The sequence below is a fragment of the Georgenia sp. G2120 genome (assembly GCF_055326485.1).
This window is the reverse complement of the sequence record NZ_JBUZNL010000008.1, coordinates 49,701-106,434: the sequence shown is the minus strand read 5'-3', so window position 1 is coordinate 106,434 and position 56,734 is coordinate 49,701. Positions and strand designations below refer to the sequence as shown.

The following is a 56,734-nucleotide window of genomic DNA, read 5'->3' as shown; positions in this document are numbered from 1 at the left end:
CACCGCGCCCGCGGCCCTCGCGCGCCGCCCCGGCGCGGTCCACATCGCGGGACACGAGCGGCCGGGTGTGCGACCAGGACGTGCCCGCGCCCGCCCGTCACTACGCTGACCGCGTGAGCGACGAGCAGCCAGGGACCTCCGTGGCGGTGGGCGAGTACCGCCCGCTGTGGCACGCGCTGCGCGAGCGGCGCAACTCGGACGCCGCCGCGCTCGTCCTCGACGATCCGGGCCTGCGCCGGCGAGTGACGTGGCGGGAGCTGGCGGACGACGTCGAGATGCTGGCCCTGGGCCTGAGCGACGTCGGCGTGCGGCCGGGCCAGCGGGTCGGCGTCTCCGTCCCGCCCGGGATCGAGCTCACCCTCAGCCTGTTCGCGGTCCTGCGGGTCGGCGCCGTCGCCGTCCTCGCCGACCCGAGGCTCGGAGCCCGCGGCCTCGACCGGGCGCTGCGCGGGGCCGAGCTCGACCACCTGCTCGGCACGCCGGTGGCGGCGCGCGCGGCGCGGGTGCGTGGGTGGACCGCCAACCGGTACCTCGTGCGCACCCCGTTCGAGCGGGTGATCACCGCCAACGAGCGCCGCCTCCTCGGCCTGCGCGGCGTGTTCCTCGAGATCCTCGACCACGGGCGCGAGCTCGTCGCCGGCGGGGTCGCCCTGCCGGCCGAGCCCGACCCGGACGACGACGCGCTCGTCGTCTTCCAGGCCGCCGGGTCGCTGCGGCCCAACGGTGTCGTGTACACGCACCGCACCCTGTCCGCGATGTGCCGGGCGGCCACCCATGTCGCGCCGATCGACCACACGCACGGCCTCGTGGCCGGCTTCGCCCCGGCCGCGCTGCTCGCCCTCGCCGTCGGCGCCCCCACCGTCATCCCGGGCGACGGCCGCCCCGGCGCCCTCACCGCGCCGCAGCTCGCCCGCGCCGCACGCCGCGTCCCCTCGCCGACGCTCGCCGTCAGCCCCGCCGGTCTCGCCTCCGTGGTCGGGACGGCCGGGCGCCTGAGCCCGGACGAGCGCGACGCGCTCACCCGGCTGCGCAGGGTCGTCGTCGGCGGTGCGCCCGTGACGGCGGAGGAGCTCTCCCGCGCCTCCCAGCTCCTCGGCGGCCCCGAGATGCACGCGCCGTACGGGATGGCGGGGCTGCTGCCGTTCACCGACCTCACGCTGCCCGACCTGCGAGCGGCGGCGGCCTCGACCGCACGCGGCGCCGGCGGCGGCACCTGCGTGGGGCGGCCGGTCCCGGGGGCCGAGGTCGCGGTCGTCCCGCTCGACCACCTCGGTGCTCCCGCGGGGGGACCGGTCACCACCCCGGGCGTCACCGGCGAGGTGGTCGGCACCGCCCCGCACCTGCGCGACCGCTACCTCCTGCCCGCCGCCGAGCAGGCGCGCGCCCAGATGCTCACGGGGTGGCACCGGACCGGGGACCTCGGACACCTCGACGTCGAGGGCCGGCTCTGGCTCGAGGGGCGGGTGGGGAACGAGATCACCACGCCCGACGGCGTCGTCACGCCCGTCGCCCTCGAGGTCGCGCTGAGGTCGATCCCCGGCGTGGTGGCGGCGTGCGTCGTCGGCGTCGGACCGCGCGGCGCGCAGGACGTGGTCGCCGTGCTGCAGACCGACCCCCGGAGCCACCGCGGTGCCCGGGCGGCGGCCTCGCGGGCGCCGAAGGGCCTCATCGCCGCGGCGCGCGCCGCCGTGGCCGGACTCCTGCCGGGGTCCGCGTCGCTCGACGCCGTCCTGCGCATGCCGGTGATTCCCGTCGACGTCCGCTACGGCGCGCAGGTCCAGCGCGCGGCCGTCGCGCACCGTGCCCGGGTGGTCCTCGGCCGAACTACCCTGGGGGCGTGAGCAGCGAGCAGCCGGGCGGAACCGCGGCGACCCCGACGGGCGAGGTCGCGGAGACCCGGAGCCCCACCGCCGCGGACGCACCGGCCGCCCCGCGCCCGCCGAAGTCGGCCCGCGTCATGTTCCTCACGGCGATCCTTGCCCTCGAGGCGTTCGTCATGCTCTTCGCCACCCTGGTCGCGCACGGACTGCGGGCCGCCCCGCTGCCGTGGGTGTGGGGCGTGGGGATGACCGCGATGGTGCTCTGCCTGGTCGGCGCCGGGCTCGTGCGGAAGTACCCGCGCGAGGTGGGCGTCCTCGGCTGGCTCATCCAGCTGGGCCTGGCCGCCGTCGCGATCGTCGTGCCGCTCATGCTCGTGCTCGCGGTCGTGTTCGCCCTCATCTGGCTCATCGCGCTGCGCACGGGCGCGGACATCGACTCCGACCGGCGGGACCGCTACGCCGCCGAGCTGGAGCACCACCGCCTGGCGTCGTCGTCGGCCACCCCGTCCGCCTGACCGGCCCGGGCCGACCCGCCCGACCTGACCCGCCCGACCCACCCGCCCGTCCTGGCCCACCGGCCGGACGGGCCGCGCGGACCAGCCCCGACGCGCCACTAGGCTGCCGCCATGACCTCCCCGCTCGAGCGCACCCTCGTCCTCGTCAAGCCCGACGGCGTCGCCCGCCACCTCACCGGCGAGATCCTGCGCCGCATCGAGGCCAAGGGCTACACGATCACCGACCTGCGGATGCTCACCCCCGAGCGCTCCCTCCTCGAGCAGCACTACGCCGAGCACGCCGAGCGGCCGTTCTTCGCCGGCCTGGTGGAGTTCATGGGCTCGGGGCCGGTGGCGGCCGCCGTCGTCGAGGGCCGCAGGGTCATCGAGGGCGTGCGCAGCATCGTCGGCGCCACCGACCCGACCGTCGCCGCACCCGGCTCGATCCGCGGCGACCTCGGCCACGAGGGTGAGGGCAAGGTCATCGAGAACCTCGTCCACGCCTCTGACTCGGTCGAGAGCGCCGAGCGCGAGATCGGCCTCTGGTTCGCCCCGACCAGCTGACGAGTGAGCGGGAACCCGGCTGCCGGGCGGAAGTCCGCTCACTCGCCGGGAGGAAGTCCGCTCACTCGCCGATGGGGGCGGGGACGGGCCGGGTTCCGCGGGATCGCCGCCCTCCTGACCTAGGCTCGCGGGCGTGTATCTCAAGACGCTGACCATGCGGGGCTTCAAGTCCTTCGCGTCGGCGACGACCCTCCACCTCGAGCCCGGCATCACGTGCGTGGTCGGGCCGAACGGGTCGGGCAAGTCCAACGTCGTCGACGCCCTCAGCTGGGTGATGGGCGAGCAGGGCGCGAAGTCCCTGCGCGGCGGCTCGATGCAGGACGTCATCTTCGCCGGCACCACGGGCCGCGCCCCGCTCGGCCGCGCCGAGGTCTCCCTGACGATCGACAACACCGACGGCGTGCTGCCCATCGAGTACACCGAGGTGACGATCAGCCGCACCCTGTTCCGCTCGGGCGGCTCGGAATACCAGATCAACGGTGAGTCCTGCCGCCTCCTCGACATCCAGGAGCTCCTGTCCGACACGGGCATGGGCAAGGAGATGCACGTCATCGTCGGGCAGGGGCGGCTCGACTCCGTCCTCCAGGCCACCGCCGAGGACCGCCGTGGTTTCATCGAGGAGGCCGCCGGGGTCCTCAAGCACCGCCGCCGCAAGGAGAAGGCGCTGCGCAAGCTCGAGGCCACGGCCGCGAACCTCGCCCGCCTCCAGGACCTCACGGCCGAGATCCGCCGCCAGCTCGGCCCGCTCGCCCGCCAGGCCGACGTCGCCCGCCGCGCCCAGGTGGTCCAGACCGACCTTCGCGACGCCCGCGCCCGCCTGCTCGCCGACGACCTCGCCCAGCTCCGCGCCGCCGCCGACTCGGCGAGCACCGACACCGCCGCGATCGCCGCCCGCCTCGCCGAGGTCGAGGGGGAGCAGGACGTCGCACGACGCTCGCTCGCCGCCCTCGAGCAGGCCGCCGCCGAGGCCGCGCCGCGCCTCGGCGCCGCCACCGACACCTGGTACCGCCTCTCCGGCGTCCGCGAACGCCTGCGCGCGCTCACCGACGTCGCGAGCGAGCGGGTCCGCCTCCTCGGCGGGACCGGGGACGGGTCCGACGACGACGAACAGCCGGCCGCGGCGGGTGAGCGCCGTGAGGACGCGCGGGACCCGGACGTGCTCCAGGCACGGGCCGAGCAGGCGCGCGCGGCGGAGGCGGAGCTGGCCGTCGAGCTGGAGGCCGCCCGGCAGACCCTCGCCGGCGCCGAGGCCGCGCGCACCGAGGCCGAGACCGCCGAGCGTGCGGCCGAGCACGCGCTCGCCGCCGTCCACCGCGCCGTCGCCGACCGCCGCGAGGGACTTGCCCGCCTCACCGGTCAGGTCGCCGAGCGCCGCTCCCGCCTCGAGGCCGCGCAGGCCGAGCTCGACCGCCTGCACGACGCCGAGGCCGCCGCGCGCTCCCGCGCCGAGGAGGCGCAGCGCGAGTTCGACCGGCTCGAGCGGGACGTCGCCGGGGCGGAGACCGGCGAGGAGGACCTCGACGCCGCCTACGAACAGGCCGCGGACCGCCTCGCGGAGGCGGAGGGCGAGACCGAGCGGCTCGCCGAGGAGCTGCGCGCCGCCGAGGCCGACCGCGCCTCCGCCCAGGCCCGCGCCGAGGCCCTCGCGCTCGGGCTCGCCGCCTCCGACGCCGCCCCCGGCGGGGAGGTCGAGGGCCTGCTCGGCCCGCTGCCCGAGCACCTCGAGGTCGAGGGCGAGTGGGCCGACGCCGTCGCGGCCGCCCTCGGTCCGCTGGCCGCCGCCCACGTGGTCGCCTCACTCGACGCCGCCGTCACCGCGCTGCGCGACGCGCGCGAGCAGGAGGCCGGCAAGCTGCGCCTCGTCGTCGCCGCCGACCCGGACGCCACGGCCCCCGGGACGGTGGGCGACCTGCCCGACGGCGTCGTCGCCGCGGCCTCCGTCGTCACCGCCCGCACCGAGGTGGCCGTCACGCTCGCCCGGCTCCTCGGGCGCACCGTCCTCGCCGATGACCTCACGTCGGCCCGCGCAGCCGTCGCCGCCCGCCCCGAACTGACCGCGGTGACCAGGGTCGGCGACGTGGTCGGGGCCGCGGCGGTGTCCGGCGGCAGCGGCGAGGAGTCCTCGGTCCTCAGCCTCCACGCGGCGCACGAGCAGGCGCTCGCCGACGCCGACGACGCCGCCCGCCGCGCCGAGGCCACCCGGTTCGCGCTCGGCCCCGCGGGCGAGGAGGTCGAGGCCGCCCGGGAGCAGGCGAACGCCGCGCTCGACGCCCTGCACGCCTCGGACGCCGAGCTGTCCGCCGTCACCGAGCGCCTCGGCCGGCTGCGCCAGACGATCCGGGACTCCGGGGTCGAGATCGAGCGGGCCGGGCCCGCGCGCGAGCAGGCGGAGACCGCGCTCGTCGAGCACCGCGAGGTCCTCACCGAGCTCGGCGAGCGCCTCGAGCTGGCCGGCCGCGAGCCCGAGGAGGCGGAGGCGGACCTCGAGCGGGCCACGACCGAGCGGGACGCCGCCACCACGGCCGCCCGCGAGGCCCGGTCCGCCGAGACCGACACGCGCCTGTCCCTGCGCACCGTCGAGGAGCGGGTGGGCGCACTCGCCGGCCGGGCCGCCTCCCTCGAGGCCGCCGCCCGCACCGAGCGGGCAGCCCGCGCCGCGGCCGCCGACCGGGCCGCGCGCCGCCGCCGGCAGGCCGCCGTCGCCGCCGAGGTGGTCGAGCGGGCGCAGGAGGGCGTCGCCGCCGCGGACCGGGCCGTCGGCGAGGCCGCCGCGCGCCGCGCCGAGGCGGAGGCCGAGCGCGAGGACCGCGAGAAGGCGACCACCGCGGTGCGCACCCAGCTCGCGGAGCTGGACAGGACGCTGGTCGGGCTGCGCGACGCCGCCCACCGCGAGGAGCTCGCCCGCACCGAGCACATGATGCGGGTGCGCCAGGTCGAGGAGCGCTCCGTCGAGGAGCTCGGCCTCGACCCGGAGGTGCTCCTCGACGAGTTCGGCCCGCACGTGCCCGTGCCGTCCACGGAACCCGTCGCCGACGGCGAGGAGCCGCCCGAGCCGCGGCCCTACCTGCGCGCCGAGCAGGAGAAGCGGCTGGCCCGGGCCGAGAAGGACCTCGCCCGCCTCGGCAAGGTCAACCCCCTCGCGCTCGAGGAGCACGCCGCCCTCGAGGAGCGCCACCAGTTCCTCACCGAGCAGCTGACGGACCTGTCGAAGTCACGCGAGGACCTCCTGCAGATCGTGCGGGACATCGACACCCGGGTCGAGGAGGTCTTCACCGCCGCGTTCCACGACACGGCGGCGCAGTTCGAGGTCGTCTTCCCCCGCCTGTTCCCCGGCGGCGAGGGACGGCTCGTCCTCACCGACCCGGACGACATGCTGACCACCGGCATCGAGATCGAGGCGCGGCCCGCCGGCAAGAAGGTCAAGCGGCTCTCGCTGCTCTCCGGCGGCGAGCGCTCGCTCACGGCGGTCGCCCTGCTCGTGGCGATCTTCACCGCCCGCCCGAGCCCGTTCTACGTGATGGACGAGGTCGAGGCCGCGCTCGACGACGTCAACCTCGGGCGACTCATCGAGATCTTCGCCGAGCTGCGCGCGTCCTCCCAGCTCATCGTCATCACACACCAGAAGCGCACGATGGAGGTGGCCGACGCCCTGTACGGCGTCACCATGCGCGGCGGCCTCTCGACCGTCATCTCCCAGCGCATCGAGCGCGCCGACGCCTCGGCCTGAACGACCAGTCGGACTCGCCGACACCGACCTCCCGACCCTGCGACACTGGGCCCGTGGACACGCTGCAGATCGTTCTTCTCGTCGTCGGAGTCCTTCTCGTCGTCGGGGTCGTCGCCGGGCTCTTCCTCGCCCCCTCGCGCCGCAGGCGCGACGACACCCTGCCGCCGGGGGAGTCGAGCCCGTACCCCGGGGGTGAGGAACCGGCGTCGGGCGCGTCGGCGGCGCCGACCGCCGTCATCGACGAGGACCGCCCCGGCGGGACCGACGTCGCCGAGCCGGGCGTCGCGGAGCCCGAGGTCGCCGAGCCGGCCGCCCCCACCCTCGAGCAGCCCGAGACCGTCCCGTCGCGCCTCCAGCGCCTGCGCGCCCGCCTCGCGCGGTCCGGCTCGTTCGGCCAGGCGATCCTCGCGATCCTCTCGCGGGACACGCTCACCGAGGACGACTGGGAGGAGCTCGAGGAGACGCTGCTCGTCGCCGACGTCGGGATCGGCCCCACCACCGAGCTCATCGACACCCTGCGCACCGAGGCCAAGGTCACCGGCGCGAGCGACGCCGGCGCGGTGCGCGACATCCTGCGCCGCGAGCTCCTCGAGTTCGTCGGCCCCGACGCGGACCGCACGCTCGACCTCAGCCCCGTCGTCGGCGACGACGGCGCGCCCCACCCCGCGACCGTCCTCGTGGTCGGCGTCAACGGCACGGGCAAGACGACGACGATCGGCAAGCTCGCGCGCGTGCTCGTCGCCGAGGGGCACTCGGTGGTCCTCGGTGCCGCGGACACCTTCCGCGCCGCCGCCGCCGAGCAGCTGTCCACGTGGGGCGAGCACGTCGGTGTCCCGGTCGTCCGCTCCGAGACCGAGGGGGCCGACCCGGCGTCCGTCGCGTTCGAGGCCGTCAGGAGCGGTCGCGAGCAGGGCGCGGACGTCGTCGTCGTCGACACCGCCGGACGCCTGCAGAACAAGGCGGGTCTGATGGAGGAGCTGGGGAAGATCAAGCGCGTGATGTCGCGTCAGGCGCCGGTGCGCGAGGTCCTCCTCGTCCTCGACGCCACGACCGGCCAGAACGGCATGCAGCAGGCGAAGATCTTCTCCGAGGCCGTGTCGGTGACCGGCATCGTGCTCACCAAGCTCGACGGGACCGCGAAGGGCGGCATCGTCGTCACCGTGCAGCGCGAGCTCGGCGTCCCCGTGAAGTACGTCGGCCTCGGCGAGGGCCCCGACGACCTCGCGCCGTTCGTCCCGGAGGACTTCGTCGACTCGCTCCTGGGCTGACGCTCCCGCCCGCACCTTCCGCTCAGCCTCCCGGCGCCGTCACGTGATCGTCACGTGGCGGCGCCGACCCCTTGCCGACCCCCGTTCCTCGCCGTACAGTTTTCTGTACAGGAGGTCGCGATGAAGACGATGAGCTACACCGAGTCACGGGCGCGCTACGCCGAGGTGCTCGACGGCGTGACGAACGACCGCGAGGAGGTCGTCGTCACGCGCGCCGGGCACGAGTCGGTCGTCATCGTGTCCCTCGCCGACTACGAGTCGCTGCGGGAGACGGCCTACCTCATGCGCTCGCCGGCGAACGCGCGGCGCCTGCTCGACGCCATGGAGCGCCTCGAGTCCGGGGGCGGAGAGGTGCACGAGCTGACCGAGGACGCCTGACGTGCCGTTCGTCTGGGACGAGAACGCCTGGCAGGACTACCTGTGGTGGCAGGCGCAGGACCGCAAGGTCCTCAAGCGGATCAACCTGCTGCTGGCCGACGTGCGGCGCAACGGCAACGACGGCATCGGCAAGCCAGAGCCCCTCAAGCACGACTTCGCCGGGTACTGGTCGCGCCGCATCACCGACGAGCACCGGCTGGTCTACAAGGTCGTCGGCGACGACGTCCGCATCGCCTCCTGCCGCTACCACTACGGCTGACGCTCCCTCTCGCACCTTCCGCTCAGCCTCCCGGCGCCGTCACGTGATCGTCACGTGGCGGCGCCGCCGGTTACACGGCCGAAACCTCCTGCGCGGCCGCGCGACACACGCGCTCGGCACAGTCCCTCCCAGACCGGCCGACGGTGCCGGCGAGGAGGAGACATGACCCCATTGATCGCGTCGTCGGCGCCCCCGACGCTCGACACCGGCGCCACGGCCTGGATGCTGATGTCCGCCACGCTCGTGCTCATGATGACCGTGCCGGCTCTCGCCCTGTTCTACGGCGGCATGACCCGCTCGCGCGGCGTGCTCAACATGATGATGATGAGCTTCGGCGTCATCGCCGTGGTCGGCGTGATCTACCCGCTGTGGGGGTACTCGACGAGCTACGGCTCCTCGTTCGCCGGCCTGTTCGGCAACCCGCTCGACGGGTTCGCCCTCGAGGGTCTCGTCACCGCCGCGGACGGCACGTTCCTCCTCGACGACGTCGGGGTTCCCGTGTACGTGGGCGTCGCGTTCCAGTCCACGTTCGCGATCATCACGACCGCACTGGTCTCCGGCGCGATCGCCGAGCGCGTGCGCTACGCGACCTGGCTCGTGTTCGCCGCCGCCTGGGTGACGCTGTCCTACTTCCCGATGGCCCACATGGTGTGGGGCGGCGGGCTGCTGTCCGGCGACGGCCCGCTCGCCGGGATCGCCGAGCCGATCGACTTCGCCGGAGGCACGGTCGTCCACATCAACGCCGGGATCGCCGGGCTCGTGCTCGCGCTCGTCGTCGGCAGCCGGGCAGGCTTCGGCCGGCGCCCCATGCCGCCGCACAACCTGCCGCTCGTCATGGTCGGCGCCGCCCTGCTGTGGGTGGGCTGGTTCGGGTTCAACGCCGGGTCGGCGTTCACCGCCGACGGCGTCGCGGGTCTCGCGTGGGTCAACACGACCTCCGCGACCGCCGCCGCGATCCTCGGCTGGCTCGTCACGGAGAAGATCCGCGACGGCCGGATGACGTCGCTGGGAGCGGCCTCGGGAACGGTCGCCGGGCTCGTGGCGATCACGCCGGCCGCGGGAGCGCTCACCCCGGTCACGTCGATCGTCCTCGGCGTGATCGCCGGCGCCCTGTGCGCGCTCGCGGTGAGCCTGAAGTACCGCTGGCGGTTCGACGACTCCCTCGACGTCGTCGGCGTCCACCTCGTCGGAGGGCTCGTCGGCACCGTCCTCATCGGGTTCCTCGCCGACGACGGCGGACTGCTCACGGGCGGAGGACTCGCTCTCCTGGCGGTTCAGACGCTCGTCGCGGCGCTCGCCGTGATCTACTCGGGGCTCGTCACGCTGATCATCGCCCTGGTCCTCAGGGCGACCATGGGGTGGCGCATCAGCGAGGACGAGGAGACTGCCGGCATCGACACCGCCCAGCACGCGGAGAGCGCGTACGAGGGCATCGGCACCGGCCGCCTGCTCACCGGATCGGAGAAGTGAGGACCGCCATGAAGCTCATCACCGCCATCGTCCAGCCCTTCCGGCTCGAGGACATCAAGGCCGCCCTCGAGTCCGCCGGGGTCACCGGCATGACCGTCTCGGACGCCAACGGGTTCGGCCGCCAGCACGGCCACACCGAGGTCTACCGCGGCGCCGAGTACGAGGTCCGGCTCGTGCCCAAGGTCCGCATCGAGGTCCTCGTCGACGACGCGGAGGCGAGCAAGGTCCTCGACGCCGTCGTCAGCGCCGCGCACACCGGCCGCATCGGCGACGGCAAGGTCTGGGTGTCCGACGTCGGCGAGGTCGTCCGCGTCCGCACCGGCGAGCGCGGCTCCGAGGCCATCTAGCCGCGACGTCTCCCGGGCCCCCGTCCGTCTGCGTCACAGCCGACGGGCGAGGGCGAGGCACACCACGGCCGCGTCGTCGTCCCCGTTGTTACCCTTGCGGGCAACGACCTGACCGCGCGCGCCGTCCCGAGCCGAGAATCCGGCTCCGCCGCAGCGCCCCGACCGACGAAGGACCTACGTGTTCGCCTCCCTCTCCGACCGGATCACCGGCGCCTTCAAGGGCCTGCGCGGGAAGGGGCGACTCTCCGAGGAGGACGTCGCCACCACCGTCCGGGAGATCCGGCGGGCCCTGCTCGAGGCAGACGTCGCGCTCCCGGTCGTCCGGGAGTTCACCGGTCGGATCCGCGAGCGCGCCACGGGTGCCGACCTGTCCAAGGCCCTCAACCCGGGCCAGCAGGTCATCAAGATCGTTCACGAGGAGCTCGTCGAGGTCCTCGGCGGCGAGTCCCGCGACCTCTTCATCGCCAAGCACCCGCCGACGGTCATCATGCTCGCGGGCCTCCAGGGCGCCGGAAAGACGACCCTCGCCGGCAAGCTGGGCAAGTGGCTGCGCGAGCAGGGGCACACCCCGCTGCTCGTCGCCTCCGACCTCCAGCGGCCCAACGCCGTCACCCAGCTCCAGATCGTCGGCGAGCGCGCCGGCGTGTCCGTATGGGCGCCGGAGCCGGGCAACGGTGTCGGCGACCCGGTCGAGGTCGCGCGGACCGGCCTCGAGCGCGCCCGGCAGGCCATGCACTCGGTCGTCATCGTCGACACCGCGGGCCGCCTCGGCGTGGACGAGGAGATGATGCGGCAGGCCGCGAACATCCGCGACGCCGTCCAGCCGCACGAGACCCTGTTCGTCCTCGACGCGATGATCGGCCAGGACGCCGTCACCACGGCGAACGCGTTCGCCGAGGGTGTCGGGTTCACCGGTGTCGTCCTGTCCAAGCTCGACGGCGACGCCCGCGGTGGCGCCGCCCTGTCCGTCCGCGGCGTCACCGGCGTGCCGGTCCTGTTCGCCTCGACCGGCGAGAAGCTCGAGGACTTCGAGCGCTTCCACGCCGACCGCATGGCGTCCCGCATCCTCGACATGGGTGACGTCCTCACCCTCATCGAGCAGGCCGAGCGGACCTACGACGCCGCCGAGGCGGAGGCGCTCGCCGAGAAGCTCGCCGGCGACGACTTCACGCTGGGGGACTTCCTCGGCCAGCTCCAGCAGATCAAGAAGATGGGCTCGATGAAGAAGATGCTCGGGATGCTCCCGGGCATGGGCCAGATGCGCGAGCAGCTGGACAACTTCGACGAGCGCGAGGTCGACCGCGTCGAGGCGATCGTCCGGTCGATGACGCCCGCCGAGCGCGACAACGTGAAGATCCTCAACGGGTCGCGGCGTTCGCGCATCGCCAAGGGCGCCGGCACCACCGTCCAGCAGGTCAACTCCCTGCTCGAGCGGTTCGAGCAGGCCCGCGTGATGATGCGCAAGATGAACAGCGGCGGCGGCATGCCCGGCGCGGGCGGGTTTCCCGGCGGCCCCGGCATGGGTGGCGGCAAGAAGTCGAAGGGCCGTCAGGCGCCGCAGGTGAAGAAGAAGAAGGGCAAGAGCGGCAACCCCGCCAAGCGCGCGCAGCAGGAGCGCGAGCTCGCCTCGCGAACGTCCGCCCCCTCGGGCGCCTCGTTCGGCGGCGGGGGCACGGGCCCGGTCCAGCCCAAGCCGGAGGACCTCGACATCTCCGAGCTGCAGAAATACCTGCGCTGACGCTGTCGACGCGGACGCGGACGCCGGGCCGATGCCGGCTCATTCGTCGGGCGGACATCGGCTCACTCGCCAGGTGAGGGTCAGCGGACGCGCGTGCCTCGCAGGACGATCGCCGTCGGCCGCCGCGTGACGCTCACGTCCGTCCGCGGGTCGTCCGCGTAGACGACGAGGTCCGCGCTCGCCCCGTCCTCGATGCCCGGCACGCCGAGGTAGCGCCGCGCCTCCCACGTCGCCGCCGCGAGCACCCGCTCGTGCGGGATGCCGAGCTCCGCGCAGGCGACGAGCTCGTCCGGCAGCGTGCCGTGGTCGAGCGTGCCCCCGGCGTCGGAGCCCATGAGCAGCGGCACGCCGGCCGCCACGACCTCGCCCCAGAACTCGCGCCGCCGTGCGTGCATCGCCCGCATCCGTGCCGCGTAGACGGGGTATTTCGCGCCGGCCTGGTCGGCGAAGTCGCCGAACTGGGCGGTCTGCCGGGCGGTCACCGTCACCGGGACGCCGCGGGCGGCCAGCTCCGCCATGTGGTCGGTCGTCATGCCCGTCCCGTGCTCGAGGCAGTCGACCCCCGCGGCGAGGCAGTCGTCGACGGTCTCGGTGGCGAACGTGTGGACGGTGACGCGCGCGCCGTTCCCGTGCGCGGCCGCGACGGCGTCGGTCAGCACGTCCCGCGGCCACAGCGGCGTGAGGTCGGCGTCGGCGCCGAGGGACCGGTCGATCCAGTCGCCGACGAGCTTGACCCAGCCGTCCCCGCGCCGCGCCTCCTCGGCCACGGCCTCGGGCAGCCGCGCCACGTCGTCGAGCTCGCGCGCGAAGTTCCTGATGTAGCGCTTCGGGCGGGCGACGTGCCGGCCGGCGCGGACGAGCCGGGGCAGGTCCTCGCGGTCGTCGACCCAGCGCGTGTCGGCGGGGGAGCCCGCGTCGCGGACGAGGAGCACTCCCGCGTCGCGGTCGGCGAGCGCCTGCGCCTCGGCCGTCGCCTCGTCCACCGCGCCTCCCGCGCCGAGCCCGATGTGGGCGTGCACGTCGACCAGACCCGGCACGACGACGCCGCGCACCTCGTCGGACGCCTCCGACCCCGGCGGGGGAGAGGTGTGGATCCGCCCCGCCTCGACCCAGATCTCGGGCAGCACGGTGGTCTCGTCGACGACGACGGTGCCGGTCAGGTGCAGCGGGCGTGACGGGGCGCTCATGGGGACGAGGGTGGCACGGGTTGACGGTTCGTCGGTTCCGTGGTTCATTAGTCGAGTAACGAACCAACGAAGGAGGTGACGACGTGTTCGACGGGCCCGAGCCGATCTATCTCCAGATCGCTGACCACCTGCGTCGGCAGATCGTCACCGGCAACCTTCGGGAGGAGGAGCAGGTCATGTCGACCACCCAGTTCGCCACCACGTACCGGATCAACCCGGCCACCGCCGCAAAAGCGTTTGCGCTGCTGGTGGACGAGGGCATCCTGTACAAGCAGCGCGGCGTCGGCATGTTCGTCGCGCCGGGCGCCCCCGCGGCCCTCCTCGCCGGCGGGCGCGAGTCCTTCTTCGCCGAGCACCTCGACCCGGTGCTCGCGGAGGCCGCCGCCCTCGGCATCACCCCCGACGAGCTCATCGCCCACATCAAGGGAGCCACGTCATGACCGGCTACCGCGTCGACATCGACGACCTCGGCGTCCGGCTCGGCCGCACGCAGGCGCTCGACGGCGTCACCACGACCATCGAGCCGGGCTCCATCACCGGCCTGCTCGGCCGCAACGGCGCCGGCAAGTCGACGCTGCTCGGCGTCGTCGCCGCACTGCGCCGACCCACCTCGGGGCGCGTGCGCGTCGAGGGTGCCGACCCGTTCGAGAACGAGACCCTCATGGAGGGCATCTGCCTCGTCCGCGAGGCCGGCGACCTCTTCACCACGGAGAACGTGCGCGCGAACCTGCGGGCCGTGCGCCGGACCCGCCCCCGGTGGGACCAGGCGCTCGCGGACGAGCTGCTCGACGCGTTCGAGATCGACCCCAAGAAGTCGGTCGACGCACTCTCGCGCGGCAACCGGTCGGCCGTCGCCGCCACGGTCGGGCTCGCCTCGCGTGCCCCGCTGACGATGTTCGACGAGGTCTACCTCGGGATGGACGCGCCCTCGCGCGCCCTGTTCTACGAGCGGCTGCTCGCGGACTACGCCGAGCATCCGCGCACGATCGTCCTGTCCAGCCACCTCATCAGCGAGATCGAGCAGCTGCTCGAGCACGTGATCATCCTCGACCGCGGCGGGCTGCGAGTCGCCGGCGACGCGGACGAGATCACCGCCGGCGGACTCACCGTCACGGGACCCGCCGACGCGGTGGACCGCGCCGTCGCCGACCTCGAGGTCCTCGCCGAGCGCACGCTCGGCGGCACGAAGGAGGCCGCGGTCTACGGCCGGCCCGACCGGGCCACGCTGCGCGGTCTCGAGGACCAGGGGCTCGCCGTCGGCCGCCTCGGCCTGCAGGAGCTCGTCATCCACCTCACGGAGCGCACGTCATGACCTCCACCGACCCCACCCTCACCACGCCGACCGCCGTGCCCGGCGCGGGGCGAGGCGTCCGCCCCCAGTGGGTCCGCGCCACGGCCTCGATGCTGGGCGTGCACGGCGTCGTCGGGGCGTGGTTCTGGGCTCTGGCCGTCGTCGCCATCGCCGTCGCCACCCTGCTCGTCGACCACTTCACCATCGTGCGCGTCTCCGTCATGCAGTTCGCCATCTACGCGACGCTCTGGCTCCCGTTCTCGATCGCCGTGGTGATCGCGATCGCCGTCACGATCTACGTGGTCAACGGGATGACCCGACGCTCGTTCATCCGCGGGGCGCTCGCCTCGTCCCTCGTCGCCGCGCTCGGGCACGGGCTCGTCATGGCCCTGCTCCTGATCGTCGAGGGCTGGATCTACGGCGCGCTCGGTTGGCCGCACGGCGCCATGGGCACCGACGACGACGGGATCGTCGAGGGCGTCTGGGAGACCGGGCTGCTCGAGCCGTGGGCCGTCATCACGCTCATGGTGCTCGCCGGGCTCGTCTCGGGCCTCGCCGTCGGCGCCGGCTACTACCGGTTCGGAGGCCTGCGCGGCACGCTCCTGCTCCCGTTCGCCCTGCTGCCCGTCCTGGGCGCACAGGTGCTCGTCGACCTCGGCCGGCCCGACTCGGTCGGCAACCTCGCCGGCCTCGGCGGCTGGGTCTACCTCATCGTCGGCGGGGCGACCCTCGTGCTCGCCGGATACGTCGTCGCCCTCCTGAGGCGTACCCCGATCGGCGGCGTCGAGGCCTGAGCGCCCGCGACCGCCCACCGGTGCGTGCCGCCCACCGGCACGCACCGTCCACCAGCTCCACCCGCACCGCACCCCGAAGGAGGGGACCCCTGTGTCATCCGCCATCGACATCACCCACCTGCGCAAGACCTTCGGCCAGAAGGTGGCCGTCGCCGACGTCAGCCTGAGCGTCGAGCCCGGCGAGATCGTCGGCATCCTCGGCCCCAACGGCGCCGGCAAGACCACCAGCGTCGAGATCCTCGCCGGCCTGCAGAAGCAGGACTCCGGCACCGCCCGCGTCCTCGGCATCGACCCGCAGACCGACCCCGCCGCCGTGCGGCAGGTCCTCGGCGTCCAGCTCCAGGAGTCCAAGCTCCCGGCGAAGATCACCGTCCAGGAGGCCTTGCGCCTCTACGCGGCCTTCTACCCCGAGCCCGCGGACGTCGACGAGCTCATCGCCATGCTCGGCCTCGAGGACTCGAGGCGCACCCGGTTCGACGACCTCTCGGGCGGACAGCAGCAGCGCCTGTCCATCGCGCTCGCCCTCGTGGGCAGCCCGCAGGTCGTCATCCTCGACGAGCTGACGACCGGTCTCGACCCCGTCGGCCGGCGCGAGACCTGGAAGCTCGTCGAGCGGGTCCGCGACTCCGGCGTGACGGTCCTCCTCGTCACGCACTTCATGGACGAGGCCGAGCACCTCGCCGACCGGATCGTCGTCATCGACGCCGGGCACGTCGTCGCCGAGGGCACCCCGGCCGAGCTCACCTCCGCCGACTCGGGCCAGACCGTCCTCACGGTCGGGCTGCCCGCCGGCGCCGCCGACCCGGAGGACCTGATCCGGGACCTCGACGCCGTCAGCGACGTCACCCGCCGCGGCTCCGCGCTCAGCATCACGGGTGGCACGCGCGTCCTGCCCGACGTCGTCGCTGCTCTCGACCGCGCGGGCATCGTGCCCGCGTCGCTCAACACCCGTACCCGCACGCTCGAGGACGTCTTCGTCGACCTCACGAGCGCCAAGCCCGAGGAGGGTGCCGCATGACCGCCACCGCCCGCGCCACCACGAACCGCGTGCCCCGAGCCGCGCGCCAGCGAGGCCTCGGCGACCTCGTCCGCTCCGAGGCCGTCCTGTTCCTGCGGGACCCCGGGTCGGTGTTCTTCGCCCTATTCTTCCCGCTCATCCTCGCCGTCGGGCTCGGCTTCGCCATCCCCGGCATGCGCGACACGATCGAGTCGCCCGGCAGCTCCTACGACGGACTGACCGTCATCGCCTCGTTCATGCCCGTCATCCTCGCGACCGCGGTCGCCGCACCCGCGCTGACGACGCTCCCGTCGTACATCGCGGGCTACCGCGAGCGCGGCGTGCTGCGCCGCCTGGCCGCGACTCCGATGCGTCCGTCCGGCATCCTCGTCGCCCAGGTGATCGTCAACGTCGCGGCGTTCCTCGTGGCGGCGGTGCTCGCGCTCGGTGTCTCGGCGCTCGTCCACGACCTCGTGGTCCCCACCCAGCCGGTGCTGCTCGTCCTGGCCGCCCTGCTCGGGCTGGCGTCCACCTTCGGCATCGGGCTCCTCATCGCCGCATTCGCGGCGAAGGCCTCGACGGCGAACGGACTGGGGATGCTCGTGTACTTCCCGATGCTCTTCTTCGCGGGCCTGTGGACGCCGGGGCCGATCATGCCGGACATCGTCGAGTCGATCGCCCGGTTCACGCCGCTCGGCGCCGCCAGCCAGGCGATGACCGAGGCCTGGTTCGGCTCGGGCGTGCCGTGGCTCCAGCTCGTCGTCATGATCGCCTACGTGGCCGTGCTCTACCCGCTCGCGGCCCGCCTGTTCCGCTGGTCCTGAGCACCCACCCACCCACCCACGAGGGCCCGACCACTCACCCACGAGTGCCTGACCACCCACCCACGAACCCGACCGTCCACCCACGAGAGGCTGACGACGTGAGCTCCACGCACACCCCGCTCGACGCGCGGCTCGAGGACGTCACCGTCCGGCTCGGCCGCACGACTGCCCTGGACGCCGCCACGTGCGGCCTCCGCGAGGGTCGGATCACCGGCCTGCTCGGCCGCAACGGCTCGGGCAAGACCACGGCGCTGTCCGCGCTCGCCGGCTTCCGCCGGCCGACCCGGGGGAGCGTGCGGGTGGGTGGGCGCGACCCGTTCGACGACGCGCGGCTCGCGCCGGCGATCTGCCTCGTGCGCGAGTCCGGAGACGTCGTCCCCGACCAGCCCGTCGAGGACACGTTCCAGATCGCGGCCATGCTGCGGCCCACGTGGGACCAGGCGTGGGCCGAGCAGCTCCTCGACCACTTCGGCATCGACCCGAAGCAGCACCCGGTCAAGATGTCGCGCGGCCGACGGGCCGTGGTCGGTGCGATCCTCGGGCTGGCCTCGCGCGCACCGCTGACGATGTTCGACGAGGTGCACCTCGGGATGGACGCGCCCACGCGCGTGGAGTTCTACGACCTGCTCGTGGCCGACTACGCGCGCAACCCCCGCACGATCGTCCTGTCGAGCCACCTCATCTCCGAGATCGAGAACGTGCTCGAGGACGTCGTGCTGCTCGACGACGGGCGGGTCGTCCACGACGGCGGCGCCGAGGAGCTCCGCTCCCGCGGGGCCACCCTCACCGGACGCACGGACGACGTGCGGGCAGCCGCCGCCGACCTCACCGTCCTCGCCGAGCGCAGCCTGGGCCCCACCAGCGAGCTCACCGTGCTCGCCGACATCGACGCCGATACACGGGCCGACCTCGCCCGTCGAGGCATCGGGGTCGGTCACCTCGGGCTCCAGGACGTCGTCATCCACCTCACCGGGAGCTCCTCATGACCACCCTCGCGTCCGACCTCGTCCGGGCCCCGCAGCACGCCGGTCCGCGGCGGCCCCAGTGGCTCTCGATCGCCGGCTGGAACACGGTCGCGCACGGCTACGTCACGCTCATCGCCCTCGTCATCGGTATCGCCGCCGCAGCCGTCACGCTCACGGTCCTCGCGGTGGGGTGGAGCGTCGACCGGTCGTGGGTCGCGTCGCTCTCGTCGCTGGCCTTCGGCGTGCCGTTCGTCGTCGGCCTCGTGCTCGTGCGCCAGCACATGGTCGCGTTCGTGCCGCAGGGGGCCACCCGGCCCTCGGTCGTCCTCGGCAACCTCGCATCCGCGCCCGTGGCCGGCCTCGTGTGGTCGGCGGGTGCCACGCTCCTCATGGCCGCCGAGGCGCTGGCGTTCCGGGTCGCCGGCTGGGAGCACGCCTTCCCGGAGTCGGACGTGCCGACCGCCTGGGAGCGCGGGTGGTGGTTCTTCGCGCTCGTCATGGCCGCCAACTCGTTCGGGGCCGTCCTGTCCGGCCAGCTCGTGGGCGCCCTGTTCTACCGCCTGCACGGCGGCGCGGTCGTCAGGGCGATCCTGCTGACGATCCCCGCGCTCCTGCCGGTCGTGGGCGTCGCGGCCCTCGTCACCGGCAACGACATGCAGGGCCAGATCTTCCAGCGGATCGCCGACGTCGGGCCGACGCCCGCGACGGTCCCGCTCGTGCTGCTCGGAGCCGTGGTGCTGACGGCGGTCGGCCTCTGGCTCGTCCTGCGCGACGCCCCGGTACGCAACCGCCCCGCCTGACCGAGCCGCACCGTCCCCGACGACGACACCCCGCCCGACCTCGCGTCGACGTCGCCACCGGCCGTCCGGGGGCGGGACCACGGACCGCCCGCCGACGTGGCTCCCGGCGGCCCGTCGACGTGGCCGACGGCACGCGCCCGCTCGCCGACGACCGGTGCCGGCGGGGGAGATGTCTGGCACAATGGCGGGCTGTACCCGGTGCGCGTGGGCCCCTCTCTCCCGCGCGGACCGTGTCCCGGGCAGCAACCGTCGTCGTGTTCCCACCGTCGGCGCGCGCACGCCCACCTGAACCCCAGAACCAGGAGCACCCACTCAAGTGGCAGTCAAGATCCGACTCAAGCGTCTCGGCAAGATCCACGCCCCGCACTACCGCGTGGTCGTCATGGACTCCCGCACCCGTCGCGACGGCAGGGCCATCGAGGAGATCGGCCTCTACAACCCGATGCAGGAGCCGTCGCTCATCCAGATCGACTCCGAGCGCGTGCAGTACTGGCTCGGCGTCGGCGCGCAGCCGACCGAGCAGGTCGCCGCGCTCCTCAAGGTGACCGGCGACTGGCAGCAGTTCAAGGGCATCGACGGCGCCGAGGGCACGCTGCGGACGAAGGACGCCTCCGAGGAGACCGTCGCCGCCGCCCGCGCCGAGGCCGTCAAGGCCGCCGAGGACGCCGCCGAGAAGCGCAAGTCCGACGCGTCGGCCAAGAAGGCCGAGGAGGAGGCCGCGGCCGCCGCCGAGGCGAGCGCCGACGAGTCCACCGACTCCGACGACGCGGCCGCCGAGGGGTCGACGGAGACCGCCGAGGGCGACGCCGAGGCTCCGGCCGAGGAGGCCTGACGTGCTGGCCGACGCCCTCGAGCACCTCGTGCGCGGGATCGTCGACAACCCGGACGACGTCCAGGTGGCCGAGCGCTCGCTGCGCCGCGGCGACCTGCTCGAGGTGCGGGTCAACCCCGCGGACCTCGGGCGCGTGATCGGGCGACAGGGGCGCACCGCGAAGGCGCTGCGCACCGTGATCGGCGCGCTGTCGACCTCGGGCCCCGTGCGGATCGACGTCGTCGACACCGACCGCCGCTGAGCACACCGACGCCGGACCCGGCCCGCCTCGCGGGCCGGGTCCGCGTCGTTCGCACCACCGTTCGTCCCACCACCGTTCGTCCCACCATCGTTCGTCCCACCACAGTCCACCGGGCCTGCCGGCGCGCGCCGCGCGGCCCCACCGGTCAAGGAGTCGCCGTGCAGCTCACCGTCGCCGTCGTCGGGGCCCCGCACGGGCTGCGGGGCGAGGTCCGGCTCGACGTCCGCACCGACGACCCCGAGCGTCGTCTCGCCGTGGGTGCCACCCTCGAGACGGACCCCGCGGACGCCGGGCCGCTCGAGGTCACGAGCACCCGGGTCGACCGCGGCTCCTACTACGTCCGGTTCGCGGGGGCGGAGGACCGCACCGCGGTCGAGTCGCTGCGTGGCGTCCGGCTCGTCGTCGAGACCGACGAGGAGGACGACGAGGAGGACGCCTGGTACCCGCACGAGCTGCGGGGCCTGCGCGCCGAGCACGTCGACGGCCGCACGCTCGGCGAGGTCGTCGACCTCCGGGCCGCACCGGGGCACGACCTCCTGCTCGTCCGCGAGACCGACGGCCCCACGACCCCCGTGCCGTTCGTCCGCGCGCTCGTGCCGGTGGTCGACGTCGCCGCCGGGAAGGTCGTCCTCGACCCGCCGCGCGGCCTGCTCGCCGGCGACCCGCTGCCCGAGGATGCGGATGAGACCGGGTCCGACGACGACAACCCCGTCGACGACGACCACCGGACCGGTGACGAGAGCCCGGCCGGCGACGGCTCGGACGCGACCCGCACAGGCCCGACCGACGCGGGGCACTGACGTGCGCATCGACGTCGTGACGATCTTCCCCGACTACCTCGCGCCGTTGGACCTCAGCCTCATCGGGAAGGCCCGGCGCGACGGCCTCGTCGACCTCGCCGTCCACGACCTGCGGGACGTGACGACCGACCGTCACCGCACCGTCGACGACACCCCGGCCGGCGGGGGAGCGGGCATGGTCATGCGCGCCGACGTGTGGGGCGAGGCCCTCGACCCGCTGCTCGCGGTCGGCGGCGTCCTCGCGATCCCCGCCCCGGCCGGCGAGCCGCTCACGCAGGCCACGCTCGACTCGCTCGCCACCGGCGACGGCCCGCTCGTCGTCGCGTGCGGACGGTACGAGGGCATCGACGCCCGGGTCGCCGAGCACTACCGCGGCCGTGACGATGTCCGGGTCCTCGAGTACTCCCTCGGCGACTACGTGCTCAACGGCGGGGAGGTCGCGGCGCTCGCGCTCGTCGAGGGGGTCGTCCGGCTGCTGCCCGGCGTCGTCGGGAACCCCGACTCGCTCGCCGAGGAGTCCCACGCCGGCGACGGCACCCTCGAGTACCCGGTCTACACCCGGCCGACGGAGTGGCGCGGGCTCGAGATCCCGCCCGTCCTCACCTCCGGCGACCACGGCGCCGCCGCGGCCTGGCGGCGCGAGCGCTCGCTCGAGCGGACCGCCGCCCGGCGCCCCGACCTTCTCGACGCCCTCGACGCCGGAGCCCTCACGAAGGCGGACCGGCGCACCCTCGCGCGGCTCGGCCGGGTCGTCCCCGACGGCGCACCGTCTCCCGTGCCCGTCACCGTCCGCGACGCCGGCCCCGACGACGCCGAGGCCCTCGCCGCGCTCGCCGCCGCCACGTTCGCCCTCGCCTGCCCGCCCGGCACCGCGGAGGAGGACATCGCCGCGTTCGTCGCCGAGCACCTGACCGCGGAGCGGATGGCCGCCCACATCGCCTCGCCGACGACGATCCTCCAGGTCGCGGAGGTCGGGACCGGGCGTGCCGAGGACGGAACCGGTACCGGTGCGGGATCGGTACGGGGCGCAGCCGACGGCGCGACGGCCCGGCCAGAGCTCGCCGGCTACACGCTCACCCACCTGCCCGGGAGCGCCGACGCCGTGCCGTACGCCGACGACGTCGCGGCCGTCGTCATCGCCCGGCCGGCCGCCGAGCTGTCGAAGATCTACATCGCCCGCGCGTACCTCGGCTCCGGCCTCGGCCGCCTCCTGCTCGACTCCGCGGTCGCTGCCACGGCCGCCAGCGAGGTCGACGGGGAGCCCGTGCGCGCCCTCTGGCTCGGCACGAACGCCCGCAACCGACGCGCACGGAAGGCCTACGAGCGCGCGGGGTTCGTCGTCGTCGGCCCGCGCCGGTTCCGCGTCGGCGACCAGGTGCACGACGACGTGGTGATGGTGCGCGACCTCACGTGAGAGCGGGGCATCGGCCCTGGGGGCGGACGGGCCGATGTGGCAGGATGGAGCGGCTTGCGCGGCACAGCCGCGGCCGGTGACCTGCCGCAGGGGGTCCCGGCCCGAGCAGGCACCCGAACCAGACGGCGCCGAGCGCCGACCAGCCGGCCGTGACCTGCGCGCACGGGCGAAGGAGAGATTCTCATGCAGACCCTGGACTTCATCGACGGTGCGTCGATCCGCACCGACGTCCCCGCCTTCCGCGCGGGCGACACCGTCAAGGTCAACGTCAAGGTCGTCGAGGGCACGCGCTCCCGCGTCCAGGTCTTCCAGGGCGTCGTCATCGCCCGCCAGGGCCAGGGCGTCCGCGAGACCTTCACGGTCCGCAAGGTGAGCTTCGGCGTCGGCGTCGAGCGCACGTTCCCCGTGCACGCCCCGACGATTGACTCGATCGAGCGCGTCACCCGCGGCGACGTCCGCCGCGCCAAGCTCTACTACCTGCGCAACCTGCGCGGGAAGGCCGCGAAGATCCGCGAGAAGCGCGACAACGCCTGAGCACCGGCACGACCGAGCCGACCGCTCCCGGACGACGCCCGGCGGACGAGATGTCCGCCGGGCGTCGTCGTGCGCGGGATACCGTGTGGACCGACGGCGGTGGGACCGCCTGGCGTGCGGGCATCCCGGCCGGCCGTACCGAGGAGGACGCATGACCGAGCCGCTCACGCCCCCGAGCGCTCCGACCCCCTCCGAGGTCGACGACCACGGCACGGCGATCACCCATGACCCTGACGGCCGGGCGCCGCGGGGCCGGGGAGCCGGCGCGGGGAGAGGCAGTCGTCCGGGTGAGGGCACCGGCTCCGACCCCGGCGCGGACCCCGGCGCGGACCCGGGCTCGGACCCGGCTGCCGAGGACGACCCTCGTCGCCGCGGCACCGGCCGCTCGGCGCGGCGCGGCGGCATCGGGGCGTGGCTGCGCGAGACCGCGATCGTCGTGGTGTGCGCGCTCGTCCTGTCCGTCCTCATCAAGACGTTCCTCGTCCAGGCGTTCTACATCCCCTCGGGCTCGATGGAGGAGGCCCTCGAGGTCGGGGACCGGGTGATGGTGAGCAAGCTGACGCCGGGTCCGTTCGACCTCGAGCGTGGCGACATCGTCGTGTTCGTCGACCCGGGCGGCTGGCTCGAGGACCAGCCCGTGGAGTCCAGCAACCCGGTGCAGCGGGCCGTCACCGACGGCCTCACCTTCGTGGGGATCCTCCCGCAGGACGCCGGGCAGCACCTCATCAAGCGCGTGATCGGCCTCCCCGGCGACACCGTGACCTGCTGCGACGCCGACGGGCGGCTCATGGTCAACGGCGAGCCGATCGACGAGCCCTACCTCGCGCCCGGCGCGCAGCCCTCGGGGCTCGAGTTCGAGGTCGTCGTCCCCGAGGGGCACCTGTGGGTGATGGGCGACAACCGGGACAACTCCGCGGACTCCCGCGCGCACATGGGTGGTCCGGGTGGCGGGTTCGTGCCGCTCGAGAACGTGGTCGGCACCGCGTTCGCCACCGTGTGGCCGATGGGCAACGTCGACTGGCACTCCGACCCGGAGGAGACGTTCGAGGACGTTCCCGCACCGTGAGGGCCGCGCCACCCGACCTCGCCCGCGAGCGCGAGCTCCTCGCCGGCCTCCCGGAGCACACCGTGGTGCTCGGGGTCGACGAGGTCGGCCGGGGCGCGCTCGCCGGACCGGTGACCATCGGCGTGTGCGCGGTGGGCAGCACCACCGGGGAGATCCCGGCGGGCCTCACCGACTCCAAGGCGCTGCGCCCCGCCGCGCGCGAGGCCCTGGTCGATCCGGTCCGCGCCTGGGCCGCGGCCTGGGCGGTCGGGCACGCGTCGCCCGCCGAGATCGACGCCCTCGGGATCCTGCCCGCCCAGCGGCTCGCGGCGAGGCGGGCGCTCGTCGCCGTGCACGCCGACCTCGCCCGGGGCGGCCTCGTGGCCGGGGCGACGATCCTCGACGGCGCCCACGACTGGCTCGCCGAGCCCGAGGCGGACCTGCTCACCCTGGCGAGCGACGCCGTCGGGCGGGGCGCGACCGGCGTCCCGGCGTGGGACGTCCCCGTGGTGACCGAGGTCAAGGGCGACCTTCGGTGCGCGTCCGTGTCCGGGGCGAGCGTGCTCGCCAAGGTCGAGCGGGACGCGCTCATGGTCGTGGCCGCGGCGCGCCCCGAGCTCGAGGCGTTCGGCCTCGCGGGCAACAAGGGGTACGGCTCCGCCGGTCACCTCGCGGCGCTCGCCGAGCTCGGCGCGAGCGACTGGCACCGGCGCTCGTGGCGGCTGCCCGCTCGTCGGGGTGCATGATGGCCCTGTGAGTGCCGAGGACCTGGAGAACTACGAGACCGAGCTCGAGCTGGGGCTCTACCGCGAGTACCGAGACGTCGTCAGTCTCTTCACCTACGTGGTCGAGACGGAGCGCCGCTTCTACCTGTGCAACAGCGTCGACGTCCAGGTGCGCAACGCCGGCGGCGACGTCTTCTTCGAGCTCAACCTCTCCGACGCCTGGGTGTGGGACGTCTACCGCTCCGCCCGGTTCGTCAAGAACGTGCGCGTCGTGACGTTCAAGGACGTCAACGTCGAGGAGCTCAACCAGTCGGACATCAAGCTGCCGTAGGGGTGGTCGGTTCGTGAGCGACGACCTGCCGGAGCCGACCGTCGTCGAGCTCGACGCCCCCGTCGCCTCCTACGTGCTCGGCCCGGAGCGCGACGGAGCCGCCACGAACGCCGCCGACGTCGTCCTCTGCCACGGCACGCCGTGGTCGTCGCGGGTGTGGGAGCCGGTGGCCCGGCTGCTCGCCCGCGACCGTCGCGTGTACCTGTGGGACATGCCCGGGTACGGGGCGTCGATCCCGGCGGCCGCGCCGACCGACGGAACCGATGCGCCCGACGGATCCGACGGCCCACCGCCCGACCTCCCCGCCGTCGACCTCGTCGCGCAGCGCCGCCGTCTGGCCGCGCTCCTCGACCACTGGGGGCTCGAGCGGCCGCACCTCGTGGGGCACGACATCGGCGGCGCCGTCGTCCTCGGGGCCCACCTCCTCGAGGGGGTCGAGGCGGCGACGATCACGCTGCTCGACATCGTCACGCTCGACCCGTGGGGCTCCCCGTTCTTCCGGCTCGTCGCCGAGCACGAGGACGTGTTCGCCGCCCTGCCGTCGGCGCAGCACCGCGCGCTGGTGCGCGAGTACGTCGCCGGGGCCGGCGGTCCCGGCCTGGACCCCGCGCTGCCCGACGACCTCGCCCGGCCCTGGACGAGCACCGCCGGGCAGGCTGCCTTCTACCGGCAGATCGGTGCGCTCACCCCGGAGCACACGCGGCCCGTGGTCGAACGGCTCGGCTCCGTCCGCGCGCCGACGGCGATCGCCTGGGGCGAGGCGGACCCGTGGATACCGGCGGAGCAGGGCGCCGAGCTCGCACGACTGCTGCCCGGCGACCCGGAGGTCACCCTGCTGCCGGGCGTCGGCCACCTCGCCCCGCTCGAGGCGACGCGGGCGGTCGCGCGCGTAATCGAACGGCGGATCGCCGCGAAGTAGCGGGCGTGCCGGCGTGCGCTCGCGCGGGCGATTCCCTGCGTTCGTGTGGCCGTGTGGCCGTGTGGCCGTGTGGCCGTGCGGCCCGGCGTGGCCGGACGTCGCGCGTCGGCGACGAAGTCCCCACAGGCACGGCCGACGCACCCTCGTCCACAGACCTGCCGTGTACGCCGGGCAGCCGTCCTCCCGCTCGCCTTGGGTGGGTCCCGGAGGTGGTCGCGATGCCGGACGGCACGGGCACGGAGCGGGACGAGAGAACGACGACGGCGGACGCGGTGGGCGCGGCGGGCACGGCGGGCACGGCGCGCGGGGCGGTACCGGGGGCATCGGCGACCGGGATCGCGCCGGCGCAGGACGACCAGGCGCAGGACGACCAGGCACCGCCGCCGTCGGCCGGGCGCCTCGCGCTCGGTGCGTGGGGCGAGCGGGTCGCCGAGCGGTACCTCGAGGGGCTGGGCATGGTCGTCGTCGAGCGCAACTGGCGGGTGCGGGACGGCGAGCTCGACATCGTCGCCTGGGACCCGGAGGGCAGACGCTGGACCGTGGTCGAGGTCAAGACCCGGCGCAGCACCACATTCGGCGACCCCGTCGAGGCCGTGACGGCCGACAAGGCGGCGCGCCTGCGGCGGCTCTCCCGCGCCTGGGTCGTCGCACGCGCCACCCGCGCCCGGCCGTGGGACCCGGAGGCCGGGCAGGAGGCCTACCGCGGCGCACGGATCGGGATCGACGTCATCGGCGTGCTCCTCACCGACGGCGCCCCTCGGATCACGCACCTGCGGTCGGTGGCCTGATGGGCGCGTCGTTGGGGCACGCGCGGGCGGTGGCCGTGGTCGGGACCACCGGGCACGTCGTCGACGTCGAGGCGCACATCGCCGACGGCCTGCCGGCGTTCACCATCGTCGGGCTCCCGGACACGGCTGTCTCCGAGGCCCGCGAGCGCGTGCGCGCCGCCCTGTCCTCGTGCGGCCGGGCGTGGCGCCCCTCGCGCACCACGGTCAACCTCGCCCCCGCCTCCCTGCACAAGCACGGCACCGGGCTCGACCTGGCGCTCGCCGTCAGCGTCCTCGGCGCGGCCGGGGACATCGCCGACCGCCGCCCCGGTCTGTTCCTCGGTGAGCTCGGGCTCGACGGCCGGGTGCAACCGGTCCGCGGGGTCCTGCCCGCCGTGCTCGCCGCGCGCGACCACGGGCTGCGAGAGGTGGTGGTGCCGGCCGCGAACGCCGCCGAGGCGCGGCTCGTGGGGGAGATGACCGTGCGGGCGGTCGAGCACCTCGCGGACGTCGTCGTCGCGCTCGGGGGAGAGGCGCACCGACCCGCGCTCCCGGCCGGTTCGGAGACCGCCGGACGGTCCGGAGGTGCAGGTGGGGCGAACGGCGCCCAGGCGGCGCCCCGGCCGGAGCCCGACATGATCGACGTCATCGGGCAGGCCCCGGCGCGCCGGGCCGTGGAGGTCGCGGCCGCCGGCGGGCACCATCTCCTCCTGCTCGGGCCGCCCGGCGCGGGGAAGTCGATGCTGGCCGCCCGCATGCCGGGCCTCCTGCCGGACCTCGACGACGACGCCGCGCTCGAGGTGACCGCCGTGCACTCCGTGGCCGGGACGTACTCCGGCGACTCGCTCGTCCGGCGGCCGCCGTTCGAGGAGCCGCACCACACGGCGACCGCCGTCGCGATCGTCGGCGGCGGGTCCGGGCTGCCGCGGCCCGGCGCCGCCTCCCGCGCACACCGCGGCGTCCTCCTGCTCGACGAGAGCCCCGAGTTCCCCACCCGGGTGCTCGACACGCTGCGCCAGCCGCTCGAGACAGGGGAGATCGTCCTCCACCGCGCCGCCGGCTCGGCGCGGTTCCCGGCACGCTTCCAGCTCGTGCTCACGGCCAACCCGTGCCCGTGCGGGAACGCCGACCGGGACGGCGCGCTGTGCACGTGCTCGAGCGCCGTGCGGTCCCGCTACCTCTCCCGGCTCTCCGGACCTCTGCTCGACCGGGTCGACCTCCAGGTCCAGGTCGCGCGGGTCTCGCGCGCGGCCGCTTCGGTCGAGGAACCGTCGGAACCGACGGCGGTCGTCGCCCGTCGGGTCGCCGCGGCTCGCACGGCCGCCGCCGACCGGCTCGCCGGCACCGGGTGGAGCACGAACGCCGAGGTGCCCGGTGCGTGGCTGCGGGAACGCACCGGTCGCAGCGCGGTGGCGACGGTGGCGGACGCCGTCGACACCGGGCGGCTGACGATGCGCGGGATGGACCGCGTCCTTCGGGTGGCCTGGTCGATCGCCGACCTCGCCGGGGCGGACTCGCCGAGCGACATGCACGTCGGCGAGGCGATGACCCTCCGGTCGCAGGGGCCCCGCCGTGGCTGAGCCCGGCGGTCGGACCGCCGCTCACCGGGTCACGGACACCTCACCCGCACTCTCGACCGAAGAAGGCCTGGCACGCTCGATGGACAGCTCACCCGCACTCTCGCCAGAAACCCCAACCGCACTCGCGGTAGGGAATCGACCTGAACGCTCGGCGGAGGTCGTCGCGGCCGCCGCGTGGACGCGGCTCGTCGAGGGGGCCGACCCGCAGGCGCACCGGCTGATCGCCGTCCTCGGCGCGGTCGAGGCGCTCGACTGGGTCCGCCGCGCCGTCTCCGCGACGGTGCTGCCCGCGGCGCCCCACGACGCCGAGGTCGGGCGGGGCACCCTCGCCACCTCCGTCGCGCGCTGGGCCCCGCGCCTCGACCGGCTCGCGCCCGAGCGCGACCTCGACACGATCGAGAGCCTGGGTGGCTGGTTCACGATCCCTGGCGCCCCCGGGTGGCCGGTCGGTCTCGACGACCTGGGGGAGGACGCGCCGGCCGGCCTCTGGGGCCGCGGGCGCCGGGCCGCGCTCGAGCGGCGCGCCGTCGCCGTGGTCGGCTCGCGGGCCTCGACCCCGTACGGGATGACGGCGGCCGCCGAGATCTCGGCCGGCGTCGCGGGGGCGGGCCTCGTCGTCGTCTCGGGTGGTGCGTACGGGATCGACACGGCCGCGCACCGCGGGGCGCTCGTCGTCGGGGGAACGTCCGTCGCCGTGATGGCCGGCGGCGCGGACCGGTTCTACCCGCAGGGCAGCGCGGAGATGCTCGCGCAGCTCCTCGACGACGGAGCCGTCGTCGCCGAGTCCCCGCCCGGGTCGAACCCGGCGCGGCACCGGTTCCTCTCGCGCAACCGCCTCATCGCCGCCATCTCGGGCGCGACGCTCGTGGTCGAGGCGGCCCTGCGCTCGGGTGCCCTGTCGACCGCGCGGCACGCCGCGTCGATGGGGCGCCCGCTCGGTGCGGTCCCGGGACCGATCACCTCGATGGCGTCCGCCGGCTGCCACCGACTCATGCGCGAGCAGGGGGCCACGTGCGTGACGAGGCCCGAGGAGCTCGCAGAGCTGGCCCTGCCCATCGGCACGAGTCTGGCGGCGACCGGCACGAACGGTCGGGGGACCACCGACGACGCAGGAACGGACCCGCTGCCTGGTGGGGACGGCCCGTCGACGGAGGAGGACGGGATGCTCCCGGGCCTTCTCGACGGTCTGGACCCTGCGTGCCGGCGGGTGCTCGACGCCCTGCCGGCCGTCCGCGCCGCCGACGAGTCCTCCATCGCGCGCAACGCCGGGCTCGACACGAGGACCGTCCGCTCGGCGCTCGGCCTCCTCGAACTCTCCGGCCGGGTCGAGCCGGTGGGAGAACGGTGGCGACGGAGCGGGCAGCGTCCCGGCGGCTGACGGCGTACCCTGCGTGCCATGACGGGGACGATCGCCGGGTCGGACGGGTCCGCCGCGGCCGCCGCAACCACCTCGGTCGTCCCGCGCGGGGAGCTGCTCGCCGGGTTCGAGCGTCACCTCGCGGGTGAGCGGGGGCTCTCCGCGCACACCGTGCGCGCGTACCTCGGCGACGTCACCACGCTCCTCGTCCACCTCGGGCACGCCGACGACGACTCCGAGGTCGACCTCACGGCCATCGATCTCACGGACCTGCGATCGTGGCTCGCCGGCCAACGGTCCGAGGGGCTCGCGCGCTCGACCCTCGCGCGTCGTGCGGCCGCCGTGCGGTCCCTCGGCGCCTGGCTCGCGCGCTCCGGCCGGGTCGACGTCGATCCCGCGCAACGCCTGCGGTCGCCGCGCCCCGACCGCCACCTGCCGACCGTCCTCGGGGTCGATGCCGTCGAGCAGCTGCTCGGCTCCGCCGCCGAGCGCGCCGAGGACGGCGACCCCACCCACCTGCGCGACCACGCCGCCCTCGAGCTCCTCTACGCGACCGGCCTGCGGGTCGGGGAACTCGTCTCGCTCGACCTCGGCGCCGTCGACCTCGCCGAGCGCACGGTCCGCGTGGTCGGCAAGGGGAACAAGGAACGGGTCGTCCCGCTCGGCGTCCCGGCGGCCGAGGCCGTGCGCCGCTGGACGGACGAGGGGCGCCCGTCGCTCCCGGTGCGCGCGGGGGAGCGGGCGCTGTTCGTCGGTGTCCGGGGCTCTCGCATCGATGCCCGGACCGTGCGCGGCATGCTCCACCGGGCGACGGCGCTCGCCGGCGTCGCCGACCTCGCCCCGCACGGGTTGCGGCACTCCGCCGCGACGCACCTGCTCGCCGGCGGCTCGGACCTCCGCTCGGTCCAGGAGATCCTCGGCCACTCCTCGCTCGCCACGACGCAGCGGTACACCCACGTCAGCCCCGAGCGCCTGCGGTCCGTCTTCACGCAGGCCCACCCGCGCGCCTGACACCCGTCCAGGCCTACCCGCGAGCCCGACACGCCCGCGCGCCCAACACGCCCGCGCGCCCAACACGCCCGCGCGCCCAACACGCCCGGGCGCCTACCCGGCTCACCCGGACGATCGGCGGTACTGCTCCCGACGCCCGCCCCTCACCGGCCGAGCGGGAGCAGCCGGACGGGCTGCGGTGCGTCGCCGAGCAGCGAGAGCGGGTCGACGTAGTCGTGGCTCCCGCGCCGCGCGCCCCAGTGCAGGCACCCTGGCGGCGGGCAGTGGCCGGCCGCGAGGGTCCCGACCACCTCGCCACCAGTGACCCGGTCGCCCGCGGACACGCTTGCCGACACGGGCTCGTAGGTCGTCCGCAGCCCGTCGGCGTGGTCGATCGACACGACGGGCCGCCCGGCGACCTGGCCGGTAAACGCGACGACGCCGTCGGCCGCCGCGACGATCGTCGTGCCGGGCCGGACGTCGAGGTCGACCCCGCGGTGCCCCGGCCCGTACCGCGACTCCGACCCCTCGAACGGGGCGAGCACCGGGACCGCGCCACCGGTGGGCCAGTCGTACTCGACGGACCCGTCCGACGGATCGACGTCGGGCGAGAGAAGGGTGCCGGTCGCCACCCCGGGCGACGCTCCGGCGTCGTGCGGGGTCCCTCCGACGGCGAGCGAGAGCGAGCCCCCGACCGGACCGACCACGGGGCCGACCACCGGCCCCGGCGGGGACGGCGCACCGGGCAGGGCGTGCGCGGCCGGCGCGCGTGCGCCCAGCAGGGTGAGGCAGACGGTGAGGGCGAGGACGAGGAGGGCGCGGCGGACGACGTCGTCGTCGGGGCGACCGGGTGCGCGTCGTGGGGTCATGGCACCAGGCCACCGCATCGCCGCACCACCGCGTCCGGCGATCGCCGCGACCGGTGGACGGCGGCGTCGCGGGACCGCCTGTGGGGACGTCGTGCTCAGGAGTGCGACACATGGAAACACCTGCGCCCCCGTGGTCACGTGAGTCCCACGACGCACCGATCGGCGCGCGAGCCCCGGTCCCGCTCCGCTACCATGACAGGGCGACCGGTCTCTGGCCGGTCGACTTCGCGTGCCTGCTCACCGCCGCACCAGCCCCCGCCCCGCGCGGACGGCCTCGGTCGGCGGGGCGATCGGCAGCGGTCCCGCCTCGCGGGCGCCGACGTCGCAGGCACCAGGGGTCGTGGCCACCCGGTCACGACCGACAACCACGGAGAGGGCCCCGCCGCCGAGCGTCGGGGCCGAACGCGTGCGGGCGATCCCGCACCGAAAGGAAGAGCCATGGCCGTCGTGTCCATGCGTCAGCTGCTCGAGTCCGGTGTCCACTTCGGTCACCAGACCCGCCGCTGGAACCCCAAGATGAAGCGCTTCATCCTCACGGAGCGCAACGGCATCTACATCATCGACCTGCAGCAGTCGCTCGCCGAGATCGACCGGACCTACGAGTTCGTCAAGGAGACCGTCTCGCACGGCGGGACCATCCTGTTCATCGGCACCAAGAAGCAGGCGCAGCAGGCGATCGAGGAGCAGGCCCGCCGCGTCGGGATGCCCTTCGTCAACCACCGTTGGCTCGGCGGCATGCTGACCAACTTCTCGACCGTGCACCAGCGGCTGCAGCGCCTCAAGGAGCTCGAGCAGCTCGACTTCGACGATGTGGCGGGTTCCCACCACACGAAGAAGGAGCTGCTGATGATGCACCGCGAGAAGGTCAAGCTCGAGCGCACCCTCGGCGGTATCCGCGACATGGGCAAGATCCCGTCCGCCGTGTGGGTCGTCGACACCAAGAAGGAGCACCTCGCGGTCTCCGAGGCGCGCAAGCTCAACATCCCGGTCGTCGCGATCCTCGACACCAACTGCGACCCGGACGAGGTCGACTACCGCATCCCGGGCAACGACGACGCGATCCGCTCCGTCGCCCTGCTCACCCGCGTGATCGCGGACGCTGCGGCCGAGGGTCTCGTCGTCCGGCACGGCGGCGCCAAGGGCGCCCAGGCCGACGACGCCGAGCCGCTCGCCGAGTGGGAGCGCGAGCTCCTCGCCGCGCACGAGTCCGACGCCGCCACCCCGGCCGCGACCGAGGCGCCCGCCGCCGAGGCTGAGGCTGCTCCGGCCACGGAGGCCCAGGCTGCTGAGGCCGCTCCGGCCACGGAGGCCCCGGCTGCTGAGGCCGCTCCGGCCGAGGCGCCCGCCACCGAGGCTCCGGCCGCTGAGGCCGCTCCGGCCGAGGCGCCCGCCACCGAGGCTCCGGCCGCTGAGGCCGCTCCGGCTGCCGAGACCGCCACCGAGGCCCCCGCGGCCGAGGCGACGGACTCGACCGACACCACCGCCAACTGATTCCCACCTGCACAGAGAGGAACCCATGGCCAACTACACCGCGGCCGACATCAAGGCCCTGCGCGAGTCGACGGGTGCCGGCATGCTCGACGTCAAGAACGCCCTCGTCGAGGCCGACGGCGACACCGAGAAGGCCACCGAGATCATCCGCGTGAAGGGTCTCAAGGGCATCGCCAAGCGCGAGGGGCGTGCGGCGTCCGACGGCCTCATCGCCATCGACGTCAGCCCCGGCGGCGCCGGCGAGATCGGCACGATGGTCGAGGTCAACTCGGAGACGGACTTCGTCTCGAAGAACGAGAAGTTCGTCGCGCTGGCCGACGCCGTGCTCCAGGCCGCGGTGGCCTCGGGCGCGACCGACGTCGAGACGCTGCTCGCCGCCCCGTCGGGCGACGGCACCGTCAAGGACGCCGTCGAGAACCTCGCCGCCACCATCGGCGAGAAGATCGAGGTCCGTCGCGTCGAGCGACTCGAGGGCGAGAAGGTCGCGTCCTACCTGCACCGCACGGCCAAGGACCTCCCGCCGCAGGTCGGCGTCCTGGTCGCCACGGACGCGGCGGGCGCCGAGGCGGCGCACGACGTCGCCCTGCACGTCGCCGCGTACTCGCCGGCCTACCTCACCCGCGAGGACGTCCCCGCGGAGACGGTGGAGAACGAGCGCCGCGTCGCCGAGGAGACCTCGCGCGCCGAGGGCAAGCCGGAGCAGGCGCTGCCGAAGATCATCGAGGGCCGGATGAACGGCTTCTACAAGGAGAACGTCCTGGTCGACCAGGCGTTCGCCAAGGACCCGAAGCAGACGGTCGCGCAGGTCGTCGGCGCCTCGGGCGGCACGGTGACGGGCTTCGCCCGCTTCCGCGTTGGAGCCCGACCCAGGAACAATTGTTGGCCCCGGACCGCACGGTCCGGGGCCACCCGCCTATCCGCACGAGATCGACCCGCTCCCCGGCACACGCCGCGCCGCCCGAAGGAGACCAGCGCCGATGACCGACCGAACCGACACCGACCTGACGCACGGCGGGACCAGCCCGGGAGGGACCGGTCCGGGTGAGATCGCCCCCGGCGGCCCGGGGCGCAACGCCCCCGCCCGGCGCCGCGTCATGCTCAAGCTCTCCGGCGAGGTCTTCGGCGGCGGCGAGGTCGGGCTCGACCCCGACGTCGTGCTCCGGGTCGCCCGCGAGATCGCGGACGCGCACCGCCAGGGCGTCGAGATCGCCATCGTCGTGGGCGGCGGCAACTTCTTCCGCGGCGCGGAGCTCAGCGCCCGCGGGCTCGACCGCTCCCGCGCCGACTACATGGGCATGCTCGGCACGGTGATGAACGCGCTCGCGCTGCAGGACTTCCTCGAGCAGTCGGGCGTGCGCACGCGCGTGCAGACCGCCATCACGATGGGCCAGGTCGCGGAGCCCTACATCCCGCTGCGCGCGATCCGGCACATGGAGAAGGGGCGCGTCGTCGTGTTCGGCGCCGGCGCGGGCATGCCGTACTTCTCCACGGACACCGTCACCGCCCAGCGCGCCCTCGAGACGCACTGCGACGAGGTCCTCGTGGGCAAGAACGGGGTCGACGGCGTCTACACCGCCGACCCGCGCACCGACCCGAGCGCGGTCCGCCTCGACCACCTCACCTACGCGGACGCGCTCGCCCGCGGTCTGCGGGTCGTCGACGCCGCCGCGTTCTCGCTGTGCATGGACAACGGGCTGGCCATGCGGGTGTTCGGCATGACCGACCGGGGTAACGTCACCCGCGCCCTGCTGGGTGAGAAGATCGGCACGCTGGTGACCGCCGGCGAGACAGACGAGGAGTGACCACGTGATCGACGACACCCTGCTCGAGGCAGAGGACAAGATGGACAAGGCCGTCGAGGTGGCCCGTGACCGGATGAGCAACATCCGCACCGGCCGTGCGAACGCCGCGATGTTCAACGCGATCCTCGTGGACTACTACGGCGCCCCGACGCCCCTGCAGCAGCTCGCCTCGCTGCAGATCCCCGAGGCCCGCACGGTCCTCATCTCCCCGTACGACCGGGGAGCGTCCTCCGCGATCGACAAGGCGCTGCGGGCCTCCGACCTCGGCGTCAACCCGACCGACGACGGCAACGTCCTGCGCGTCGTCCTCCCGGCGCTGACCGAGGAGCGTCGCCGCGACTACGTCAAGCTCGCCCGCAACGAGGCCGAGGACGCCCGCATCTCGGTGCGCGCCGTGCGCCGCAAGGCCAAGGAGGAGCTCGACCGCCTCGTCAAGGACGGCGAGGTCGGCGAGGACGAGGGCACGCGCGCGGAGAAGGAGCTCGACGCGCTGACGAAGAGCCACGTCGAGACGATCGACCAGGTCGTCGAGGCCAAGGAGAAGGACCTCCTCGAGGTCTGACCCACGAGGGGCCGCCACCATGGACGTTCCGACGACGCCGCCCGGCCCGGGCGCCCCGGTGCCCGTCACCGGGGGGCCCGCCGCCGGGTCCGCGTCCGGGGCGGGCCCCGTGCCGGGTGCTGACCACGCCGGCACGACGACGAACGGCCCCACCGCCACCGCCCCCTCCGCCGAGGATGCCGCGCCGGTGCGGACGGGCCCCCGCGCGGGCCGCGAGCTGAGCAGGGCGATCCCGGTCGGGATCGGCCTCATCACGCTGCTCGCGCTCTCGCTGGTGTTCCGGCCGGAGCCGTTCGTCGCGCTGGTGGCGCTCGTCGCCGTCGTCGGCACGTTCGAGCTCGCGGCCGCGGCTGCCCAGCGGCACATCGACATCGCCCGGGGCCCCGTCGCGGCGGGCGGCGTCGTCATGGTCGCCGCCACGTGGTTCGCGGGAGAGCGCGGGTTGCTCGCCGCCTACGCCGGCGCGGTCGCGCTCGTCGTCACCGTCGCCGTCCTCGCGCGCCGCGGCACGAACGGCGTCCGGGACGCCGCGGCCGACGTCTTCGTCCTCACCTACGTCCCCTTCCTCGTCTCGTTCGCGGTCCTCCTCGTGCGGATGGACGACGGCGTCCTGCTCGTCCTCACCGTGGCGTTGCTCGCGGCGGCCAACGACACGGGCGGCTACGTGGCCGGGATCCTGTTCGGGAAGCACCCGGTGGCGCCCACGATCTCGCCGAAGAAGTCGTGGGAGGGCGTCGTCGGCTCGGTCCTCGCGTGCGCGCTCGTCTCCTACCTGCTCGTCACCGTGCTCCTCGGGGAAGAGTTGTGGCTGGCCCTCGGCCTCGGGCTCGTCGCGGTCGGCACCGCCACGATCGGCGACCTCGCGGAGTCCCTCCTCAAGCGCGACCTCGGCGTCAAGGACATGTCGAACCTCCTGCCAGGGCACGGGGGCCTGCTCGACCGCATCGACTCGATCATCCTCACGCTCCCTCTCGTCTACCTCACACTCGGCCCGCTCGCCCGGGCCGCGGGCTGACCTGCGGGCCGGTCGGTGAGACACTGAGCCCGCCATGACCTCCGAGAACTCGCCCCGCACGCCCGCCCCGCGCGCCGCATCGACCGGCGCCGCGTCCGACGGTGCGCGCTCGACCGCGCCCACGCGGACGTCGTCCACCGCCGCCGCGACGGCCACCGCCGATCCTGCGCGCGCCACAGCCGCACCCGCCGCCGGCCGCCAGGTCCGGCCCGCTCTCGAGGGCGCGGCCCCCGGTGAACGCCTCCAGCTGACCTTCACGGCGAAGCGTCGCGGGAAGCCGCCGCGGCACCTCGCGGACCTCGCGGTGGACGAGCGGGCCGGCGTCGCCAAGGAGCTCGGCCTGCCGGGGTTCCGGGTCGACCAGCTCTCGCGGCACTACTTCGGGCACCTGACCAACGACCCGGCCGACATGACGGACCTGCCGGCCGCCACCCGCGACTCCCTCGCGGAGACCCTCCTCCCGCCGCTGGTGAGCCGCGTGCGGGACATGCAGGCCGACGGCGGTGCCACCGTGAAGTCGCTGTGGAAGCTCTACGACGGCGCGATGGTCGAGTCCGTCCTCATGCGCTACACGTCGCGCACCACGCTGTGCGTGTCCTCGCAGGCCGGCTGCGGCATGGCCTGCCCGTTCTGCGCCACCGGCCAGCAGGGGCTGACCCGCAACCTGTCGACCGCCGAGATCGTCGAGCAGGTCCGCCTCGCCGCGGCGGCGTGCCGGGACGGCGACCTCGCCGGCGGACCCACCCGCCTGAGCAACGTCGTCTTCATGGGCATGGGCGAGCCGATGGCCAACTACAAGGCGGTCATCGGGGCCGTGCGCCGCATGGTGGACCCGGCGCCCGCGGGACTCGGCCTCTCGGCGCGCAACATCACGGTCTCCACGGTCGGGCTCGTGCCCGCGATCGACAAGCTCGCCGCCACCGGCATCCCCGTCACCCTCGCGGTGTCCCTGCATGCGCCGGACGACGAGCTGCGCGACGAGCTCATCCCCATCAACTCGCGGTGGAAGGTCGGCGAGCTCCTCGACGCCGCCCGCCGCTACTTCGAGGCCACGGGCCGGCGCGTGTCCATCGAGTACGCGCTCATCAAGGACATGAACGACCACGCCTGGCGCGGCCGGCTGCTCGCGGAAGAGCTGAACCGGCGGGGCAAGGGTTGGGTCCACGTCAACCCCATCCCGCTCAACCCCACGCCCGGCTCCATCTGGACGGCGTCGGAGCGGGACGTCGAGGCCGCGTTCGTCGCCGAGCTGCGCGACGCGGGCATCCCCACCACCGTCCGCGACACGCGCGGATCCGACATCGACGGCGCCTGCGGCCAGCTGGCCGCCGAGGTCATCGACCAGCCCACGCAGAAGGAGCCACAGGCATGAGGGGTTTCGCACGGGTCGGCCGCCGCGAGGAGGGCTACGACGCCGACCAGGTCGACGAGTTCTTCACGCGCGCCCGCGACGTCGACGGCGGTATCGACGAGACGGCGGTCCGCCAGGCGGCGTTCGACCTCGTCCCGGCCGGCTACGACCCCGAGCAGGTGGACCTCGCGCTCGACCGGCTCGAGGAGAGCCACACGCGTCGCCGGCGCCAGCGGGCGGTCGCCGACGCCGGCCCGGAGGGCTGGGAGGCCCACGTCGCCGATCTCACGGACTCGCTCCGGCCCCGGCTGCAGCGTCCCGAGCGTGAGCGCTTCGTGCGGCCGAGCTCGGCCGGGTACTCCACCACGGCCGTCGACGCGTTCCTCGGCCGGGTCGAGGAGTACCTCTCGACCGGCCACGGCCTGACCGCCGAGGACGTGCGCGCCGTGACGTTCCCGCCCGCCCAGGGCAGGAAGGCCTACAGCGAGGCGGTCGTCGACGTCTACCTCGACCGCGTCGTCGAGGTCGTGCTCGCGCGCGCATGAGCACCGAGATCGTCCTCCTGGGCTCGACCGGTTCGATCGGCACGCAGGCGCTCGACGTCGTCGAGGGTGCCAACGCTCGTGAGCAGGGTCGTTTCGTCGTCCGCGCGCTCGCGGCCTCGGGCGCCCGCCCCGAGCTCCTCGCCGAGCAGGTCGCCGCGCACCGGCCCGAGGTCGTCGGTGTCGCCGACGAGCACCAACTCGACGCCGTCCGGGAGGCCCTGACCACCGCGCTCGGCGCCGGCGCCGCCCTGCCCGAGCTCGTCGTCGGCCCGACGGCCTCCACGGAGGTGGCCGGTCTGCTCGGGGCAGCCAACCGCGGACCCCACGCGCCTGCTGCACCGGACCGGTCGGACGGGGCGGCCGGCTCCACCGGGTCGGACCGGTCGAGCGGCTCGGACCGGTCGGACGGATCGGTCGGCTCCACCGGGCCGGACGGGTCGGACCGCTGGGAGGTGCCGTCCGCCGTCGTGCTCAACGGCATCACCGGGTCGGTCGGCCTGAGGCCCACCCTCGCCGCGCTCGCGTCGGGCGCCACCCTGGCCCTGGCCAACAAGGAGTCCCTCGTCGCGGGTGGCGCGCTCGTCGCCGAGGCCCTCACGCACCCGGGGCAGATCGTCCCCGTGGACTCCGAGCACTCGGCGATGGCCCAGGGTCTCGGGGGAGTGCGCCACGAGAAGGGCCTGACCTCGCCGGTCGTCACCGGCGTGAGCGACGTGCGCCGGCTCGTCCTCACCGCGTCCGGCGGCCCGTTCCGCGGTCGCACGCGCGACCAGCTCGCCGACGTCACGGTCGAGCAGGCCCTCGCGCACCCGACCTGGGCCATGGGCCCGGTCGTCACCATCAACTCCTCGACACTGATGAACAAGGCGCTCGAGCTCGCCGAGGCGTCGCTGCTGTTCGACGTGGCGCCCGACGACATCACGGTGGTCGTCCACCCGCAGTCGATCGTCCACTCGATGATCGAGAGCGTCGACGGCTCCACGCTCGCCCAGGCCTCCCCGCCCGACATGCGCCTGCCGATCGCGCTCGGCCTGTCCTGGCCGCGCCGCCTGCCGGGCGTCGCGACGCCGTGCGCGTGGGACGCCGCGACCTCGTGGACGTTCGAGCCCCTCGACGACGCGACGTTCCCCGCCGTCTCCCTCGTCCGGTCCGCCCTCACCGCCTCGGCCACGCACCCCGCGGTCGTCAACGCCGCCAACGAGGAGGCCGTGGCCGGGTTCATCGCCGGGCGGCTGCCCTACCTGGGGATCCTCGACGTCGTCGAGCGCGTCCTCGCCGAGCACGACGGCGTCGCGCAGCCGGTGCTCGCCGACGTCGAGGCCGCCGAGAGCTGGGCCCGCGCCCGCGCGCGCGAGCTCGTCGCGGCCGCGTGAGCTTCCTCCTCGGCGTCCTCGTCCTCGCGGTCGGGCTCGTCGCCTCGATCGGCCTGCACGAGCTCGGGCACCTCGTCCCGGCCAAGCGGTTCGGCGTCCTCGTCCCGCGCTACTTCGTCGGCTTCGGCCCCACCCTGTGGTCGACGCGCCGCGGCGAGACCGAGTACGGGCTCAAGGCGATCCCGCTCGGCGGGTTCGTCACGCTCGCCGGCATGTTCGCCCCCGCCCGCCCCGGGCGCCGCACCCACCGCAAGGACGGCCGGCCCACGCTCGCGCAGGAGGCCCGCGAGATCTCCGCCGAGGAGGTCCCCGAGGGCCAGGAGCACCGCGCCTTCCACCGCCTGCCGGTCGGGAAGAAGATCGTCGTCATGATGGGCGGTCCGCTCGTCAACCTCGTCCTGTCGGTCATCCTCCTCGCGATCGTCGTGTGCGGGATCGGGATCTCCGCGCCCACCACCACCCTCGACTCGGTCCAGGAGTGCGTCGCCACGTCGGCGGGCACGGGGGAGGGCGGCACGGACGAGAGCCCGACGACGACGCCCGCAACCGGCGATGCCGACTGCCTCGCGGGCCCGGGCGCCGCGGCCGGCCTGCAGCCGGGCGACGAGATCGTCAGCTGGGGCGGCGTGGCCGTGCAGGAGTGGACCGAGGTGCAGGAGACGATCGCGAGCGGCGGGGCCGTCCCCACCGACGTCGTCGTCGAGCGTGACGGCACCGAGGTCGCCCTCACGGTGACGCCCGAGGTCGTCGAGCGCCCCGTCGAGGGCGGCGGGACCGCGCCGACGCCGTACGTCGGCATCGGACCGGCGTTCGCGCAGGACCGGCTCTCCGTCACCGAGGTGCCCGGGATGGCGTGGGAGCAGCTGACGGGCACCGCGGAGATCATCGTGCGGCTCCCGGTCGCCCTCGTCGACGTCGCCAAGGCCACCTTCGGCCTCCAGGAGCGGGACCCCGGCGTCGTCGGGCTCGTCGGCGTCGGCCGCTTCGCCGGCGAGATCGCGTCGGTCGAGGCGCCGGAGTACACGGGCGTCCAGCGGTTCGCCGACCTGCTCTCGCTGCTCGGCGCGCTCAACATGACCCTCTTCGTCTTCAACCTCGTCCCACTGCTGCCGCTCGACGGCGGCCACGTGGCCGGCGCCCTGTGGGAGGGACTGCGGCGATTCGTCGCGCGGCTGCGCGGCCGGCCCGACCCCGGACCCGCGGACACCGCGCGGCTGCTCCCGCTCACCTACGTGGTCGTCGCCTTCATGATCGGCATGACGGTGCTGCTCGTCGTCGCGGACATCGTCGTGCCGGTCTCGCTCACGGGTTAGCGGCCTCCCCGAGGACCGGCGCCGCCTCGCCGTCCGGCAGCGTGTCGGCACCCGGCGTCGCCCCGTCGTCCGGCAGCGTGTCGGCACCCTGCGCCGCCCCGCCGTCGGGCAGCGTGTCGGCACCCCGCGCCACCCCGCCGTCGGGTTCGGTCCCGCCACCGGGCAGTGCCTCGGCGCCGTCCGCCGCCCGAGCCTCGGCCAGCGCCGCGAGCCGGTCGAGCCGCTCGTCCCAGCCGCGGCCGATGCTCTCGAGCGCGGTCGCGAGCTGCGTGAGCCGAGCGCCGAGCGCCCGGTAGCGCAGGTGCCGCCCCTCGCGCGCGGCCTCGACGAGCCCGAACTGCGCGAGCGTCTCGAGGTGGTGGGCGATCGCCTGCCTGCTCACCGGCAGCGTGCGGGCCAGCTCCGAGGCCGACGACGGCGCACGTCCGACCGCGCGGAGGACCTCCCACCGCGTCTCGTCCGCCAGCGCAGCGAACAGGGGAGCGGGCGAGTCGGGGTCGCCGGGGGATCGGGGGCCGCCGGGGGAGTCCGCGGTCACCGCCGGCCCGCCGGACGCGGCGCTCGCCGATTGCCCCGAGGCTCCGCCCGGTGTCTGGCGCGTTGCGCCGGCCGTCACGCCCGCGCCTCGACGTGGGCGACGAACGAGTCCAGCACCTGGATCCATCCGCCGACGTTGTCGTCCATCGCCGCTCGGCGCTCGGCGGTCGGCAGGTGCCGGAACCCGGACTCGAGCACGGTGACGAGGGTGCGGCCCTGTCCGTCGTCGTCGAGGGTGAACTGCACGAGGGAGGCGGTCTCGCCGGGCTCCTCCTCGCCGAGCTGGCCCCAGACGAGGTCGAATCGGGTCGGCACGTCGAACCGGGCGACCCGGATCGGCATGAGGCCGTGGTCGCGCCACTCGAGCGTCCCGGTGGCGCCCTCGCGCATCCCGCCGGGCACGTCGGCGGGCATGCCCCACCACTGCCCGATCGCCTCGGGGTCCGTGAGGGCCTCCCAGGTCTCCTGCTTCGGGGCGCGCACGAGCACGGTGCGGGTGATGGTGCCGGCGTCGAGGTCGGCGACGGGCGTGGTGTCGAGCGGCGTGCGGTCCATGGCGGGCTCCTCGAGTCGACGGACACGTTGTGCAAGTAGCTGGTTGCAGGTCGAGCATAGAGCCCGCGGCCGCCAGGTGCAAGCGGTCGTTTGCATGTGCCGTTCGTCGTCGTGCGCCGTGGATCGTGTCGCCGGTCTCGCACGCGGGACGTGTCTGGACGGCGGTGCGATACTGGGCGGGTGAGCGTCCCCATCAATCTCGGCATCCCGACCGTCAAGCAGCCGCCGCCCGTGCTGGCGCCGCGGCGCAAGACCCGCCGCATCATGGTGGGCGACGTCCCTGTCGGCGACGGGGCCCCGGTCTCGGTCCAGTCGATGACGACGACGAAGACCCACGACATCGGCGCCACGCTCCAGCAGATCGCCGAGCTCGTGGCCACCGGCTGCGACATCGTGCGGGTCGCGTGCCCCACGGACAAGGACGCCGAGGCCCTCAAGGTCATCGCGGCGAAGTCGACGATCCCGGTCATCGCGGACATCCACTTCCAGCCGAAGTACGTCTACGCGGCGATCGAGGCCGGCTGCGGCGCCGTGCGCGTCAACCCCGGCAACATCCGCAAGTTCGACGACCAGGTCAAGGAGATCGCCCAGGCGGCCAAGGACCACGGCACGTCGATCCGGATCGGCGTCAACGCCGGCTCACTCGACCCGCGCCTGCTGAAGAAGTACGGCTCGGCCACGCCGGAGGCCCTCGCCGAGTCGGCGATCTGGGAGGCGTCGCTGTTCGAGGAGCACGACTTCCACGACTTCAAGATCTCGGTCAAGCACAACGACCCGGTCGTCATGGTCCGCGCCTACGAGCTGCTCTCCGAGGCCGGCGACTGGCCGCTGCACCTCGGCGTCACCGAGGCCGGCCCCGCCTTCCAGGGCACGATCAAGTCGTCCGTGGCGTTCGGCGCGCTGCTCTCGCAGGGCATCGGCGACACGATCCGCGTCTCGCTGTCCGCCCCGCCGGCCGAGGAGGTCAAGGTCGGCAACCAGATCCTCGAGTCGCTCAACCTGCGGCCGCGGACGCTGGAGATCGTCTCGTGCCCGTCGTGCGGGCGCGCGCAGGTCGACGTCTACACCCTGGCCGAGGAGGTCACCGAGGGGCTCAAGGACCTCACCGTCCCGCTCCGGGTGGCCGTCATGGGCTGCGTCGTCAACGGCCCGGGCGAGGCACGCGAGGCCGACCTCGGGGTGGCGTCCGGCAACGGCAAGGGCCAGATCTTCGTCAAGGGCGAGGTCATCCGGACCGTGCCGGAGGACCAGATCGTCGACACCCTCATCCAGGAGGCGAACCGCATCGCGGCCGAGATGGGGCTCGAGGACGAGGCCGGTGCGGCACCGGCCGTCACCGTCCACTGACCGCGGATGCGGCTGTTCCGGGCCTCCGCGCGGCGTGACGCGGCGGCCGCGGTCTCCGTCCTCGGCCACGAGCGTGCGGCCGATGCCGGGCAGCTGTGCGCGCACTACCCGCTGACCTCGACGCTCGCCGCCGTCCAGGTGGTGGGGGGCCGGTTCGACACCTCGACGCCCGGCTCCCGCATGCTCGGCATCGACGGCGAGCAGGGGCTCGAGGCCCTCACCTGGGTCGGCGCGAACATCGTGCCGGTCGGGACCACCGCCGAGCAGCGGCCCGCGATCGCGCAGACGATCGCCGACCACGGCCGTGCCTCGAGCTCCGTGCTCGGCGACGCGGAGCAGGTCCTCTCGCTGTGGTCCTTCCTCGAGCAGCGCTGGGGGCGGCCGCGCGAGATCCGCGGGAACCAGCCGCTGCTCGTCATGGACTCGCCCGCGACGGTCGAGCCGGACCCGCAGGTGCGGCGCGGGACCGTGGCCGAGGCGCCGATCGTGGCACCGGCGTCGGTGGCGATGTTCATCGAGGAGGTCGGCTACGACCCCACCCGCTACGGCAACGGCTACGTCCGGCGCGTGCGCTCGCTCCTCTCGCTGGGGCGGACGTGGATCCGCACCGAGCCGCACCCCGAGACCGGGCAGGAGCGCGTCGTCTTCAAGGCCGACGTCGGGGCGCTCGCCCTCGGCGTGGCCCAGGTGCAGGGCGTGTGGGTGGCGCCCGACCGGCGCGGCCAGGGGCTCGGGTCGCGGGGCATGGCCGCCGTCGTGCGCGACGTGCTCGCCGACGTCGCGCCCACCGTCTCCCTCTACGTCAACGACTACAACACGGCCGGCCTGGCCACCTACCGCCGCCTCGGCATGCGCCAGGAGGGCACCTACGCCACCGTCGTCCTCTGACGGCGGCCCTCACCCGCACTCTCGACGAGTGAGCGGCTTTTCCGCCCGACGAGTGAGCAGACGCGCGCCCGGTCAGCCCCTGCGACGCGCGACGATCAGTCCGTCCCATCCCTTGACGCCCACGGTCTGCAGCGCGGTCGCCTCGAGCTCGGGGTGCCGGGAGATCGCCGCCACCAGGTCGCGCACCCCGCGGACGCGCGGATCCGTGCTGTCGGGGTCGGCGACGGCGCCGTCCCGCACCACGTTGTCGACGACGACGACGGACCCGCGTCGCGTCAGCCGCATCGCCTCGGCGAGGTAGAGCGGGTTGCTCGGCTTGTCCGCGTCGATGAACACGAGGTCGAACGGCTCGACCTGGTCCGCGACGAGCTGCTCGAGCGAGTCGGCCGCCGGCCCCTCGAGCACGTCGACGCGATCGGCGACGCCGGCCCGTTCGAGGTTCTCCCGCGCGACGGCCGCGTTGGCCGGCTCGAGCTCGAGCGTGACGACCCGGCCGGCCAGGCCCACCGCGCGGGCGAACCAGATCGTCGAGTAGCCGGCGAGCGTGCCGATCTCGAGGACGCGCAGCGCGCCCGTCATCGAGGCGAGCAGCCCGAGGAAGGCGCCCTGGTTGGGGGCGACCTCGGCGTTCGGCATCGTCGTCGTCGCACCCGACTCGCGCGCCTGGACGAGCGCGTCGTCCTCGATCGCGAGGGCCTGCTCGAAGTACTCGTCCACCTCGCGCCACGCGGCGGTGGAGGCGTAGCGGTGCGGCGGGGGTGCGTCGGAGGCGGACGCGTCGGTCACGGTGTCGTCGGAGTCGGTGGCGTCGGAGTCGGTGGCGTCGGACGTGGGGCCGGAGCTGCTCGGCGTCGCGGTCATGACCGTGACGCTACCGGTGCGCCCGAGCCTCACGCCCGCCGTCGAACGGGCTTGCCGACGACGGCTCCCAACCGCACTCTCGACGAGTGTGCGGCCTCCGACGAACGCTCCCAACCGCACTCTCGACGAGTGAGCGGCCTCCGACGACGGCTCCCAACCGCAATCTCGACGAGCGAGCGACGTCCGACGACTGCCCTCACCCGCACTCTCGACGATCGGGTGGGTGAGCGCGCCGCCTCGCGCGTCAGGCCATCCGGCGACGGATCCCGTAGAGCGCCCCGCCCGCGAGCGCGAGCACGGCCGCCACGGCGATCGTGCCGCCGACAGTGGCCCCGGTGTCCGGCAGCGACCCGCCGCCCCCGCCGTGGCGCCCGCCGCCGCGGCCGTCGTTCCCGGCAATCGGACCCGCGACCTGGGTGGGGCCGGGCTCGTCGTCGTCGGAGGGGGTCTCGGACGCACCGTCCGTCGGGGCCTCGGACGGGCTCTCCGACGGACCGTCCGTCGGCGTCTCGCCGGGGCCGTCGGTCGGGGTCTCGGTGGGCGACCCGGTCGGGTCCTCCGTTGGCTCCTCGGTCGGCTCGGGCGCCGGCTCGACCGTCACCGTCCGCTCGACGCTCGAGCTGTTCCCGGAGCGGTCGGTCGCCGTGTAGGTGAGCGTGTACTCGCCGGGCGTCGTCGTGTCGATGACGCCGCTGACCTCGGGCTCGATCGCGACCGTGTCGCAGTTGTCGGTCACCTGGACGCCGGTCAGCGCGTCCCACGGGTCGCCGGCGGTCACGGTGAGCGCGGGCGCGCCGATCGCGGGGGCGGTCTCGTCGCCGCTGAGGGTGACCTCTTCGACCACGCTGTTGTCCGGGAAGGAGGCGCCCGTCGACACGTTGGTCGCGGCCTCCGCGCGGTGCGTCGTCACCGTGATCGCGCACTCGTCGATGCTCAGGTGGCTGTAGTTCGCCACGTTCTCCGAGTTCTCGACCTCGCCCCACTCGGCGGGCTCGGGCAGCTCGTCGTTGCGCCCGTAGAACTTCGAGCCCGACGCCGTCGTGCCGGTGACGTAGAGGACGTCCCCCTCGCCCGGGGCGAGGAAGTCGGGACCGACGGTCGGGTCACCGTCCGGCTCGCCGACCGGCACGCCCCGGTTCATCAGCGGCGTGCGCGTGTAGTAGTGGTCGTGGCCGGACAGGACGAGGTCGACCCCGAGCTCGGACATTCCCTGGGAGAGCGCCGTGCGGCGGCCGTCGATGATGCCGAAGTCCTCGGCGTCGATGTCCGTGGCGTGCGTGGCGACGGAGTAGATCGAGTGGTGGAACGTGACGACGACCCACTGCGACGGGTTCTGCTCGATCGCCGCCCGCGCGTAGTCGACGAGCGAGCCGTGGATGAGGTTGTTGCTGTTGAGGTGGATGAACAGCGTCCCGTTGTACGTGTAGTGGTAGTTGAAGCCGCTGCCAGGCCGTCCGCCGTTCCGCGGGAGGTTGAAGTGGTTCCCGTAGGTGAGGAAGTGCGCGACGTCGTGGTTGCCGAGCGTGGTGGCCAGCGGGAACTGCGTGAGCTGGACGGGCTCGTGGAAGGCGTCGTACTCGGCGTCGTCGGCGATGACGCGGTCCACCTGGTCGCCGCCGGAGAGCAGGAACTCGGCCTCCGGGTACGTGGCCCACGCCTGGTCGAGCGTGTCGATCCACTGGAGGCGCTCGGCCTCGAGGTCGGTCGTGCCGATCTGGGGGTCGGCGACGTAGACGAGGTCGACGCTGTCCCCGGACGCGGGCCCCGTGGTGAACGTGTACAGCTCGGACCAGCCGTCCTCGGTGCCGACCTGGTACGTGTAGCCGGTCGAGGGGGCGAGCCCGTCGACGGTGGCGTGGTGGTAGGTGTAGCCGGGCTTGTTGACCGCGAGCCCGCCGGTGGACTGCTCGATCGTCCGCGCTCCCGCCGGGAACTCGGTCTCGTCCATCTCGGCCGTCGGTGCGATGACGATCGACTGGGGGGAGAGGTCGAGGCCGCGGGAGTGCCACGAGAAGTTGCGCTGGGTCTCGCTCTCACCGACCAGCATCGTCACGTTCTCGACGGCGTCGGGCGTCGGCTCGGCGGCGCCCGCCGCGAGGGCCGGGCCGAGGGACAGTGCGGCGGCGAGGCCGGCAGCGGCGGCGAGGTGACGACGGCGCGGGGTCATGAGGTTCCTCCGGGGGCGCAGGACGATCACCCGGGGGCCCGGAACGATCACCGGAACGCTGTCAGGCGGAGGCGAACGGGACGTGACGGATCGCCGACGTCCCGGTGAACCGCGCCCTGACTCTCCCAGCCCGTGTCACCCGACCCGCGGCTACCCGCGCGTCACTGCCGGGCCGAGCCCCCGATGCCCGACCGCGCGCGTGCCGTGCCTACCCCCGCGCGAGCCCCGCGAGGATCTCCTCGGCCTCGGCGACGATCCTCGGCACGAGCTCCCCGCAGGTCGGCACGTCGTGGATGAGCCCCATCGACTGCCCGGCGGTCCACACCCCGGCCTCGGGGTCGCCGGACTCGAGCGCCCCGCGCCCGCGGGCCCCGGACACGAGGTGGGCGACGTCCTCGAACGATCCGCCGCCGGCGAGGATCTCCGCCGCCTCGCGGGCCACGGAGTTGTCCGCGATCCGCGAGGTGTTGCGCAGCTCGCGCAGCACGAGGCGCGTGCCGGTCTCGGTCCCGTCGACGATCGCCTGCTTGATCCCGTCGTGCACGCGGGACTCGGCGGTCGCGACGAACCGCGTCCCCATCGACACCCCGACCGCACCGAGCGCGCGGGCGGCGGCGAGCCCCCGCCCGTCGGCGATGCCCCCGCAGGCGAGGACCGGCACGTCGAGGGCGGCGACGGCGGAGGGCACGAGCACGAGCCCGCCGACGTCGTCCTCCCCGGGGTGGCCGGCGCACTCGAAGCCGTCGATCGTGATGACGTCGGCGCCGAACCGCTGCGCGGACAGCGCGTGCCGGACGGACGTGCACTTGTGGATGAGCGTGATCCCCGCGGCCTTGAAGGCGGCCGCGGCCTCGCCCGGGTTCGCGCCCGCGGTCTCGACGATGCGCACGCCCGACTCGATGATCACCTTGACGTACTCCGCGTACGGCGGCGGCGTCATCGCCGGCAGGAACGTGAGGTTGACGCCGAACGGCTTGTCCGTCAGCTCGCGCGTGCGGGCGATCTCGGCGCGCAGGTCCTCCGGGGTCGGCTGCGTGAGGGCCCCGAGGACGCCGAGGCCGCCGGCGTTCGACACGGCGGCGGTGAGCTCGGCGACCGAGACCCACTGCATCCCGCCCTGGACGACCGGGTGCTCGATGCCGAGGAGGTCGGTGATCGCTGTACGCATGGGGGACATCGTGCCCGACCGCGACCGCCTAACCTGTCCACCATGCTCTCCACGATGTCCTCCCTCTTCCTGCGCACGCTGCGCGAGGACCCCGCCGACGCCGAGATCGCGTCCCACAGGCTGCTCGTCCGCGCCGGCTACATCCGCCGTGCCGCCCCGGGCATCTACACGTGGCTGCCGGTCGGCCTGCGCGTCCTCGCGAAGGTCGAGGCGGTCGTGCGCGAGGAGATGCTGGCGATCGGCGCCCAGGAGGTGCACTTCCCGGCTCTGCTTCCCAAGGAGCCCTACGAGGCCTCGGGCCGCTGGACCGAGTACGGGGACAACCTCTTCCGCCTCAAGGACCGCCGCGAGAACGACTACCTGCTCGCGCCGACCCACGAGGAGATGTTCACCCTCCTGGTCAAGGACCTCGTCTCGTCCTACAAGGACCTGCCGCTGCAGCTCTTCCAGGTCCAGACGAAGTACCGCGACGAGGCCCGCCCGCGTGCCGGCATCGTCCGCGGGCGCGAGTTCGTCATGAAGGACGCCTACTCCTTCGACCTCGACGACGACGCGCAGGTCGCCAGCTACGACCTCTACCGGGCGGCCTACCTGAGGATCTTCGAGCGGCTCGGCCTCGAGGTCGTCGTCGTCGCCGCGGACGCCGGGGCCATGGGCGGCTCGCGCTCGGAGGAGTTCCTCCACCCGACGCCGGTCGGCGAGGACACGTTCGTCCGCTCGCCCGGCGGGTACGCGGCCAACGTCGAGGCGGTGACGACGCCGGTCCCCGAGCTGCCTCAGCATGCCGAGGAGCCGCCCGCGCCGGTCACGGTCGACACCCCGGGCGCCGACACGATCGAGACCCTCGTCGCCGCGCTCGACGCCGAGGTGCCGCACGCGGAGGGCCGCGGCTGGGCGGCGTCGGACACCCTGAAGAACCTCGTCCTGGCCCTCACGCACCCCGACGGCGAGCGGGAGATCGTCGTCGTCGGCCTGCCCGGGGACCGGGCCATGGACCCGGCCCGCGCGGAGGTGGCGTTCGCGCCGGCCGAGGTGGAGACGGCGACCGAGGCCGACCTCAAGGCACACCCCGAGCTCGTCCGCGGCTACATCGGGCCGCGCTCGGAGCACGCGCGCGGCGACGAGACGGCCGTGCGCTACCTGCTCGACCCGCGGGTCGTCGACGGCTCGGTGTGGGCGACGGGCGCCGACGTCGACGGGCGCCACGTCGTCGGGCTCGTGGCCGGCCGGGACTTCGTCTCCGACGGGACCGTCGAGATCGCCGAGGTCCGCGCCGGTGACCCCGCACCCGACGGGACCGGGCCGCTCGAGCTCGCCCGCGGGATGGAGATGGGGCACATCTTCGCGCTCGGCCGGAAGTACGCGGACGCGCTCGGGCTGACCGTGCTCGACCAGAACGGCAAGGCCGTCACGCCGACGATGGGCAGCTACGGCATCGGTGTCACGCGCGCGCTCGCGGCCATCGCCGAGTCGACGAGCGACGAGCAGGGACTCGCCTGGCCCGTGCACGTCGCACCGTTCCACGTCCACGTCCTCGCCACGGGCAAGGGCGAGGAGATCTTCGAGGCCGCCCGCGACCTGGCGGACCGGCTCGACGCGGCCGGCGCCGAGGTGCTCTACGACGACCGGCCGAAGGTCTCGGCGGGGGTGAAGTTCGCCGATGCCGAGCTCATCGGGGTGCCGTACGCGCTCGTCGTCGGCCGGGGGCTTGCGAACGGCGTGGTCGAGGTTCGGGACCGCGCGACCGGCGAGCGGGTCGAGCTGGCGCCCGAGGCCGCCGCCGACGAGCTGCTCGCCCGCCTCCGTGCGGCCGGCGTCGTCGCCTGAGGCGCGCTGCCGCGCCTGACCGAGGCGCGGCTCACCCGTCGATCAGGTGGCGGACTCGCTCGCCGACTCCGCGCCCGCCGAGCCCGGCAGGCCGGGGAGCGCGCCCGGGTCGACCCCGGCGGCCTGCAGTCGCACCGCAGCGTCGGCGGCGGCGTCGACGAGTGCCCCGCGCTGCTCGGCCGGCGCGGTGCCGGCGAGGAAGATCCACTGGTCGAGCAGGTCCGCCTCGGTGACGGCACGGAAGGCGTCGGCGTCGCCGTCGGGCCAGGGGTAGGCGGGCTCGCGGGTGTCCTGCGCACCGGCCTCGATCGCGGTGTCGACGAGCACCTGCAGCTGGTCGGCTCGCTCGGGCGCCGACTCGGCCATCCCGCGCGCCGCGAGGATCTCCTCGAGGTAGCGGGCCTGGTCGAGGACAAGAACGGTGGGTCCGTCGGCGACGGCGGCGACCACCTCGGGCGTCATCGGCGTCACCTCGACGGGGGTCCCGCCGTCGGAGTGCTGCTCGAGCTCGAGCGCGGCGAGGATGCGGCCGGTGGCGGTCGCGGCGAGCACGGACGCGAGGTCGCGCTCGGCGGCGGGCACGTCGGCCAAGATGGCGATCGTCGAGTCCGCCGATGCGCTGAGGAGCCCGCGGAGCTCGGTGACGTCGGCCACCACCGGTGCCTCCGGCAGCGGCGCGTTCGTCTGCCCCTCGGGCGGCCCGTCCGGCCACGCCACCCACACGCCGCCGAGCGCCTCGACCTGGGCGTCGAGGTCGGCCGCCACGCCCTCGACGGCCTCGGCCACGGCCGGGTCCGTCGAGGGGTCGGCCGCGAGCGTCCGCGCGGCCTCGGCGAGGCCGGCGGTCTCGACGGCCACGTCCTGGCGCCACTGCTGCGTCGCCGTGGCGGCGGGCGGCGGCTCCGGGTCGGAGTCGATGCGGATGCTGCAGCCGGCGAGCGCGACCCCGGCCACGGCGATCGCCGCGAGCGCTCGTACGGAGCGGCGGCGGGGGAGGCGGCGGTGGCCGACGGTCGAGGTGGTCATCGCGACGCATCATGTCAGGTGGCCGGCGCGCCGGGCGGCTTTCAGGGGGCGTGCCGGTCTCCGTCGAGCGGCCCGCGCCACCCGCGAACGACGCACGGCCCGCGCCACCCACTCGCGCCTCACCGCCCGCACCCACCACCAGCCGCGAGCGACGTACCGCCCGCACCAACCACCAGCCGCGAGCGACGCGCTGCCCGCACCAACCACCAGCCGCGAGCGACGCGCCGTCCGCACCCGCCACGACCCGCGCGTGTGCTCCACGACGCCTCCACCCGGCTCGTGGCCGCGCGGCCCGGGCGGTAGTCTGGGGGACTGCCCCGGGGAGCCAACCGGGACGACGAGGAGGATCGCGTGACCACCCCATCGAGCAGCACACCGTCCGACCGGGTCCGCGCCGCGGCCTCGGGCGCCGTCGAGCAGGCGGGTCTCGTCGTCGAGGACGTCGAGGTCGCCGGCACCGGCACCCGGAAGGTCGTCCGACTCACCGTCGACCTCCCCGACGGGCCCGGGGGAGTGACCTCCGACCAGATCGGTGACGTCTCCCGCGCCGTGTCGGCCGCCATGGACGAGCACGACGCCGTCGACGGCACCTACACCCTCGAGGTCTCCACGCCCGGGACCGACCGCCCCCTGACCGAGCCGCGGCACTTCCGCCGCGCCGTCGGGCGGCTGCTCGACCTCACGACCGCCGACGGGCGCCGCACCGCGCGCCTCACCGGCGTCGAGGGCGACACCCTGCAGCTCACCGACGAGCAGGGGACTCACGAGGTCCCGCTCGCCGACGTCACCCGCGCCCGCGTCGAGGTCGAGCTCACGCGGCCCTGACCGCGAGCCGACCCCGCCCGCGAGCCGACCTGCCCGAAGAAAGAGGACACCATGGACATCGACATGCAGGCCCTGCGCATGGTCGAGGCCGACCGGGGCATCCCGCTCGACACCCTCGTCGCCGCGATCGAGGAGGCGCTGCTCGGTGCCTACGAGCGCACGCCCGGCGCGGTGAGCCCGGCCCGGATCGACCTCGACCGCCGCACGGGCACCGTCACGGTGCTCGCGACCGAGACGGACGAGGAGGGCAACGCGATGGGCGAGTTCGACGACACGCCGTCGGGCTTCGGCCGCATCGCCACCGCCACCGCTCGCTCGGTCATCGTCCAGCGCCTGCGGGACGCGGAGGACGACCAGGTGATGGGGTCCTACCGGGACAAGGCGGGCGGCCTGCTCTCGGGCATCGTCCAGCAGGGCCGCGACCCGCGGAAGGTGCTCGTCCAGCTGCCCGACAAGGTCGAGGCCGAGCTGCCGCAGCACGAGCAGGTTCCGACGGAGTCCTACAAGCACAACGACCGCCTGCGCGCCTACGTCGTCGACGTCTCGCGCGGGGCGCGTGGCCCGCAGATCACGCTCTCGCGCACGCACCCCGAGCTCGTGCGTCAGCTCTTCGCGCTCGAGGTCCCCGAGGTCGCGGACGGGTCGGTCGTCATCGAGTCGATCGCGCGCGAGGCCGGGCACCGCACGAAGCTCGCCGTCCGCTCCACCGTGCCCGGGCTCAACGCCAAGGGAGCCTGCATCGGCCCGATGGGCGCGCGCGTGCGGGCCGTGATGAGCGAGCTGCACGGCGAGAAGATCGACATCGTCGACTACTCCGAGGACCCGGCCACGTTCGTCGGGTTCGCGCTCTCGCCGGCCAAGGTCGCGAGCGTGACGGTGGTCGATCCGGACGCGCGCGCCGCCCGCGTCGTGGTGCCGGACTACCAGCTCTCCCTCGCGATCGGCAAGGAGGGCCAGAACGCCCGCCTCGCCGCGCGCCTGACGGGCTGGCGCATCGACATCCGCTCCGACGCCGCCCCCGCCGAGCCCACGACCAGCGCCGGCGAGCCGAGCGCAACGGACCCCGCCACCGGCCCCGCCGGCGCGTCCTCTGCCGCCGCTCCTACCAGCCCGGACGCCGGCGGCACGTCCGCCGTGCCGGACGACGGCACGCAGGCCGGGTGAGGGGCGCCACGAGGTTCGCCCCGGAGCCGAGCGGCGGAAAGGGTACGATGGTCGACGGCGTCGGCACCCCTGCCCCCGACGGGGCCGGACCGAACGGCCCGATGCGCACCTGCATCGGCTGCCGGGCCGTCGCCGGCCGGTCGCACCTCGTGCGGATCGTGCTCGCCCCTCCCGCCCGTGCGGTGGTGGACGAGTCGGCATCCGCACCCGGCAGGGGGGCGTGGCTCCATCCGGAGCCTGCCTGCCTGGACCAGGCGGTTCGCCGCCGTGCGTTCGCGCGGGCCCTGCGTGCAGCGGGGCCGGTGGACACCGGTGACGTGACGCGCTGGTTCGCGGCCGCGACGATCGACGACACACCGTCGTCGAGGTCAGATCGAGATGAAAGCGGGTTGGAAGCCGATGGGCACCCGATGAGTACCCAGCGATGAGCTGCCAGCAATAACCACGGTCCGCCCTGTCCCGGGACGGTCCGAGACAGGAGAGATGTGGCCAAGGTCCGCGTTCACGAGCTCGCGAAGGAGCTCGGCGTCGACAGCAAGACGGTCATGGCGACGCTGCGAGAGCAGGGAGAGTTCGTCAAGTCCGCCTCCTCCACTGTGGAGGCCCCAGTCATCAGGCGTCTGAAGGAGCACTACGACGCCAACCCGCCGGCGACCAAGAAGAAGGCGCCGGCAGCCTCGAAGTCCCCGGCCCGCTCGGGCGGCTCGTCGTCGGGCAAGGCCCCGACGCCGGGCCCGCGCCCGGCCGCGCCCGCCGAGCAGCCGGCCACGAGCGACGCCCCGGCGTCGTGGTCGGAGCAGGCTCCGACCCCCGGGGCGACCCCGGCCGCGCCGGCGACCGAGGCGACCCCGGCGGCTCCCGCCGCCGCGGCGACCCCGGCCCCGACGCCCGCCCCTGCGCCGCCGGCGCCGACCGCCCCCGCGGGTGACGCCCCGGCGTCGTCCGACCAGGGCTCCGCCGCCTCCGAGGCTCCCGCCGCCACGCCGACCCCGGCATCAGCGGCACCGACCCCGGCGGCACCCACGCCCGCGGCCCCGACCCCGAAGGCGGCAGCGCCCACCCCGAGGTCGGCCGCGCCGACCCCGGCGAGCGCACGTCCCGGCCAGGGCTCGCGCGGCGACTCGGGTCGCGGCGACTCCGGCCGTGGCGGTCGTGACCAGGGCCGCTCCGGCGGTCGTGAGTCGACCCCGCGTCCGGGCAACAACCCGTTCGCGTCGTCGCAGGGCATGCCCCGGTCGGGCGGCTCCGGCGGCTCGGGCGGTCCGCGCCCCGGTGCGCCGCGTCCGGGCAACAACCCGTTCGCGTCGTCGCAGGGAATGCCCCGCCCGGGCGGCTCCGGCGGTCCTCGCCCGGGTGCCACGCCCGGCCCGCGGCCCGGCGGCGGCCCGCGCCCGAACCCGAACATGATGCCCGGCCAGTCGAGCGTCGGCCGTCCGGGGGCGAACCAGCGTCCCGGCGGTCGCGGTCGTCCCGGCGGCGGCGGTCGACCGGGCGGCGGCCCGGGTGGTCCCGGTGGCTCCGGCGGCGGTCCCGGCGGCGGTGCGTTCCGCGGTCGTGGCGGTCGTGGGGCGACCCAGGGTGCGTTCGGTCGCTCCGGCGGCCGTCCCGTGCGCGGACGGAAGTCGAAGCGCGCGAAGCGCCAGGAGTTCGAGCAGCAGAGCGCGCCGTCGCTCGGCGGCGTCCAGGTCCCGCGCGGCGACGGCTCGACCGTCGTCCGCATCCGGGCCGGCGCCTCGCTGTCCGACTTCGCCGACAAGATCGACGTCAACCCGGCGTCGCTCGTCACCGTCCTGTTCCACCTGGGCGAGATGGCCACGGCGACCCAGTCGCTCGACGAGGACACGTTCAAGGTCCTCGGCGAGGAGCTCGGGTACGTCATCGAGATCGTGTCGCCGGAGGACGAGGACCGCGAGCTGCTCGAGCAGTTCGATATCGACCTCGATGCCGAGCTCGAGGCCGAGACCGACGAGGAGCTGTTCCCCCGTCCGCCGGTCGTCACCGTCATGGGTCACGTCGACCACGGAAAGACCAAGCTGCTCGACGCGGTGCGGTCCACGGACGTGGTCGCCGGCGAGCACGGCGGCATCACGCAGCACATCGGTGCGTACCAGGTCTCCGTCGAGCACGAGGACGTGGAGCGCGCGCTGACGTTCATCGACACCCCGGGTCACGAGGCCTTCACGGCCATGCGTGCCCGTGGTGCCGACGTCACGGACATCGCGATCCTCGTGGTGGCCGCGGACGACGGCGTCATGCCGCAGACGATCGAGGCGCTCAACCACGCGCAGGCGGCCAGCGTGCCGATCGTGGTGGCGGTCAACAAGATCGACGTCGAGGGGGCGAACCCCGCGAAGATCCGGCAGCAGCTCACCGAGTACAACCTGGTGGCGGAGGAGTACGGCGGCGACACGATGTTCGTCGACGTCTCGGCCAAGAACCGCACCGGCATCGACGACCTGCTCGAGGCGGTCCTGCTCACCGCGGACGCCGCCCTCGAGCTGACGGCGAACCCGGACAAGGACGCGCGCGGCGTGGCCATCGAGGCCAACCTCGACAAGGGGCGCGGCTCGGTCGCGACCGTGCTCGTCCAGTCGGGCACGCTCAAGGTCGGCGACTCGATCGTCGCGGGTACGGCCCACGGCCGCGTCCGCGCGATGCAGGACGAGCACGGCGCGAACGTCAAGGAGGCCGGCCCCTCGCGGCCGGTCCAGGTCCTCGGCCTGGCCTCCGTGCCGCGGGCCGGTGACACGTTCATCGTCGCGCCCGACGACCGCACCGCCCGGCAGATCGCCGACAAGCGTGAGGCCGCCGAGCGCGCCGCGACCCTGGCGAAGCGCCGCAAGCGCATCTCGCTGGAGGACTTCACCAAGGCGCTCGAGGAGGGGAAGGTCGACCACCTCAACCTCATCCTCAAGGGCGACGTGTCCGGTGCCGTCGAGGCGCTCGAGGACTCGCTGCTCAAGATCGACGTCGGCGACGAGGTCGCGCTGCGCATCATCCACCGCGGCGTCGGTGCGATCACGCAGAACGACGTCAACCTCGCGACCGTCGACAACGCGGTCATCGTCGGCTTCAACGTGCGTCCCGCCGAGCGGGTCACGGAGCTGGCCGACCGCGAGGGCGTCGAGATGAAGTTCTACTCGGTCATCTACGACGCGATCGAGGACGTCGAGAGCGCGCTCAAGGGCATGCTCAAGCCGGAGTACGAGGAGGTGGAGCTCGGTACCGCCGAGATCCGCCAGGTGTTCCGCTCCTCGAAGTTCGGCAACATCGCCGGTTCGATCGTCCGGTCGGGCCTCATCCGTCGCAACGCCTCCGCGCGGCTCGTCCGCGACGGCGTCGTGGTGGCGGGCGACCTCAAGATCGACTCGCTGCGCCGGGAGAAGGACGACGTCACCGAGGTCCGCGAGGGCTTCGAGTGCGGTATCAACCTCGGCTACCGCGACATCGAGGAGGGCGACGTCATCGAGACGTTCGAGATGCGGGAGAAGCCCCGCGCCTGATCGTGTCCGACGATCCTTCCGCCGCGGGGTGGGGGGGGGAGGGGGAGGTGGGTGGTGGGGGCCCGACGATGATGGAACAAACCCCAA

General features: G+C 74.3%; 53 protein-coding genes and 1 pseudogene. 46 read left to right on the top strand and 8 right to left on the bottom strand.

Annotated features, from left to right (window positions below; translation table 11 throughout):
* Nucleotides 1-113 precede the first annotated feature (113 nt).
* The 10 genes from ACZLMO_RS10470 to ffh all read left to right on the top strand — a co-directional run bounded on the left by ACZLMO_RS10470 (nt 114) and on the right by ffh (nt 12,065).
* Nucleotides 114-1,841, top strand: a complete 1,728-nt coding sequence (locus ACZLMO_RS10470) for an AMP-binding protein (protein ID WP_425712926.1) — start codon at nt 114-116, stop codon at nt 1,839-1,841.
* Nucleotides 1,838-2,335: a DUF4233 domain-containing protein gene (locus ACZLMO_RS10465; protein WP_425712927.1), complete on the top strand. Its 498-nt coding sequence runs from the start codon at nt 1,838-1,840 to the stop codon at nt 2,333-2,335. The genes ACZLMO_RS10470 and ACZLMO_RS10465 overlap by 4 nt, the downstream gene beginning before the upstream one ends.
* Before the next feature lie 111 nt (nt 2,336-2,446).
* Entirely contained in the window at nt 2,447-2,878 is a 432-nt protein-coding gene (ndk, locus tag ACZLMO_RS10460; RefSeq protein WP_425712928.1) for a nucleoside-diphosphate kinase, read from the top strand.
* 133 nt (nt 2,879-3,011) lie between these two features.
* On the top strand, nt 3,012-6,605 hold the full coding sequence (smc, locus tag ACZLMO_RS10455; RefSeq protein WP_463653712.1) for a chromosome segregation protein SMC: 3,594 nt from the start codon (nt 3,012-3,014) through the stop codon (nt 6,603-6,605).
* A 62-nt stretch (nt 6,606-6,667) separates the two neighbouring features.
* The gene (gene ftsY / locus ACZLMO_RS10450; protein WP_463653753.1) at nt 6,668-7,873 is read left to right on the top strand and encodes a signal recognition particle-docking protein FtsY; all 1,206 of its coding nucleotides are present in this window, start codon (nt 6,668-6,670) and stop codon (nt 7,871-7,873) included.
* A 120-nt stretch (nt 7,874-7,993) separates the two neighbouring features.
* Nucleotides 7,994-8,251 carry a type II toxin-antitoxin system Phd/YefM family antitoxin gene (locus ACZLMO_RS10445; protein ID WP_425712931.1) on the top strand — a complete coding sequence of 86 codons (258 nt, stop codon included), beginning with the start codon at nt 7,994-7,996 and terminating at the stop codon, nt 8,249-8,251.
* Between the two features lies 1 nt (nt 8,252).
* Nucleotides 8,253-8,510: a Txe/YoeB family addiction module toxin gene (locus ACZLMO_RS10440; RefSeq protein WP_425712932.1), complete on the top strand. Its 258-nt coding sequence runs from the start codon at nt 8,253-8,255 to the stop codon at nt 8,508-8,510.
* A 162-nt stretch (nt 8,511-8,672) separates the two neighbouring features.
* A complete protein-coding gene (locus tag ACZLMO_RS10435) occupies nt 8,673-9,980 on the top strand; it encodes an ammonium transporter (protein WP_425712933.1) in 1,308 nt (435 codons plus the stop codon).
* Nucleotides 9,981-9,988: 8 nt separating this feature from the next.
* On the top strand, nt 9,989-10,327 hold the full coding sequence (locus ACZLMO_RS10430; protein WP_425712934.1) for a P-II family nitrogen regulator: 339 nt from the start codon (nt 9,989-9,991) through the stop codon (nt 10,325-10,327).
* A gap of 178 nt (nt 10,328-10,505) precedes the next feature.
* A complete protein-coding gene (ffh, locus tag ACZLMO_RS10425; RefSeq protein WP_463653711.1) occupies nt 10,506-12,065 on the top strand; it encodes a signal recognition particle protein in 1,560 nt (519 codons plus the stop codon).
* An 80-nt stretch (nt 12,066-12,145) separates the two neighbouring features.
* On the opposite strand, the gene ACZLMO_RS10420 is transcribed toward ffh, so the two are convergent.
* Nucleotides 12,146-13,252, bottom strand: a complete 1,107-nt coding sequence (locus tag ACZLMO_RS10420) for an amidohydrolase family protein (RefSeq protein WP_463653710.1) — start codon at nt 13,250-13,252, stop codon at nt 12,146-12,148.
* Nucleotides 13,253-13,335: 83 nt separating this feature from the next.
* On the opposite strand from ACZLMO_RS10420, the gene ACZLMO_RS10415 reads away from it, so the two are divergent.
* The 20 genes from ACZLMO_RS10415 to ACZLMO_RS10320 all read left to right on the top strand — a co-directional run bounded on the left by ACZLMO_RS10415 (nt 13,336) and on the right by ACZLMO_RS10320 (nt 30,479).
* Nucleotides 13,336-13,692, top strand: a complete 357-nt coding sequence (locus ACZLMO_RS10415; protein ID WP_463653709.1) for a GntR family transcriptional regulator — start codon at nt 13,336-13,338, stop codon at nt 13,690-13,692.
* Nucleotides 13,689-14,564 carry an ATP-binding cassette domain-containing protein gene (locus ACZLMO_RS10410; protein ID WP_463653708.1) on the top strand — a complete coding sequence of 292 codons (876 nt, stop codon included), beginning with the start codon at nt 13,689-13,691 and terminating at the stop codon, nt 14,562-14,564. The genes ACZLMO_RS10415 and ACZLMO_RS10410 overlap by 4 nt, the downstream gene beginning before the upstream one ends.
* Nucleotides 14,561-15,337, top strand: coding sequence for a hypothetical protein (locus tag ACZLMO_RS10405; protein ID WP_463653707.1), 777 nt, complete (start codon nt 14,561-14,563; stop codon nt 15,335-15,337). The genes ACZLMO_RS10410 and ACZLMO_RS10405 overlap by 4 nt, the downstream gene beginning before the upstream one ends.
* 91 nt (nt 15,338-15,428) lie before the next feature.
* The gene (locus tag ACZLMO_RS10400) at nt 15,429-16,355 is read left to right on the top strand and encodes an ABC transporter ATP-binding protein (protein ID WP_463653706.1); all 927 of its coding nucleotides are present in this window, start codon (nt 15,429-15,431) and stop codon (nt 16,353-16,355) included.
* Nucleotides 16,352-17,158, top strand: coding sequence for an ABC transporter permease (locus ACZLMO_RS10395; protein ID WP_463653705.1), 807 nt, complete (start codon nt 16,352-16,354; stop codon nt 17,156-17,158). The genes ACZLMO_RS10400 and ACZLMO_RS10395 overlap by 4 nt, the downstream gene beginning before the upstream one ends.
* A gap of 98 nt (nt 17,159-17,256) precedes the next feature.
* The gene (locus ACZLMO_RS10390) at nt 17,257-18,144 is read left to right on the top strand and encodes an ATP-binding cassette domain-containing protein (protein WP_463653704.1); all 888 of its coding nucleotides are present in this window, start codon (nt 17,257-17,259) and stop codon (nt 18,142-18,144) included.
* On the top strand, nt 18,141-18,923 hold the full coding sequence (locus tag ACZLMO_RS10385; protein ID WP_463653703.1) for a hypothetical protein: 783 nt from the start codon (nt 18,141-18,143) through the stop codon (nt 18,921-18,923). Before ACZLMO_RS10390 ends, ACZLMO_RS10385 begins: the two co-directional genes overlap by 4 nt.
* A 316-nt stretch (nt 18,924-19,239) precedes the next feature.
* Entirely contained in the window at nt 19,240-19,755 is a 516-nt protein-coding gene (gene rpsP, locus ACZLMO_RS10380) for a 30S ribosomal protein S16 (protein ID WP_463653702.1), read from the top strand.
* A gap of 1 nt (nt 19,756) precedes the next feature.
* Nucleotides 19,757-19,996, top strand: coding sequence for an RNA-binding protein (locus tag ACZLMO_RS10375; RefSeq protein ID WP_463653701.1), 240 nt, complete (start codon nt 19,757-19,759; stop codon nt 19,994-19,996).
* Between the two features lie 158 nt (nt 19,997-20,154).
* Entirely contained in the window at nt 20,155-20,796 is a 642-nt protein-coding gene (gene rimM / locus ACZLMO_RS10370; RefSeq protein WP_463653700.1) for a ribosome maturation factor RimM, read from the top strand.
* A 1-nt stretch (nt 20,797) separates the two neighbouring features.
* Nucleotides 20,798-22,210 carry a tRNA (guanosine(37)-N1)-methyltransferase TrmD gene (gene trmD, locus ACZLMO_RS10365; protein ID WP_463653699.1) on the top strand — a complete coding sequence of 471 codons (1,413 nt, stop codon included), beginning with the start codon at nt 20,798-20,800 and terminating at the stop codon, nt 22,208-22,210.
* Between the two features lie 183 nt (nt 22,211-22,393).
* The gene (gene rplS, locus ACZLMO_RS10360; RefSeq protein WP_425712948.1) at nt 22,394-22,744 is read left to right on the top strand and encodes a 50S ribosomal protein L19; all 351 of its coding nucleotides are present in this window, start codon (nt 22,394-22,396) and stop codon (nt 22,742-22,744) included.
* Between the two features lie 151 nt (nt 22,745-22,895).
* A complete protein-coding gene (lepB, locus tag ACZLMO_RS10355) occupies nt 22,896-23,810 on the top strand; it encodes a signal peptidase I (protein WP_463653698.1) in 915 nt (304 codons plus the stop codon).
* Entirely contained in the window at nt 23,807-24,535 is a 729-nt protein-coding gene (locus tag ACZLMO_RS10350; protein ID WP_463653697.1) for a ribonuclease HII, read from the top strand. The genes lepB and ACZLMO_RS10350 overlap by 4 nt, the downstream gene beginning before the upstream one ends.
* A 7-nt stretch (nt 24,536-24,542) precedes the next feature.
* Complete coding sequence (locus ACZLMO_RS10345; RefSeq protein WP_463653696.1) at nt 24,543-24,845, top strand: DUF2469 domain-containing protein; 303 nt, start codon at nt 24,543-24,545, stop codon at nt 24,843-24,845.
* Between the two features lie 13 nt (nt 24,846-24,858).
* Entirely contained in the window at nt 24,859-25,764 is a 906-nt protein-coding gene (locus ACZLMO_RS10340; RefSeq protein ID WP_463653695.1) for an alpha/beta fold hydrolase, read from the top strand.
* 218 nt (nt 25,765-25,982) lie between these two features.
* Nucleotides 25,983-26,552, top strand: a complete 570-nt coding sequence (locus tag ACZLMO_RS10335; protein ID WP_463653694.1) for a YraN family protein — start codon at nt 25,983-25,985, stop codon at nt 26,550-26,552.
* Nucleotides 26,552-28,111: a YifB family Mg chelatase-like AAA ATPase gene (locus tag ACZLMO_RS10330; RefSeq protein ID WP_425712954.1), complete on the top strand. Its 1,560-nt coding sequence runs from the start codon at nt 26,552-26,554 to the stop codon at nt 28,109-28,111. Before ACZLMO_RS10335 ends, ACZLMO_RS10330 begins: the two co-directional genes overlap by 1 nt.
* A 79-nt stretch (nt 28,112-28,190) precedes the next feature.
* The gene (gene dprA, locus ACZLMO_RS10325) at nt 28,191-29,489 is read left to right on the top strand and encodes a DNA-processing protein DprA (protein WP_463653693.1); all 1,299 of its coding nucleotides are present in this window, start codon (nt 28,191-28,193) and stop codon (nt 29,487-29,489) included.
* Nucleotides 29,490-29,507: 18 nt separating this feature from the next.
* The gene (locus tag ACZLMO_RS10320) at nt 29,508-30,479 is read left to right on the top strand and encodes a tyrosine recombinase XerC (protein ID WP_425712956.1); all 972 of its coding nucleotides are present in this window, start codon (nt 29,508-29,510) and stop codon (nt 30,477-30,479) included.
* Between the two features lie 143 nt (nt 30,480-30,622).
* Here the strand turns inward: ACZLMO_RS10320 and ACZLMO_RS10315 are convergent, their stop codons facing one another.
* A complete protein-coding gene (locus ACZLMO_RS10315; protein ID WP_463653692.1) occupies nt 30,623-31,327 on the bottom strand; it encodes a murein hydrolase activator EnvC family protein in 705 nt (234 codons plus the stop codon).
* A gap of 438 nt (nt 31,328-31,765) precedes the next feature.
* Here ACZLMO_RS10315 and rpsB point away from each other — a divergent pair, with 438 nt between their 5' ends.
* The 9 genes and pseudogenes from rpsB (at nt 31,766) to ACZLMO_RS10270 (ending at nt 40,779) form a co-directional block, all read left to right on the top strand.
* Nucleotides 31,766-32,818 carry a 30S ribosomal protein S2 gene (gene rpsB / locus ACZLMO_RS10310; protein WP_463653691.1) on the top strand — a complete coding sequence of 351 codons (1,053 nt, stop codon included), beginning with the start codon at nt 31,766-31,768 and terminating at the stop codon, nt 32,816-32,818.
* Nucleotides 32,819-32,843: 25 nt separating this feature from the next.
* Nucleotides 32,844-33,680: pseudogene (gene tsf, locus ACZLMO_RS10305) on the top strand (translation elongation factor Ts); the annotation flags it as partial.
* Between the two features lie 232 nt (nt 33,681-33,912).
* Nucleotides 33,913-34,620 carry a UMP kinase gene (gene pyrH / locus ACZLMO_RS10300; protein WP_425713187.1) on the top strand — a complete coding sequence of 236 codons (708 nt, stop codon included), beginning with the start codon at nt 33,913-33,915 and terminating at the stop codon, nt 34,618-34,620.
* Nucleotides 34,621-34,624: 4 nt separating this feature from the next.
* Complete coding sequence (gene frr, locus ACZLMO_RS10295; protein ID WP_425712960.1) at nt 34,625-35,182, top strand: ribosome recycling factor; 558 nt, start codon at nt 34,625-34,627, stop codon at nt 35,180-35,182.
* Between the two features lie 19 nt (nt 35,183-35,201).
* On the top strand, nt 35,202-36,197 hold the full coding sequence (locus ACZLMO_RS10290) for a phosphatidate cytidylyltransferase (RefSeq protein WP_463653690.1): 996 nt from the start codon (nt 35,202-35,204) through the stop codon (nt 36,195-36,197).
* A gap of 34 nt (nt 36,198-36,231) precedes the next feature.
* The gene (gene rlmN, locus ACZLMO_RS10285) at nt 36,232-37,569 is read left to right on the top strand and encodes a dual-specificity RNA methyltransferase RlmN (RefSeq protein WP_463653689.1); all 1,338 of its coding nucleotides are present in this window, start codon (nt 36,232-36,234) and stop codon (nt 37,567-37,569) included.
* Complete coding sequence (locus tag ACZLMO_RS10280) at nt 37,566-38,093, top strand: DivIVA domain-containing protein (protein ID WP_463653688.1); 528 nt, start codon at nt 37,566-37,568, stop codon at nt 38,091-38,093. The genes rlmN and ACZLMO_RS10280 overlap by 4 nt, the downstream gene beginning before the upstream one ends.
* Complete coding sequence (locus ACZLMO_RS10275) at nt 38,090-39,466, top strand: 1-deoxy-D-xylulose-5-phosphate reductoisomerase (protein WP_463653687.1); 1,377 nt, start codon at nt 38,090-38,092, stop codon at nt 39,464-39,466. Before ACZLMO_RS10280 ends, ACZLMO_RS10275 begins: the two co-directional genes overlap by 4 nt.
* On the top strand, nt 39,463-40,779 hold the full coding sequence (locus tag ACZLMO_RS10270; RefSeq protein WP_463653686.1) for a M50 family metallopeptidase: 1,317 nt from the start codon (nt 39,463-39,465) through the stop codon (nt 40,777-40,779). The genes ACZLMO_RS10275 and ACZLMO_RS10270 overlap by 4 nt, the downstream gene beginning before the upstream one ends.
* On the opposite strand, the gene ACZLMO_RS10265 is transcribed toward ACZLMO_RS10270, so the two are convergent.
* Nucleotides 40,769-41,317 carry an ArsR/SmtB family transcription factor gene (locus ACZLMO_RS10265; RefSeq protein ID WP_463653685.1) on the bottom strand — a complete coding sequence of 183 codons (549 nt, stop codon included), beginning with the start codon at nt 41,315-41,317 and terminating at the stop codon, nt 40,769-40,771. The two genes, ACZLMO_RS10270 and ACZLMO_RS10265, sit on opposite strands and share 11 nt — an antisense overlap.
* Nucleotides 41,318-41,391: 74 nt before the next feature.
* The gene (locus ACZLMO_RS10260; RefSeq protein WP_425712967.1) at nt 41,392-41,871 is read right to left on the bottom strand and encodes an SRPBCC domain-containing protein; all 480 of its coding nucleotides are present in this window, start codon (nt 41,869-41,871) and stop codon (nt 41,392-41,394) included.
* A 180-nt stretch (nt 41,872-42,051) separates the two neighbouring features.
* Between ACZLMO_RS10260 and ispG the strand changes: the two genes are divergently transcribed.
* Both ispG and ACZLMO_RS10250 read left to right on the top strand, forming a co-directional pair.
* Nucleotides 42,052-43,218 carry a flavodoxin-dependent (E)-4-hydroxy-3-methylbut-2-enyl-diphosphate synthase gene (gene ispG, locus ACZLMO_RS10255; RefSeq protein ID WP_425712968.1) on the top strand — a complete coding sequence of 389 codons (1,167 nt, stop codon included), beginning with the start codon at nt 42,052-42,054 and terminating at the stop codon, nt 43,216-43,218.
* A gap of 6 nt (nt 43,219-43,224) precedes the next feature.
* The gene (locus tag ACZLMO_RS10250) at nt 43,225-44,106 is read left to right on the top strand and encodes a GNAT family N-acetyltransferase (RefSeq protein ID WP_425712969.1); all 882 of its coding nucleotides are present in this window, start codon (nt 43,225-43,227) and stop codon (nt 44,104-44,106) included.
* 72 nt (nt 44,107-44,178) lie between these two features.
* Here the strand turns inward: ACZLMO_RS10250 and ACZLMO_RS10245 are convergent, their stop codons facing one another.
* The 3 genes from ACZLMO_RS10245 to ACZLMO_RS10235 form a co-directional block, all read right to left on the bottom strand.
* Nucleotides 44,179-44,967, bottom strand: coding sequence for an O-methyltransferase (locus ACZLMO_RS10245; RefSeq protein WP_425712970.1), 789 nt, complete (start codon nt 44,965-44,967; stop codon nt 44,179-44,181).
* A gap of 244 nt (nt 44,968-45,211) precedes the next feature.
* Nucleotides 45,212-47,134, bottom strand: coding sequence for an immunoglobulin-like domain-containing protein (locus ACZLMO_RS10240; RefSeq protein ID WP_463653684.1), 1,923 nt, complete (start codon nt 47,132-47,134; stop codon nt 45,212-45,214).
* A 208-nt stretch (nt 47,135-47,342) separates the two neighbouring features.
* Nucleotides 47,343-48,302 carry an NAD(P)H-dependent flavin oxidoreductase gene (locus ACZLMO_RS10235; protein WP_425712972.1) on the bottom strand — a complete coding sequence of 320 codons (960 nt, stop codon included), beginning with the start codon at nt 48,300-48,302 and terminating at the stop codon, nt 47,343-47,345.
* A 42-nt stretch (nt 48,303-48,344) separates the two neighbouring features.
* Between ACZLMO_RS10235 and ACZLMO_RS10230 the strand changes: the two genes are divergently transcribed.
* Nucleotides 48,345-50,129: a proline--tRNA ligase gene (locus ACZLMO_RS10230; RefSeq protein WP_425712973.1), complete on the top strand. Its 1,785-nt coding sequence runs from the start codon at nt 48,345-48,347 to the stop codon at nt 50,127-50,129.
* 42 nt (nt 50,130-50,171) lie between these two features.
* Here the strand turns inward: ACZLMO_RS10230 and ACZLMO_RS10225 are convergent, their stop codons facing one another.
* On the bottom strand, nt 50,172-51,155 hold the full coding sequence (locus tag ACZLMO_RS10225) for a hypothetical protein (RefSeq protein ID WP_425712974.1): 984 nt from the start codon (nt 51,153-51,155) through the stop codon (nt 50,172-50,174).
* Between the two features lie 351 nt (nt 51,156-51,506).
* Between ACZLMO_RS10225 and ACZLMO_RS10220 the strand changes: the two genes are divergently transcribed.
* Genes ACZLMO_RS10220 through infB form a run of 4 tightly spaced genes read left to right on the top strand, consistent with a single transcriptional unit; the run spans nt 51,507 to nt 56,647 of the window.
* Complete coding sequence (locus tag ACZLMO_RS10220; protein WP_425712975.1) at nt 51,507-51,980, top strand: ribosome maturation factor RimP; 474 nt, start codon at nt 51,507-51,509, stop codon at nt 51,978-51,980.
* Nucleotides 51,981-52,031: 51 nt separating this feature from the next.
* Nucleotides 52,032-53,144, top strand: a complete 1,113-nt coding sequence (nusA, locus tag ACZLMO_RS10215) for a transcription termination factor NusA (protein ID WP_425712976.1) — start codon at nt 52,032-52,034, stop codon at nt 53,142-53,144.
* Between the two features lie 47 nt (nt 53,145-53,191).
* On the top strand, nt 53,192-53,572 hold the full coding sequence (locus tag ACZLMO_RS10210) for a YlxR family protein (protein ID WP_425712977.1): 381 nt from the start codon (nt 53,192-53,194) through the stop codon (nt 53,570-53,572).
* Nucleotides 53,573-53,629: 57 nt separating this feature from the next.
* Complete coding sequence (infB, locus tag ACZLMO_RS10205; RefSeq protein ID WP_425712978.1) at nt 53,630-56,647, top strand: translation initiation factor IF-2; 3,018 nt, start codon at nt 53,630-53,632, stop codon at nt 56,645-56,647.
* Nucleotides 56,648-56,734 lie beyond the last annotated feature (87 nt).

Excerpts from the sequence above, each read along its gene's own strand:
- ndk (WP_425712928.1), top strand. The coding sequence starts at position 2,447 with ATGACCTCCCCGCTCGAGCGCACCCTCGTCCTCGTCAAGCCCGACGGC.
- ACZLMO_RS10445 (WP_425712931.1), top strand. The coding sequence starts at position 7,994 with ATGAAGACGATGAGCTACACCGAGTCACGGGCGCGCTACGCCGAGGTG.
- ACZLMO_RS10435 (WP_425712933.1), top strand. The coding sequence starts at position 8,673 with ATGACCCCATTGATCGCGTCGTCGGCGCCCCCGACGCTCGACACCGGC.
- ACZLMO_RS10430 (WP_425712934.1), top strand. The coding sequence starts at position 9,989 with ATGAAGCTCATCACCGCCATCGTCCAGCCCTTCCGGCTCGAGGACATC.
- ACZLMO_RS10420 (WP_463653710.1), bottom strand. The coding sequence starts at position 13,252 with ATGAGCGCCCCGTCACGCCCGCTGCACCTGACCGGCACCGTCGTCGTC.
- ACZLMO_RS10410 (WP_463653708.1), top strand. The coding sequence starts at position 13,689 with ATGACCGGCTACCGCGTCGACATCGACGACCTCGGCGTCCGGCTCGGC.
- ACZLMO_RS10405 (WP_463653707.1), top strand. The coding sequence starts at position 14,561 with ATGACCTCCACCGACCCCACCCTCACCACGCCGACCGCCGTGCCCGGC.
- ACZLMO_RS10395 (WP_463653705.1), top strand. The coding sequence starts at position 16,352 with ATGACCGCCACCGCCCGCGCCACCACGAACCGCGTGCCCCGAGCCGCG.
- ACZLMO_RS10385 (WP_463653703.1), top strand. The coding sequence starts at position 18,141 with ATGACCACCCTCGCGTCCGACCTCGTCCGGGCCCCGCAGCACGCCGGT.
- rplS (WP_425712948.1), top strand. The coding sequence starts at position 22,394 with ATGCAGACCCTGGACTTCATCGACGGTGCGTCGATCCGCACCGACGTC.
- lepB (WP_463653698.1), top strand. The coding sequence starts at position 22,896 with ATGACCGAGCCGCTCACGCCCCCGAGCGCTCCGACCCCCTCCGAGGTC.
- ACZLMO_RS10335 (WP_463653694.1), top strand. The coding sequence starts at position 25,983 with ATGCCGGACGGCACGGGCACGGAGCGGGACGAGAGAACGACGACGGCG.
- ACZLMO_RS10330 (WP_425712954.1), top strand. The coding sequence starts at position 26,552 with ATGGGCGCGTCGTTGGGGCACGCGCGGGCGGTGGCCGTGGTCGGGACC.
- dprA (WP_463653693.1), top strand. The coding sequence starts at position 28,191 with ATGGACAGCTCACCCGCACTCTCGCCAGAAACCCCAACCGCACTCGCG.
- ACZLMO_RS10320 (WP_425712956.1), top strand. The coding sequence starts at position 29,508 with ATGACGGGGACGATCGCCGGGTCGGACGGGTCCGCCGCGGCCGCCGCA.
- ACZLMO_RS10315 (WP_463653692.1), bottom strand. The coding sequence starts at position 31,327 with ATGACCCCACGACGCGCACCCGGTCGCCCCGACGACGACGTCGTCCGC.
- rpsB (WP_463653691.1), top strand. The coding sequence starts at position 31,766 with ATGGCCGTCGTGTCCATGCGTCAGCTGCTCGAGTCCGGTGTCCACTTC.
- pyrH (WP_425713187.1), top strand. The coding sequence starts at position 33,913 with ATGCTCAAGCTCTCCGGCGAGGTCTTCGGCGGCGGCGAGGTCGGGCTC.
- ACZLMO_RS10290 (WP_463653690.1), top strand. The coding sequence starts at position 35,202 with ATGGACGTTCCGACGACGCCGCCCGGCCCGGGCGCCCCGGTGCCCGTC.
- rlmN (WP_463653689.1), top strand. The coding sequence starts at position 36,232 with ATGACCTCCGAGAACTCGCCCCGCACGCCCGCCCCGCGCGCCGCATCG.
- ACZLMO_RS10280 (WP_463653688.1), top strand. The coding sequence starts at position 37,566 with ATGAGGGGTTTCGCACGGGTCGGCCGCCGCGAGGAGGGCTACGACGCC.
- ACZLMO_RS10275 (WP_463653687.1), top strand. The coding sequence starts at position 38,090 with ATGAGCACCGAGATCGTCCTCCTGGGCTCGACCGGTTCGATCGGCACG.
- ACZLMO_RS10260 (WP_425712967.1), bottom strand. The coding sequence starts at position 41,871 with ATGGACCGCACGCCGCTCGACACCACGCCCGTCGCCGACCTCGACGCC.
- ACZLMO_RS10250 (WP_425712969.1), top strand. The coding sequence starts at position 43,225 with ATGCGGCTGTTCCGGGCCTCCGCGCGGCGTGACGCGGCGGCCGCGGTC.
- ACZLMO_RS10245 (WP_425712970.1), bottom strand. The coding sequence starts at position 44,967 with ATGACCGCGACGCCGAGCAGCTCCGGCCCCACGTCCGACGCCACCGAC.
- ACZLMO_RS10240 (WP_463653684.1), bottom strand. The coding sequence starts at position 47,134 with ATGACCCCGCGCCGTCGTCACCTCGCCGCCGCTGCCGGCCTCGCCGCC.
- ACZLMO_RS10235 (WP_425712972.1), bottom strand. The coding sequence starts at position 48,302 with ATGCGTACAGCGATCACCGACCTCCTCGGCATCGAGCACCCGGTCGTC.
- ACZLMO_RS10230 (WP_425712973.1), top strand. The coding sequence starts at position 48,345 with ATGCTCTCCACGATGTCCTCCCTCTTCCTGCGCACGCTGCGCGAGGAC.
- ACZLMO_RS10225 (WP_425712974.1), bottom strand. The coding sequence starts at position 51,155 with ATGACCACCTCGACCGTCGGCCACCGCCGCCTCCCCCGCCGCCGCTCC.
- nusA (WP_425712976.1), top strand. The coding sequence starts at position 52,032 with ATGGACATCGACATGCAGGCCCTGCGCATGGTCGAGGCCGACCGGGGC.
- ACZLMO_RS10210 (WP_425712977.1), top strand. The coding sequence starts at position 53,192 with ATGGTCGACGGCGTCGGCACCCCTGCCCCCGACGGGGCCGGACCGAAC.